Below are 55,734 nucleotides of genomic sequence, written 5' to 3' on the forward strand. Positions count from 1 at the left end.
CTGGTACGAGGAGGGCGCGTTGGTGGACCTCTACCTCGCCGAGCGGGGTTATTAGAACACCATGGCTTTCTACGATTCCTTCGTCGAGCGGCTGCAGTCCTTCAAGATGCTGACCCCCGCCGAGCTGAAGAAGCTGGCGGGCGCCAAGCTGTCCGACGTGGTGCTGCAGGAGATCGCCCGCTCGCGCACCCGGGTGGCGGACCTGGAGAAGCGCTTCCCCTCGGCCGGACCCAAGGAGCTGGCCCAGCACCTCATCGAGGGCAAGAAGGCCCTGGCCGGCATGGCCGGCGGGGTGAGCGGCGTGTTCGGCCTCATCTCCGTGCCCGCCGACATGGTCTTCATGTCGTGGCTGCAGATCATCCTCCTGGTGGACCTGGCCACGCTCTACAAGGTGAACCTCAAGAGCGAGCGCGCGCGGGGCGAGCTGCTGGACTTGTTCGGCTACGCCAATGGCCTGGGGCCACTGCAACGCTCCAGCCCGAAGGTGCTCGGCGGGCTGGCGGCGAGGCTGCTGGCCAAGGGCGGGCTGCCCACGCTGGGCCGGGCCATGCCGCTGGTGGCCGCGCCCATCACCGCCTACCTGAACAACCAGCACATCCAGTCGGTGGGCGATCAGGCCGTGCGCTTCTACGAGGGCTTCGACAAGGCCCACGCCAAGGCCCGCGGCTCGCGCGAGAAGAAGACGGGCTGAGCCTCCGCCCGGGCGCGCCACGTCGCTCTAGCCGTCGCGGGCCTCGCTCGCGGCCTCGACGCAGCCGCGGACGGCGGCGCGCTGCACCTCCCGGGGGAGCAGCACATGGAAGGTGCTGCCGTCGCCCTGGCGCCCCGTGGATTCGGCCCAGATGCGGCCGCCATGACGCTCGACGATGCCGCGGGCGATGGTCAGCCCCAGCCCCAGGCCTCCATACGAGACGCCGTGCGCCCGGCCGAACCGCTCGAAGATGAAGCGCAGCTTCTCGGGAGGGATGCCCAGGCCGTGATCCCGGACCGTGACGTGGACGAACTCCCCTTCCCGCCGCGCTCCCACGATGATGGTGCCACCGTCGGGCGAGTAGCGCATGGCGTTGGAGAGCAGGTTGGTGAACACCTGATCCAGCCGCTCGCGGTCCGCCGCCAGCACCAGCCCGTCCGGGACATGGAGGTGGATACGCCGCTCCTCCTGGAGCGGCTCGAGGTGCTCGGCCACCTCGGAGAGCAGCTCGCGCAGCTCCACCACGCCCGGCTCCAGGTGCAGCTCGCCCCGCTGGAGCTTGCTCACGTCCAGCAGGTTCTCCACCAGCCGGGCCATCCGGTCCACGCTGCGGGCCAGCCCCTGGAGGGCTCGCTCCACCCCGCCGTTCATCCCATCGCCTCCCTTGCGCCGGGCCAGGAAGACGAAGCTGCGCGCTGCCTGCAGGGGGGTGCGCAGCTCGTGCGCCGCCATGGTGAGGAAGACGTCCTTGGCCTCGCCCGCCGCCCGGAGCGCCTCGATGGCTCGCCGGCTGTCGTCGATGTCCGTGGCGGTGACGATCCATCCGGTGAGCACGCCGGGCTCCTCGAGCTCCGGGAGCATGCGGCCCTGGAACCAGCGGTAGGCCCCGTCCGAGCTCCGCCGCAGCCGGTACTCAACCTCCGTGGGCTGCCCGCTCCGATGTGAGCGGGACCAGGCGGCGCGAGCGCGCTCCAGGTCCTCGGGGTGGAAGATGCTGTCGATGGCCTCCCACTGCCGGCCCTGCTCGGGGCTGAGCCCCGCGTACTCCAGCCAGCAGCGGTTGGTATAGGTGATGGCTCCGTCCGGCAGCATGGCCCAGATGAACAGCGGCAGCGCGTCCACCAGCGTGCGGAAGCGCAGCTCGCTCTGCCGGGCCAGCATCCTGCGCTCCAGCTCCCAGAGCGCGGCCTCCTGGCGCTGCAGCCGCTGCTGCTGGAGGTACAGCGCCACGAAGACCTCCACCTTCCAGCGCAGCACGTCCGGGTTGAAGGGCTTCACCACGTAGTCCACCGCGCCGTGCTCGTAGCCGTGGACCAGGTCCGCCTCCTCGCGGCTGTGGGCGGTGAGGAAGATGATGGGGGTGTAGCGCGAGCGCTGCCGCTGGCGGATGAGCCGGGCCGTCTCGAAGCCGTCCAGGTCCGGCATCTGCACATCCAGCAGGATGACGGCGAAGTCCTCGCGCAGCAGATGACGCAGCGCTTCCTGACCCGAGGAGGCACGGACGAGCCGCTGGCCGAGCGGCTCCAGGATCGCCTCCAGGGCGAGCAGGTTGGACGGATGGTCGTCCACCATGAGGATGCAGGTCTTGAGCGGCTCGGCCTGGGGCGTGAACTGGGGCGTGCTGGTAATGCCTTCCACGACCATCCGCCTCCTTCGGGTCCGTTGTCCGGAGGTCTGTGCTGAACTCCAACTGGGTAACGCTGGGCACGGTAAGGATTTCCTCCGCTCCCCTGCCTGCCTCACAGGCGAGCATCGATGATGCCGCTCCGTTGGCAGTCGAGCATTGCCTCTCGCGACGACCAGGGGTTGGCGCCCTCTTGCGCCACCTCCACATGCAGCGAGGGGGCGTGGACCTGCCCCAGCCTCCAGCGCCCCTCCGCGTCGGTGTGCCCTCGCACCGGTGGCAGCGAGCCATGGACTCCCGCCGCCGTCACGAGCGCCCCGTACACGGGCTGTCCCGTCGCGGCGGAGCGCACGCGCACCTCGCAGGGGGTTCCCTCCTCCCGCACGAGCAGCGAGACGGAGCGCTCCGTGTCCCGCGCTCCCACTTCGACAGGCGCGCTCTCGTGGAGCGCGTAGGGGGAAGCGGCGGCCAGCACGCGGTACGTGCCCGGCTCGAGGAGGGACACCGCCACCTGGCCCTCTTCGCGGAGGAACTCCTCGGCGGGCTGGAGGCGCCACCCGCCTGAGGACTCGCGACGCTGGAGCAGGAACACCGGGTAGGGCCGGCGCGCCTTCTGCTCGAGCTGGCCGCGAGCGAATGCGTCCATGCGCAGCACGAGCCACCGGTAGGCCGGCATGCGCCACGTCACCTCGGCCTCCGGGGCCCGCGCATCGGGAGTGAACGCGAACTCCCAGCGCCGAGGCGCCACGGGGCGGCCCGAGACGGCGGGAGCCAGCACTGCCGCGAACCGCGAGGCCCTCCAGGCGGGGAGTCCGGGAACGCTGAAGCGCCCATCCGCTCCCAGCTCCACGGGCGGACCTGGTGGATCCACTCGCTCGAGGTGGGCTCCCGGAGGCGCTCGCTCGGAGCTCCCGAGCAGCAGCCGCCCGCGCAGCTCGATGGCTGTGCCCTCCCCCTCCGGGAAGAGGCGTGCGAGGTCCAGCACCACCGTCTCCACGCGCCCCTCGCGCAGTGGCACCTCCAGCGGCTCGCTCTCCCGGCCCGCGTCGGAGCGCACGCTCAGGCGCACCGCTCGGTCCGGTGGGAGCGGCTGCAACAGCGTCTCCTGCTCGAGGCTCAGGGGAATCGGCGTCTCATCCTCGAGGGCACTCGCCAGCACCGGGGAGACCGCCCTCACCACGGGCAGCAGATCGCTCGCGCGCTCGACCTCAACTGGATCCACGACTCGCGAGAGGCTCAAGAGGTAGCGCCCGGAGGCCTGGTCTGAACGCGCTCCCGTGAGTCGGATCCGCAGTCCGGTCGGGCGAGTGGCTCGCAGCGTCCCGGCGTCGAGCACGCCTGCCTGAAGCGTTCCCTCGGGCACCAGGTCTCCCCAATGGAAGGTGCCGTCCTGCTCCCACGCGAGCAGCCGGTAGCGGTGCGCCGCCGGCACCGGCACCGGTCCCAGGGTGCCTCCGCCGCGCGGCTCGGGCGTCACGGGAGCGGTGAGCCACTGCCTCACGTTGGCCAGCTCCTCCAGCCGAGCAGGGCCGGCGCCATACTCCCCCGCGCGGCGTGCCTCCTCCCACTCACCGCGGTCGGACTCCGAGATGAACGCCACCCCCACTCGCGCCTCTCCGGAGAAGGGCCGCTCGCCCAGGAGCGTCGCGCGCAGCAGCAGCGCTCCGGACTCCTGGGAGCGCGGCTCCGGACTCCCGGGCGGCACCTGCACCCTCGGCGCGGCCTCCGAGGAGCGCGCCCCGCCGACGGAGCGTCCTGACCCGGCCCCCGTCTCCGGAGCGCGCGGCCACAGCCACCACAGCCCGAGCCCGAGGAGCGCTCCCACGAGCACCTGGGCGCCTCTGCGACTCCGCGCGCTCAATCCGTGCTGCTGCTGGAGTACAGCTTCAGGTTCACCGGCGCGTGGTCGGACAGCCGGGTGACGAAGTCCGTGGTGCTCGCCACGTAGTCCCGGACGGCGCTGGAGAACTCCGTCACATACGTGGACTGCATCCAGAAGTGGTCGTACGCGTTGACGAAGCCTCCGCTCGTGTTGAGCGTGGTAGCCACATCCAGCTTGCAGGACACGGCGGGAGAGACGCTCGCCTTGAAGGTGTTCCACCACGCGGAGGTGCCCGGCGCGTTGTGGTCTCCCAGGAGGATGACGTCCTGGTCGCTGGTGCTGCCGGCCTGCACGCTGTTGAAGACCGTGTGGATGGCGGCCAGCTCCGCCGCGCGCTCGGCCTCGGTGCCGAACAGGGTGTGCCAGTTGATGAAGGTGAAGTCCTCGGCCGTCGCCACCTGCCGCACCTTGACGATCTGCGGCTCTCGCTCGAACACGTCCCCCGTGTCACTCCACACGCTGGAGGACAGCAGCGTCACCACATCCGTGCGGTACAGCACCGCGTAGGCTTCCTTGTATGAGGAGCGCCCCAGCAGCGGCGTCACCGCCACGCTCCACGTCTTGCCGGACAGCTGCGTGAGCGCCGAGGCGATGGACGCCGGCACGCTCGTGTCCATCACCTCCTGGAGGAACACGAGATCGCACCCGTTGGTCGACGCGCTGTTGGAGCCGTACTGGTTCCAGATCTGCTTCGCGTCATCCAGGTAGGTCTGCTCGCCGCTCCAGCCCTCGTGGCGGAGGTTCCAGCTCACCACCCGGAGGTAGGCGCCCGCCTGGGCGAGCGTGGGGACGACGAGTGCGCAGCACAGGACCGCGCGGAGGAGGAGCGCCTGCGGCTTCATTCGGTCACCTCGGGGGCTGTAGCGACCTGACAGGCCTGAAGTGTGACACAGGACGCAGCGCATCTCATGACGCACCCGCCCAGGAAGCACGCCCAGGCCTGCCGCATCGCGGCGACCGGGCTCAGCTCCCCCGAGGTATGAGCTGACCCACCAGCTCGCTCAGCCGCTCGATGCGCGCGTCTCCGTCCAGCCCCAGCCCCACGAAGCGCACGCCCGCCGCGCCGGCCGCGCCCCGGTCATAGCGCGAGTCGCCCACCATCAGCGCCTCCGCGGCCGTCACGCGCAGCCGCTCCAGCGCGTAGAGCACCAGGTCCGGCGCGGGCTTCGAGCGGGGCACCAGGTCCGCGCACGCCACGCACTCGAAGCAGTCCGACAGGCTCGCGGCCTCCAGCAGCGTGGCGGCCAGCGGCGACACCGTGTTCGTCACCACCGCCCGGCCCAGGCCCCGAGCGCCCAGCAGCTCCAACAGCGGGCGCGCCTCGGGGTTCACCCACACGTGCTCGGCGTAGCGCGGGAAGTGCTCGATGTAGAAGCGGTCCAGCTCGGCCGGCGTACACCGCAGGCCGAACACCCGCACATCCGCCTCCGTGCCCTGGCCGAAGGTGGGCTTGAACTCCGCGAGCGTCACGGGGCTGCCGCGGAAGTGCTCCCCCGCGGCCGCCACCACGTGCGCCCACGCCTCCTCGCTCTTGAGGAGGACGCCATCCATGTCGAAGAGGACCGCTCGCAGCACGCGCTCAGGCCTTGGGCGGCTCCTGTGCCGCGCGCTGGGCCTCCACCTGGCGGCGCACATCGTCCATGTCCAGCGCGCGCACCTTGGAGATCAGCTCCTCCAGCGCCGCGGCCGGCAGCGCGCCCGCCTGCTCGAACAGGAGGATGCCGTCCCGGAACACCATCAGCGTGGGGATGGAGCGGATCTCGAACGCCCCGGACAGCTCCGGCTGGGCGTCCGTGTCGATCTTCCCGAAGGTGATGTCCCCGTGCTTGTTGGACACCTGCTCGAAGATGGGAGCGAAGGCCCGGCACGGCCCGCACCACGCGGCCCACCAGTCCAGCAGGACGATGCCCTGCTTGCCCACCGTGTCCTTGAAGTTGTCCTTGCTGATTTCCATCGTCGCCATGTTGGCCTCGCTCTCGGAACGGCCCGGAGCCCGGGCCGTCACCGTTCCTACTTCACGTCCAGCAGCTCCACCTCGAAGATGAGCGTGGAGTTGGGAGGAATGACGGGCGGAAAGCCCCGCGAGCCGTACCCCATCTCCGGGGGGATGGTGAGCTTGCGCACCCCACCCACCTTCATTCCCGCCACGCCCTTGTCCCAGCCCTGGATGACCTGCCCCGCGCCGAGCCGGAAGGTGAAGCCCTCGTTGCGGTCCCGGCTGCTGTCGAACTTGGAGCCATTGGTGAGCGTGCCCACGTAGTGCACCGTCACCGTCTTGCCGGCCGTCGCCTCGGCGCCGGTGCCGACCTTCATGTCATCCAGCTTCAAGCTCATCCACGGGCCTCCTGGGAAAGAAAAAGGACTGAAAACCCACCTTAACGCGCCAGGGGGGCGCGCGCTGCCCTAGAAAAGCGGCGGCGCGGCACCCTGTTCACTCCCGGGGTGCCGCGCCGCGTGGTCATGTTCGGGGTCGCACTCGGCCTAGAACGTACCGCCGATGTTCAGGGTGCCGGAGTAGCGGCCGTTCTCGTTCAGGCCCTCGTCGATGCCGGCGGCGAACTCCTGGTCGAACAGGAAGTTGTAGTTCGCCCGGAGATCCGCGGTGAAGTCACCGATGTGCGTGCGCAGACCGGCGCCCACCGGGACGTTGCCCACCATGTCGTCATCGAAGCCCGCGGCAGCGCCACGGAAGTTGTAGTCGCTGAAGCCGATGCCACCCAGCACGTACGGCTGCACCGGAGCGGCGCCCAGGCCCAGCGTCACCGCCGCCTGGCCACCGTTACGCACCAGGTCCGGGCCGCTCTCCGCACCGCCGATGGCCGCGTCCAGGTTGTTCACGGCGCCGCTGTAGCCCAGCTCGAGGCCGAGCACCTTGGACGGCTTGATGGACGCGGTGACACCGTAGGCGGGACCCGGGTTGATCTCGGGAGCCAGGGCGCCGGTGTAACCCTCCACACCACCGCCCAGCATCAGGGTCAGGCCACGCATGTTGGCCGCGGACTCCTTGCGCTCGCCGTCATCCACGTCATCGGTGATCGGGGTGAAGGCGCCAGGGCTCGGCTCCACCGGCGTCACCGGAGCGGCCGGAGGAGTCACCTGCGGCTCACGCAGGGGCTCGCTCTGGTAGCCGCTGCCACCCGCTCCCAGGTCGGACGAGATGTCCTGATTGATGGCCCCACTGCCGCCCGTGCCGGCGCCGCTCTTCACCGGCTGGCAGCGCAGCAGGATGTCGCCGGACTGAGCGTTCACGCCCGCGCTCCCACTGCCACCGAGCCCCTGGTCCATGCTGGACTGGTCGCTGGTGCTGAGGTCCTGGTCCACGGCCTGCTCGTCCACGGTGAGGTCCTGGTCCATGCCGACCTGGCCGCTGCCACCAATGGCGTCATCCACGGGCTGAGTCTCGATGACGGTCTGGCTCTCATCGCCAGCCGTCTGCGGGCTCACGCTCGCCTGCGTGTCGTTCATCTTGTAGCCCGGTGGGCAGTCCTTGTTGTCTCCAGCAAGGGCCACGCCGCCGTACAGGAGCGCCGCGACAGCGCCCACCAGAATCTTCGTTTTCATCCAACCCTCCGTTGTCGGTTGACCGACATGAAGGTTGTTGCCGCCAGCACATCCGGCAAGGAGCGGATCAGGTCGCCAGGGTGCGCCAGAGCCCCCGCGTGGGGAGCAGCCAGCCGACCAGCTCAGGAGATTCGGTGCCTTGGCTACCCCTTCGTCCACTCGGAGCCGGTGACGACGGGCAATTGCAGGGCGCGCTCGCGGTCCAGGTCCAGGTTGCCGATGTGCAAGGACAGCGGCGACTGCACCCACTTGTAGATGGACTGGAGGAAGAGCCGGACGAACTTCTCCACGTAGCCCTGGAGCCGCGCCGGCTCCACCTCGGGGAACATGGCGGTGAGGGCCTGCACCAGCTCGGAGGGCACCAGCTTCTCTCCGGCGAAGAGGTAGAAGCACGCGTCCAGGATGGGGAAGGGCATCAGCTCCTCCTCGCCCACCTGGTTGTGCGCCAGCTCCGGGCCCGCGGGCTTGGCCAGCACCTTCTTGATGCCCTCGTAGCCCGTCTTCTCCCGCAGGTAGTCCAGCAGGTACATCACCACCGTCTTGGGCACGTTGGCGATGACGGCCAGCGCCCCCATCAAGTCTCCGCCGATGGTGGTGTAGCCCACCGCCTTCTCGCTCATGTTCCCCGTCTGGAGGAACAGGCCGCCGCACGAGTTGGACCAGTTCCACATGCGCTGGGCGCGCAGGCGGGCCTGGATGTTCTGCTCGGTGACGGGCGTGACGGCCTGGTCTCCCAGCATCTGCCTCACCACGCCGAGCTCGCGGTCGAAGGCCTCCTCGATGGGGACCACCTGGAAGGGGACGCCCAGCTCGCGGGCGATGGTCTCCGCGGCCTCGCGCGTGGCGTCGCTGGAGTAGCGGCTGGGCATGTAGAAGGCGCGCAGCAGCGAGCCCGGGTCCTCCGGGCGCACCCGCTTCGCGTACCGGTGCGCGATGAGCAGCGTCAGCAGCGAGTCCCGCCCGCCCGACAGCGCGATGCCAATCACCTTGAAGGCGCGCGTCTTCTCGAAGTAGTCCCCCACGCCCTGCGCGAGCGCGTCCAGCAGGTCCTCGCACAGCGCCTCGCGGGCGGGGCGGCGCTGATCCGGCCCCGGCAGGAAGAAGCTGCGGTGCGGCGGCACGGGGTAGGTGAGCTTCTCGCGCCGGCTCTTCACGGCGCCCGTGCAGTCCAGCGTGGGCACCAGCTTGCCGCCCCGGGCCATCCACTCCTCGCGATCATCGCGCCAGGTGGTGTTCTCCGAGCGCAGGCGCATGGTGCGGTCCAGGTCCACCACCGCCGTGGTGTGGCCCTCCTGGAAGCGAGGCGTCTCCTGGATGTGGCGGCCGTTCTGGTTCAGGAAGCCGCCGCCGTCGAAGATGATGCCGTCATTGCTGCCCAGCGCGTTCGCGTAGGCGATGGTGCACTGGTGGTCCGCGGCCCGCGTGGCGAGCAATTCGCGGCGCGTGTCCACGAAGCCCAGGCGGAAGGGCGAGGCCGACAGGTTCACCACCAGCTCGCCGCCCGAGTACGTGCGCCGGCGCTGCGGCCCGTCCGCGCTCCAGATGTCCTCGCACACCTCCGGGGCCAGGGTGCCGAAGTCGAAGCGGAACAGGTAGTCACCCAGCGGCACGCCGCGGTGCACCTCCGCCATGCCCGGGTAGCCGCGCGACCAGGTGCGGCCCTCGTAGAAGATGTTGTAGGTAGGCAGCTTCTCCTTGGGCACCAGCCCCAGCACCTTGCCGCTGGCGACGACGGCCGCGCAGTTGAGGCGCAGGCCCTGGTGGGCCACCGCCACGCCCAGGACGAAGACGGTGGAGAAGCCCGCCGTCTCCCGCGCGAAGCGCTCCAGCTCCGGCCACTGGTGCTCGATGAAGCCCTGCCACTGGATGAGGTCCTCGGCCGGGTAGCCACCGATGAGCTGCTCCTGGAAGAGCCCCACGGTGACGTCCTCCGCCGCCATCTTCCTCGCCAGCGCGAGCGCCCGATCCACGTTGCGCGAGAAGGCGCCCACGGTGGTGTTGATGCTGGCGATCCCAACCTTGACGAGCCGCATGGGTGCGAGTCCCCTTCGAGCCCGCGGCCTGCCCGTGCACCGTCGGGCCGGTGTCGTGTCCGCCCCCAGCAGACGCCTGGGAGGGGCACGGACGCAAGTTCTTCAGTACCGGGGAGCTCAGTTCATCAGGCCCGAAGGCCGCAGGGGCTGGAGCCGACCGATGAGCTCCCCCACCTCGTCAATCACCGACTGCAGGCGCCGGCGCACGTCCAGCTGGAGCAGCAGCTGCTGGCGCCGCTCGGGCTCGGGGATGATGGCCGAGGCCACCACGTCCGCCAGGGTGCCCCCGGTGGCCCGCGCCACCGCCGGCAGCAGCCCCTCCGAGAACGACGGAGGCACGCGCCCGGCCAGCTCGAGGACCGCCTGCCGCAGCTGCTCCTCCTCCGGCCCGTGGTAGGGCGGGTCGGGCAGCAGCTCGACGCGCGCCTCGCGGTACAGGTGCTCCGCGGGCAACTCGGAGAGCATGCGGGCGCGGCAGACTCCCTGGAGGAGGATGTTGTAGCGCCCGTCCTCGAGCTCCTCGTCCCAGGCGATGAGGCCCACGCACATCATCCGCGCCATCGTGGGCCGCCCCGCGTAGTGGGCCTCCCAGCCCGGCTCCAGCTGCGCGAGCGCCATGACGCGGTCCCCGTCCAGGGCGTCCCGCACGAGCTGACGGTAGCGCGGCTCGAAGATGTGCAGGGGCAGCACGGCGTGGGGGAGCAGGACGGCCGAAGGCAGTGGGAAGACCTTCAGCGCCTCTGCGGACTGCGTGATGCGTTCCTGGACCGTCATGGCTTCACCCTCACCGTTCTTTTTGTTCATAAGTATCGGTTGCACCGGTCGCATCCCAATCAAGCGGGCGCTCACCGGCTCGCAGGGCGGTGGAAACCTGCCACGGTTCCGCTAGGGTGCGCGACCACATGTCGGACATGTCCCCAGCTCCTGCCGCCACTCCCGCTCCGCCCCAGAAGCTCTCCTGGTACCGCAGGCTCTACATGCGGGTGGAGGCGCTGTCCTCGTCGAAGCATGCCCTGGCGGCCATGCTGCTCGTGTCCGTGGTGGACGGCTCCGTCTTCCCCATCCCGCCCTTCGCGCTGCTGGTCCCCATGGTGCTGGCCCAGCCGCGCAAGTGGGTGCGCTACGCGGTGCTGGGCACGGTGGCCAGCCTCTTCGGCGGGCTCATCGGCTACTGGCTGGGCACCCTCATCAACGCGGGGGCCGTCAGCTTCCTGGAGATCGACCTGAACGTGCGGGTGCAGCGCTTCGGCATCGACGCCACGGTGGGCGAGCTGCTGGGGCAGAACTTCTGGGTGCTGTCGCTGCTGTGCTCCATCCTGCCCACGCCGTTCAAGGTGGTGGCCATCGGCAGCGGCATGGTGTCCGTGCCGCTGGACCGCTTCCTGCTGGCGGCCATCATCGGGCGCACGGTGCGCTTCTTCGCCGTGGCCGGGGTGATGCGCTTCGTGGGCCCCACCGCGCGCAGGTGGCTGCGCGTCTGAGCCTGGCCGCACGCCGGGCTCTCAGGAGCCGGTCTGCCGCAGCTCGGGCGTGAGCGCCGCGTCGATGGTGGCCAGCAGCAGCTCCGGCGGCACCGGCTTCTCCAGCACCAGGTTGGGCACGGTGCGCACGAAGTCGATCGCCGCCTCCGTGTAGGCCCCGCCAGACATGAAGACCAGCCGCCGCGCCAGCTCCGGGGCCTGCTCGCTCAGTTTCTCGTAGAGGTCCATCCCCGTCGTCCCGGGCATCTGCAGATCGCACACGACGACGTCGAAGCGCTGCCCGGAGGACACCAGCGCCAGCGCGTCCTTGCCACACGTGGCGGTGACGACCTCGTGCACGGGCTCCAGCAGCAGCCGCATGGACTGGGCCAGCCTCGGCTCGTCATCGACGATGAGGACGCGCACCCGCCGTGCCAGGGCCCGGGAGCTCGGGGTCCGCGGCTCGGCGCGAGCCTCGGGCACCTCGCGCGTCACCGCCTCGGGCGCGGCCGGGAGCAGGACGGTGAAGACGGAGCCTTTGCCGGGTTCGCTGTGCACGTGAATCTCCCCCCCATGGGCGCGGACGATCTGCTGGCTGATGGAGAGCCCGAGCCCGGTGCCCTCCTCGAGAGACTTGGTGGTGAAGAACGGCTCGAAGATGTGCGGGAGCACCTCGGGGTGGATGCCGCGGCCCGTGTCCGACACCTCCACCTGGGCCCGACCGTCCGGCGCCGTGCGGGTGCGGACGCGCACCACGTGCTGCTCCGGCGCGCCCTCGGGGATGGCCTGCACCGCGTTGACCAGGAGGTTGAGGAGCACCTGGCCCAGCCGGCCCTCGCTCGCCAGCACGCGGGGCACCGACCCGTAGTCCTCCTCCAGCCGCGCCCTGTCACGGAGCACGTGCCGCACCATCCGGAGCGCGGGCGTGGTCACCTCGCGCAGGTCCACCGGCTTGCGCTCCTGCGCCCCCTCGCGGCTGAACATGCGCAGATCCTGGACGATGTGGCGGATGCGCTCGGCGCCCTCCTGCGCGTCGCGGAGCTGGACGAGCGCGTCCACCGCTCCGGCCCGGCCCTGGCCCAGGCTGCGCACCGCGCCCTCCAGGCTCAGCTCCAGGTAGGCCAGCGGGTTCTGGATCTCGTGGCCCACGCCGGCGGCGAGCGTGCCCACCGCGGCCACGCGCTCGGCGGCCATGAGGCGGGTGCGCAGCTCCTGGGTGGCCGTGACGTCCCGGTGGATGGAGACCAGGTGCGTCACCTTGCCGTCCGCGTCCCTCACCGGTGACAGCTGCAGCTCGCTGGGCACCCGCTTGCCATCCCGGTGCCGCAGCAGCACCTGGCAGCGGAAGAGCTCCCCCTGGCGCATGGCCGTCTCCAGCCGCTGGCGCGTCTCCGGATCCATCTCGCCCGCGAACTCGCGAGGCGAGCGCCCCATCAGCTCCACCATGCCCAGGCCCACCATCGCGCGGAAGGCCTCGTTGGCGAAGAGCACCTTGGGGCCCGAGGGAGTCACCGCGCAGATGACGACGCCCTCGCTCACGCTGCGCACGGCGGCCGCCAGCAGCTCCATGCGCTTCGTCGCGTCCCGCCGGCCAGCGCTGGCCGCCGCGAGCAGCAGGCACGTGGTGGCACCCACGCCGATGAAGAACTGCCACAGCACCAGCGTCTGGGCGCTGGCCTGCGACTGGAGCTCCGTCTGCGACGGCCCCAGCCGCACCATCACGCCCCAGAGGGAGAACACGGTGAGGAAGAGCGTCACCAGCGAGACGCCCCGCGGCCCGAAGCGCAGCGCGGCCCACACCGCCAGCGGGAAGAGGAAGAACGTCCCGATGTACCAGGAGGACGGCCCCACCAGCGCCGCCGTGAAGAGCGCCAGGCAGATCAGCAGCGTGCAGCTGGTGAGCGCCATCGCCTCCAGGCGCCGCTCCACGGGCTGTCTGGCCCACAGCAGCAGCAGCACGGGCGTCACCACGACGATGCCCATCGCGTCCCCGCCCCACCACACCCCGACCGCCTTCATGAAGTCGGCCCACGGGAGGATGCCCTCGGCCGCGAGGCTCAGGTTCCCGATGAGGGCGCTCACCAGCGAGCACCCGACGGCCGCTCCCAGGATGAGCGCGACGACGTCCTGGACCCGCTCCAGCGCCGCCGAGAAGTCCAGCCGCCGCAGCAGCCACACCCCCAGCACCGCCTCCAGGGTGGCGCCCGTGCTCGTCACCAGGCTGCCGATCAGCGGCGCCTGCCAGAACAGGGTCGACAGGAAGGAGCCCAGGAAGATGCCGGGCCAGCGAGACGCTCCGCACAGCAGCAGCCCACCCAGCGCTACCCCGGAAGCCGGCCACACGGGACTGACGCTCGAGTGGACGAGCGAGAAGGCCATCCCCGCCTTGGCGGCCACCAGATAGGCCGCCGCCAGCGCGAGCATCGCGAGGATGCTCCGCGGCTCATACGCCCAGGCGATGCGTTCACGCATCCAGATGATGACTGCCCCCCGTGTCCCCCCCGCCTCGGCGGGTGATGCATTGAGGCCCCATCGTACCGGTGTGGTGGGTCAAAGCAACCCCCTGATCCACGGAACATCACGCTTCCGGAAAGGGGGATGCAATGGCCGGGCGCCCCCTGCGTAGGAAAAGGCAAGGAGGAAGCGAAAACGATGTCGAGACCTGGTGCCGCCGCCCTGTTGTCGTTCTTCATCCCCGGTGTGGGTCAGATCTACAACGGGGACATCCTGCGCGGGGTCTTCTGGCTCATCATCACGCCGGGCTTCTGGCTGGGCACCGGCGGCCTGCTGGGCTGGGTGTGCCACATCATCGCCGCGGCCACCGCGTACAACCGCGCCGAGGTGAAGGAGCGGGCCCGACTGCCCGCCTCCGCCTGGTAGCTCACCCCTTCGCCGAGCGGAGCACCGCGAGCAGCTCGTCCGCCGTGGTGGCGAGCGCTCGCGCCCCCTCGGCGCGCAGCTCCTCGGCGCTCCGGAAGCCCCAGGTGACGCCGACGCCGTACATGCCCGCGTTGCGCGCGGTGTTCATGTCCACCGAGGTGTCGCCCACGAAGGCGCACTCCGCGGGCGCCGCGCCCAGCTCCGTGGCCACCGCCAGCGCGGCGGTGGGGTCCGGCTTGCGCGGCACTCCTGGCCGCTCGCCGTAGATGGCGGTGAAGGGAACCCCCGGCAGCAGCCCCTCCACCAGCCTCCGGGTGAAGGCATCCGCCTTGTTGCTCAGCACCGCCAGCCGCACGTCCTCGGCGGCCAGCTGCGAGAGCACGGCGGGGATGCCCGGAAACGGCCGGGTCCGGTCGAACAGGTGGTCCTCGTAGTACGCGCGGTAGGCCGCCAGGATGGAGTCATGCAGCGCCACCTGGTCCGGGGGCGTGGCCTTGCGCACGAGCACCCTCACGCCCTCGCCCACGTAGTGGCGGTAGTCGTCCACCGGGTGGGTGGGCAGGCCGTGCGAGGCGAGCGAGTGGTTCATCGCCGCGGCGATGTCCGCGAGCGAGTCCACCAGCGTCCCGTCGAGATCGAAGATGGCGGCGCGCAGGTGCATGCCCCTCCTCAAACACGAACGCCCCGGCCAGACAAGGCCGAGGCGTCCAGGGACTGCCAGAGTGTTCGCGCCGCCAGCTTTACGGGTGGGCCGCGGCCGTGGCGGGCGCGTCACCGGCCTTGGTGAGCACCGCGAAGTTGATGTTGCCGTAGCCCGCGGTGGCGCAGCTGAACATCACCCGCTTGATGATCTTGAACTCCACCTCCTTGTGGGCCTGGATGTTCACGTCGCCCTTGAAGGTGTTGCCCTCGCCGCCGCCCGCCATGGCGTGCAGGTCCTCGAACTGCTTCTTCATGTCCCGGAGCTTCTCCTCCAGGGCGGGGATGTTGAGATACTCGTCCTTCACGAGGTCCTCCACCCGGCCCACGATGGTGCCCGAGATGGACACCTGCTCGTTGGAGACCATCACCACCGGGTGCATCTCCACTTCCTTGACGTTGACGCCCTCGGGCAGCTGGATGTCCTTGGTCATCATCAGCACCTCGCCCGTCGCGGAGAAGTTCGCGATGAGGAAGAGCACGATGATGACGAACATGTCCACCAGCGGGGTGATGAGCAGGTCGGCGTAGGTACCCTTCTTGCCGTGGTGACCGTGCCCGAACACCTTCGAGTGCTCGAGCCGCTTGCCGTAGCGCTTACCGGGAGACTTGATGGCCATGACTTGTCCTGAACTCGAATCCTTGCGTGAGCGAGCCTGTCAGCCCGCGGCCATCACCGAAACCTGCGGGAGCTGACTGCCCATGCACTCGTCGATGATGCGCACCAGCACGTCGTACTGAACCCTGTCGTCGGTCTGCAGCGTGATGGCCGACTGGTCGGGGAACTGCTCCTTGATCTGCTTGAAGCGCTCGATGAGCTTGGTCATGTCCAGCTTGCCCTTCTCATTGCGCGTGATGGGGATGGGCTCGAAGGAGCTCTGATCCGCGGTGAGCACCATCTGCTCGGGCGTGATGGCCAGGGTGAGCTGCACCGTCTTGGTCTGCTCGGGCGGCGTCTCCTCCTGGGTGGAGGGACCTCCCGCCTGGGACACCTGGAGACGGCCGATCTGCGTCCACACGGCCGTCATGATCAGGAAGCTGATGGTCACCGCCATCAGGTCGATGAAGGGGACCAGGTTGATGGCGGTGTCGAGCGACTTCTTTCCGCCCTTGCCACCCTGCCCTATGTCCATTCCGCCGGCCATGACAACCTCCGCTCTGCGCTACGACATCGAAGAAGAAAGAAAGACGACGGGCGCGGCCGTCCGTCCCGAAGGACCAGACAACGGGCGCGCGCCCAGGTTCCGGACTACTCCTCGCCGTGACCAGCGGCCGCGGGGATGTTCAGGTTCTTGAACTTGTCGCGGTTGGTGACGATGAGGTTGAGCACCGAGACGCTCGTCTCGTTGATGTCGTTGATGATGCCCTGGGTGCGGCCCTGGAGCACCGAGAAGGCGATCAGCGCCGGGATGGCCGTCAGCAGCCCGAAGCCCGTGCAGTTCATGGCTTCCGAGATACCGTTGGCGAGAATCGTCGCCTTGTCGGCCGGGTTCACGTTGGCCACCGCCTCGAAGCAGGAGATGAGGCCGGACACCGTGCCGAGCAGACCGGCGAGCATCGCCGCGTTGCCGAGCATGGCGAGGTAGCCGGTGCGCGCCTCGATCTTCGGCGTCTCGCGCAGGCTGGCCTCGTCCAGGGCGGCCTGGACCTCCTCCTGGCCCTTGGGGACGTTCATCAGGCCCGCCTTGATGACGGCGGTCAGCGGGGTGGCCTTCTGGCCGGCCACGTAGTTGATGGCCTTGTCCAGGTCACCCGCGTAGATGTGCTTCTTCAGGCCGCGGAGGAAGCCCTCCTTGTTGATGGAGGACTTGACGAACAGGACGATCGTCCGCTCCACGATGATGGCCAGGGCGATGACGGCGCACACGGCGATGGGGTACATACCCCACTGGCCCGCCTCCCAGCGACGAGCGACCTCCTCGAAGAAGGTGCGGTTGGACCCTCCCTCCGAAGCCAGCACGGACAGATTCGCTACAAACCCCAGATTCATCGCTTGTTGCCTCCGGATAGGCGGCCCTGGTCTCTCGGGCCTTCCACGTCTGACACCCTCACCGAGTAGAGGTTCCCTCGGGGAAGAAAGTCAGTCTTGGATGTTGAAAACGTGGGGCCGACTTTAGGAACGCCCCCCTGGAGTGTCAAGGCGACCACCCTGCGTTAGCTATTGAAATCGCACGGGAAATTTGCGTCCAGTCCAGGGCTTGACGGATCGCAACATGGGTAACGGGGCACCAGATGTGGTGCCTGGTCGGGTGCTTGGGTCCCCCAAGGGCTCGTGGTAAGCGCGCCAGCATGGCGAGGAAGCGGATAGGCGAGATCCTCCTGGAGCGCGGCGCGATCACGCCGGCGCAGCTCGAGGCGGGGCTCAAGGCGCAGCGGCAGACCCAGCAGCGGTTGGGGACGACGCTGGTGAGCCAGGGCGCGATCACCGAGCCCATGCTGGTGCAGGCGCTGAGCGAGGCGCTGGAGATACCGGTGGTGAATCTGGCGGCCGTCACCCCGGACTGGGCGGCGGTGCACCTGATGCGCGCGCGCTTCTGCGAGCAGCACGAGATGTTCCCCTATGCGCTGGAGAACGTGGGCGGGAAGCGGCGGCTGGTGGTGGCCATGGCGGACCCGCTCAACCAGTCGGCCATCGAGGAGATCGAGTTCACCACCGGGCTGAAGGCGAGCCCCCGGGTGGCGGCGCTGTCCGCGGTGCGCGCGGCCATCCTGCGCTACTACCACAAGGTCGCCCCCACCCCGGCGGCGAGCCCCAGCCGCGCGGCGCCGGCCACGGCGCGTCCCTCGGCGACGCGGGCAGCCGCGCAGCGTCCGGCGGCGCCCGTGACGGCCTCGAAGGCCCAGCCTCCGGACGACGATGACGAGGAGGTCATCATCGGCGAGGAGGTGGGTCCGGGCGAGCACACGGCGCGCACCTCCCTGGCGGAGCTCATCCGCAAGCGCGAGGAGCAGCGGCGCCGCAAGCGGGGTCAGGGCGAGGCCAAGGGCCGCTCCGCGGGCGGCTCGGCGGTGCTCGATGACCTGGCGGACCTCTTCGGCGAGCTGCGCGAGGAGCCGGACCGGGTGGAGGAGCTGGAGCGCAAGTTCTGGGCGCTGATGCGCATCATGGCGCGCAAGGGGCTCCTCACGAAGGAGGAGTTCACCCGCGAGCTGGACGACACGGACGAGAAGAAGGGCTGAGGCGCCCCGCTCCGGTCGTCCTCACTGCGGGGGGATGGGCAGGCGCAGGGTGAAGGCCGTGCCCTCGCCCAGCGTGCTGTCCACGGTGATGCGGCCGCCGTGGCTCTCGACGATGCCCTGCACGATGGAGAGCCCCAGCCCCGTGCCCTTCCCCTCCTCCTTGGTGGTGAAGAAGGGATCGAAGATGCGGCTGAGGTGCTTCGGGTCGATGCCGGTGCCCGTGTCGCGCACCTCCGCCACCACCTCCTGGCCCTCGCGCCGCGTGCGGAGCGACACCTGGCCGCCCGGCTTCATCGCGTGGCAGGCGTTGGTGATGAGGTTGACGAACACCTGGGCCAGGTTGGCGCGCACCGCGGAGATGGGCGGCAGATCCGTGGCGTACTCGCGGCGCACGCTCACCTTGGCCTGCCCCACCACGTGCTCGCAGTAGCCGACCGCCTGGTCGAGGATGGCGTTGAGCTGGATCTTCTCCGGCTTGTCCTTCGCCGGCCGCGCGTAGGAGACCAGATCCTTGGTGAAGCGCAGGATGCGCTGGCTGCTCTCCTGGATCTTCCGCAGCTTCTCGATGTCCGCGGGAGGAGCGTCCGGGCGCATGCGCGCGTTCATCAGCAGCGACTCGCTGTAGGCGGCCACCGCCGTCATCGGGTTGTTGATCTCGTGCACCACGCTGGCGGCGAGCTGCCCGATGGAGGCCAGCTTCTCCGCGTGGACGATGCGCTTCTCCAGCTCCTTGAGGACGGTGATGTCCTGCCCGATGGCGATGACGCCCTCCACCTCTCCCTGGGGCGTGAGCACGGTGGAGGTGGCGAAGGCCACTCGCACCTCGCCGCCGCGAGCGCGCAGCCGTGTCTCGAAGGTGTTGGCCGACTCGCCCTGCATGGCCGCGGCGATGATGGAGCTGACGCGCAGCTGCTCGCTCTCGGGGATGAAGGAGAGCAGGTCCTTGCCCAGCACCTCCTCCTTGGTGAAGCCGGTGAGCGCGGACAGGGCCTGGTTGAAGACCACCACCTGCTTGTCCCGGTTGGCCACCAGGATGAGCGCGTTGGCCTTCTCCAGTAGATCCTCCAGGTACTTGCGCACGAACGTCAGCTCGTCGATGAGCTTGGCGTTTCGCACCGCCACGGCCACCTGGTTGGCCAGCTGCAGGAGCACCCGCTCGTCGTGGACGATGTCCGCCTCGAGCCCCTCCGGGTACTCCATGTTGACGGCGCCGAAGAGCTGGCCGCTGGCCACCAGCGGAGCGCTCACGCTCTGGGTGGTGCCGATGAAGAGCAGCGGCACCTCGCGCGCCACCACCACGCGCCCCTCGGGCAGCGAGGAGACCGCCAGGTGCGTCTTGGCCACCGCGCTCTGCTTGAGCACGAGCGGCTCGTGCGCGCCCTCCTTCAGCCGCCCCTCCGCGTAGAGCGAGGTGAGACCTCCGGTGCGCGCGTCCACGATGCGGATGCAGAAGGTGCGGCCGGGGAACAGCTCCTTCACCCCGAGTGCCACCGCCGCCACCAGCTCCTCCTCGCCGGTGGCCTCGGCCACGCTGCGGCTGAGGTCCAGCAGCACGCCCTCCGTGCGGGCCTGCTCCAGCAGCGCGCGCTCGGCCACCATCAGCCGGCCCGGCTCCAGCTGGCCGCGCACCGCCACCGTGTCGCCTCGCCGCGACACCGTCACCTTCACGCTGCGACGGCCCTGCAGCTCCACCTCCACGTCCGAGCTGGTGCCCTCCTCCAGCCCCTGGCTCGGCGTCTGGGCGAGGGCCTCGGCCACCGTGGCCATCATGGACTCGGCCGTGATGCCGTGGGCGCCACAGAAGCGCTCGAAGGCGGGGTTGGCCGCCTGCAGCCGCAGGGCGGCGTCACACAGGGCGAGCGGCTCCTCCAGCAGCTCGAAGAGGGTCTGGAATGCCTCCGGCGTCGGGCCGCCGGACATGCGCAGCACGCGAGAGTCACTCTTCATGGGAGGTCGCCTTGTCGAGGTCGAGGATGCGCTGCGTCCCCATGTAGGCCTTGGTCTCGTAGCGGGTGATCTTCCCGATCTTCCGGACGATCTCCGCCATGCGCTCGGCCTCGCGGTAGATGATGTCCACGGGCCGGTAGGCGAAGTCCTCGGGCTTGAGCTTGCGCTTGAGCAGCTCCGCGTAGCCCATCACCGAGGTGAGCGGCTGGTTGAGCTCGTGGGCGGCGGTGCCGGCCAGCGCGACGATGACGGCACTCTTCTCGCTCTCCTCCAGGCGCGTCTCCACGTCCGACAGCTTGCGCTCCAGCTGCATGCGGTCGCGCAGGTCCGTGAAGATGCCCACAGTGGCCACCTCGCGACCGCCCTCGTAGAGGATGGAGGCCGTCATGTTCACCGGGACGAGCTCGCCATTGCGGTGGATGAGGTCCTGGCGGCACATGGACAGCCGGCCGCGCCCTCCGAAGTCCGGGCTGCGCAGCTGGGCCATGATGCGCTCGGGCACGCCCTGCGGGTAGATCTGCCGGGTGGTCATCCCCGCCAGGGCCTCGTGGGCGGAGATGCCGATGATGGCCTCGGCGCCCTTGTTGAAGAGGATGATGCGGCCCTGCATGTCCGCGGCGATGATGGCGTCCACGGACGAGTCGATCAGCCGCTCCAGGAAGTCCTTGGTGTGGCGCAGCTCGTCGGCCAGCTTGCGCGGCAGCGTCACGTCCCGGAAGGAGAGGATGGTGGCGGCGCTGCCGTCCTTCAGCGGCGCGGCGGACAGCGAGAGCGTGAGGTGCCGGCTGCCCAGGGTCTGGATCTGCACGTCCACGTTGGAGCGGGCCTCGCCCCGACCGGCGGCGGCCACCATCTCCATGATGACGCCGTCATCCACCGTCTGGGCGAGCTGGAGCAGGTGGCGCCCGCGCGCCTGGTCGGCGGAGGTGTCCAGCAGCGTCTCGCCGGCGGGGTTGAGGCTGAGCACGCACGCCTTGTCGTCGAGGATGGCCACGCCCTCGCCCACGTTGGCGAAGAAGAGGCGGTAGGTGCGCAGCGCGGCGGCCTGCTCCTCGGCGGCGATGCGCGCGGACTTCTCGCGCTCCGTCTGCCCGCGCACCGTCTCCAGCACGGAGGCGTTGCGCAGCGCGATGGCGGTGGCGTGCGACACGGTGGTGAGGAAGTCGATCTCCCGCGCGGCGAACGTCTGCCGCCGGCCCGAGGCGCGCAGCAGCAGCACGCCGCGCACCTCTCCGCGGATGGGCAACGGGAGCGCGGCGATGGCGTGGATGCCCTGGGCGGCCACCGCGCTGTGCACTCCCTCCAGCAGCGGGTGGTTGGGGGCGTTCTCCACCACCACGGGGCGGGCCGTGCGGGCCACCTCGCGGATCTCCGGGTAGCGCGCCAGCTCGATGCGCCGGTCCTTGAGCGCCGGGTCATCGCTGGAGGCGACGATGACGCCCTCCTGCGTGTTCGTGTCCAGCATCACCAGCGAGGCGCGGGAGATGTCCAGCTGGAGCGCCAGGCGCCGCGTCACGTCGTGCAGCAGGGCCTCCACGTCCAGGCTCTCGGCGTAGTCGGCCGTCAGCTCCAGGAGCAGCGACAGGTCCTTCTGGAGCTGGGCCTGCTCGTCGCGCTCGCGGTAGCGCTCGGCAAGGCGCTGGAGGCGGTAGGCCAGCTCGTGGGGCACGGCGCTGGTGATGACATCGGCCGGCTTGAGCGGCTCGAGCGAGGCGAAGGCATCCTCGCCCGGATCCACCAGGGCCAGCAGCAGGGCGCGGGCGGACTCGCCGCTGTCGAGCAGCGCGGCGAGCGCCGGGCCGCTGCCAGCGGCGGTGAGGTCCACCAGGATGATGGCGGCCTCCCGCGGCTTCTCCACCACCCGCAGGCCCACTCGGTCCGCCGCGCGGATGAGCGGTTCACGAGCGGAGGAGTCCGCGGGCACCAGGGTCACAGCCAGAGCGAGATCAGAGGGGGGCACGAAGAGGCGGGCTCCAGACGGCGATCGCGGATCCGGAGTCTACACGTGCCCGGGTGTCAGGGGCAGCCCGACTCGCGAGCACCCAGATCCGGGGCCCCTCCACAGAAGGGAAACCCCAGTGCTACACCTCGATCCCGAGCCGGGGAGGCAGGCGTCAGGGTGAAGTCCTCGGCGTCCGCGTCGGTGAAGCCAGGCGAGCGTTCCAGCGAACGCCCATCCAGTCCCGTCTCCTCGCGCCACTGGCCGAGGCCGAGGTCCACACCCTCCAGGCGGAAGCGGGCCGCGCCGCCCTCGCGGAAATAGAGGTTGCTGTCCACCACGGCGCCCTCTCGCCCGGAGCCCGCGCGCAGCGCCTGGGCGCAGCTGGCCAGCACGTTGTTGCGCACCTCCAGCCCCTGCGAGGGCCCCGACTCCCCGCTGCCGAAGATGACGCAGCCGCCCGGCATGTTCCAGACGGTGTTGTGCTGCACCTTCACGTCCGAGGAGGTGTCCACCCGGATGCCACTGCCCTCATTGCCGTCGGCGCCGTCGCCATCCAGCACCAGGTTGCGGCGGATGATGATGTGGGTGGGCGGAGCGCCTACCCGGACGCCGCCGATGTTGATGCCGCGTCCGTTGCCATGGAAGGTGTTCTCCTCCAGCGTCACGTCGCGCGCGGACAGGTGGACGATGACGCCCTCACCGGCGGACTCAGAGGTGCGGCGGTGGCCCCAGATGGAGTTGCGGCGCACGGTGACGCGCGTGCACGTCTTGATGTCCACGCCGTTCTCCTGGTTCTCGTGCAGCTCGTTGTCCTCGATGAGGAGGTTGTCGAACGGCGTGCCGGAGATGGTGGCCCCGCCCTCGGGCCCGAGGCACTGCACCCCGTCTCCGGAGTTGTGGTGGATGTCGTTGCCGCGCACCACCGCGTTGCGCGCCGTCGTCTCCAGGGCGACGCCGTGGCTGTCACCGCCCCCCGCCTTCTGGAAGTGATGGATGTGGTTGTCCTCGACGAGGACGTCGCTGGCGGAGTTGGAGACGTCCACGGCAGCGCCCTCGGCGCCGTTCTTCAGGGTGCTGCCGCGGAGCACACCGTGATGCGCTCCCTTGCCGCGCCAGACCACCGCGAAGGCCCGGTCGCCCGCCAGATCCAAGGTGAGGCCTTCGATGCGCCAGTAAGCTCCGCGCACGTCGATCATCGGGGTGGAGCTGCCCGTGCCGCCCTTGAAGACGGGCGTGGCACCGGGGGCCGCCTTGAGCGTGAGCAGCGAGTCGGCGGCTCCGCCACGCTCCTCGAGCCGCAGCCGCTCCGAGTAGGTGCCGGACTGGAGGAAGACGGCCTCGCCCTGGCGCAGCTGGGAGAGCGCCTTGGCCACCGTGCGGAAGGGCCGCTCCTTGGAGCCCTCGGCGGCGTCACTGCCTCCGGGAGAGACCCAGAGGATGCGCGAGAACTCGGGAGGAGGAGGAGGGGCAGGAGGCACGGGAGCGGGCGGCGGCGCCGGAGGCTCGGCCTGAGGTGGGACTGGTGAGGCAGGGGGCTCCGTGGACGGAGGCGTGGATGGAACCGAGGGCGGAGCGGGTTGCGCAGGGGGCTGCTGCGCCACGGGAGTGGAGGCGGGAGGCGTGGGAGCCGGAGCCTTGGGGCGATTCGAGCGGGGACCTTGCTCCGTCTGCGTCATCTCGGCCTGCCCACAGCCGAGCAGGGAGAGAGCGAGGGCACAACCGAGAGCCCCGAGGGCCGTTCTGACGCGCATCCAGACTCCTAGTGTGGGTCGCGCCGACACCCGTCGTCGCGAAGTCGGCCGCCGGACAAGGCGCGCGCGTGATTCATTCCTCGAATCGAGCCCACACGCTGCCCGCCGGGCTGCTGGGGGAGGCGGCGGCTGACGCGATTCCGCGAGGTTGGGCGCGCGAGATAGAAGTCAGGCTCATGCGAGGCGCCGCGCCCATGCAGGAATTTGGATGCGCCTTGCGTGGGCATGTGTAAGAGCGAGAATCGGCGCACAGCGCGCTCGTTTCACCGGGAGTCGTCGTGGAGATCTTCAAGGAGTTCACCTTCGAGGCGGCCCACCGGCTGCCGAACGTCCCGGCCGGGCACAAGTGCAGCCGGCTGCACGGGCACAGCTACCGCGTGGAGCTCCACGTGCGAGGCCCGCTCGGAGCGCAGTCCGGCTGGGTCATGGACTTCGCGGACGTGAAGACGGCGTTCGCGCCGCTGCTGGCCCGGCTGGACCACTACTACCTCAATGAGGTGGAGGGGCTGGAGAACCCCACGAGCGAGAACCTGGCACGGTGGATCTGGCGGCGCCTGCGTCCCAGCCTTCCGCGGCTCAGCCGCGTGGTGGTTCGAGAGACGTGCACCAGCGGTTGCATCTATCAGGGCGAGGACGACTAGCCTCAGGAGCACACCATGCAACTCTTCACGGAAGTATCCTTCGAGGCGGCCCACCGGCTGCCGAATGTCCCGGAAGGCCACAAGTGCAGCCGGGTGCATGGGCACAGCTACAGGGTCCAGCTCCACATCCGGGGCCCCGTCAACCCGAAGACGGGCTGGGTGATCGACCTGGGAGACATCGACGCGGCGTTCGCGCCCCTGCGCGCGCAGCTCGACCACCACTATCTGAATGATGTGGAGGGGCTGGAGAACCCCACCTGCGAGAACCTGGCGAAGTGGATCTGGAAGCGGCTGCGCCCCTCGCTGCCGCTGCTCTTCCGCATCCAGGTGAGCGAGACGACGGCCTCCAGCTGCATCTACGAGGGCGAGGACGAGTAGGCGTCCCCGCCCCCTGCCTCAGGCGGAGTGGCCGAGCGGCTTGTCGGGCCCGTCGGGCATGGGCTTGCCGTCGTCGTTCAGCAGCACGGGCTTCATCCCGAGCAGGCGCTCCACCAGCGCGTGCCCCGCGTAGATGATGGGCGTGAGCCCCACGGCGACCAGCAGCTTCACCGCGTAGGAGGTGACGATGATGTTGAGCACCACGGCGGTGGGCAGCACCTTGGTCCAGGCGATGAGCTGGAACACGGCGGTGTCGACGAGCTGGGACACCACCGTGGAGCCCGTGGCGCGCAGCCACAGCAGCCGGTTGTGCGACAGCCGCTTGAGCCCGTGGAAGACGGTGATGTCGCAGAGCTGGCTGAGGACGTAGGCGACCATCGAAGCGATCAGGATGCGCTGCGAGGTGCCGAAGACGTTGTTGAACGAGGCCTCGACGGTGCCTCGGTAGTCCGGAGCACGGGTGACGGGGGCCCACTCGATCTCCATGGCGATGTGGATGGCGACGAAGGTGACCAGAGACATGCCCAGGCCCAGCCACGTGACGAAGCGGGCCGCCTTCTTCCCGTAGAACTCGTGGAGCAGATCGGTGAGCACGAAGGTCACCGGGAAGGCGATCATGCCCACGGGCATCACCGCCACGAGCGACCCCAGGTGGACCTCGAAGAGCTTCACGCCCACGAGGTCCGCCACGATGAGCGCGGTGCAGAACGCCGCCGCGAGCACCACGAAGAGCCGAATGCGCTTGTCCAGATTCATCGTTCCTCGAGCTCAGCCGTGGCCCTCGCCCCCGCCGTGGGGAGCGTGCTCTTCCTGGGGGTAATAGGAGATGCCCTGCCCGGGCACCTGGCTCGGGGCGGCGGGCTCCGCGCCGGCCTCCACCGTGGAGCCCAGGCGCGGCCGGGCCACGCACAGCAGGGTCTGCTCGGTGGCGGTGGGGTTCTCGTAGGTGCGCGGGAAGTCTTTCGGCCAGTGGAAGGCGGTCCCTCGCGCCACCGGGCGGCCCTGCAGCAGCAGCCCCGTGCCGAGCACCAGCTCGTCTCCCTCGCCCTGCCGCTCGAGCCGGGTCGGGCCAGCATCCTGTGGCTTCACCCGGAGCCGGTAGAGGCCATAGCCCGCTCCCTCGTGGAGGACGTCCACGCTCCCGAAGGCCGTCTCCTCCCGCCCGTACGCCATCTCCTCCGCCGTGCGGTGCACCTGGAGCGAGGGGGTGGCGCGGCCCCCGAGCGCCTCGGGCTTGGTGACGCGCACGGTGGCCGCTCGCACCTGGGCGCGCGGAGCGTCCACGGTGGGCGGCGCCAGCAGGTAGCGGCAGACCGCCTCCGTCGCGGACTCCAGCAGCTCGAAGCGGGAGGCCTCCAGCAGGAAGCGCAGCTCGCCCTCGAGCCGGCCGTAGTGGATGGTGCGCGCCAGCCGCCCGCCCACCGCCGCCTCGCGCGTGTCCAGGAAGAGGGCCACGTCCAGCCGCAGCGGCTGGGCCGCCACCCGCTCGCGGCGATAGACGCCCACGATGCAGTTCACCGTGAGGCCTCGCAGCTCGATGACATCCAACGGCCGGCCCTGGGCATCCGTCACGACGGGCAGGTGCAGGGGCTCACTCACAGCTGCGCGCTCCTTCCTCCGTCCACCGTCAGCACCTGGCCCGTGATGTACGGCGCCTCTCGCGCGAGGAACAGCACCACCCGGGCGACATCCTCCACGCTGCCCTCCCGGCCCATGGGGATGCGCTGGAGGATGGACGCGCGTGCCGCCGCATCGAAGGACTCGGGGAAGGCGACCACTCCGGGGGAGATGGCGTTGACGCGCACGTGGGGCGCCAGCTCCACCGCCAGCGCCCGGGTGAGCATGAGCAGCGCCGCCTTGCTCACCGAGTAGTGCGCGTAGTGGCTCTCCGCCCGCTCCCCGCCGATGTCGGTGAGGTGCACCACCAGCGGCTGCGCGGCGGCGCGCAGGCTCGGCAGCAGGGCCTGGGTGAGGAAGAAGGGCGCGTCCATGTTCACCGCGAGCATCGTCCGGTACTGCTCGCGGGTGATGGACTCGAAGGCCGCGCGCTCGTACAGGCCCGCGTTGTGGACGAGGACATCCAGCGTGGGGTGGTCGGCACGGACGCGGGCGCCCAGCTCATCCACCTGTCGGGGCTCCGAGAGGTCCGCCGCGTAGAGGGACACGTGGCGGCCCAGTCCTCGGAGCTCCTCCGCCACCGCCTCCAGCGACTTCACCGAGCGGTGGGCGTGGAGCGCCAGGTCATACCCGGCCCGGCCCAGGGCTCGCGCCACGGCGCTACCGATGCGGATGCCGGCCCCGGTGATGAATGCGATCGCCATGCTGCGGACTCCCTAGCAGGGCGGCGCGCAAAAGGCACTTGGGAGTGCCAGAACGACAAACGCCGGGAGCGAGGGGCTCCCGGCGTCGCGGTCTGCATGACTCTGTGTCAGCTACCGGTTCCAGTAGGAGGCCGGCGCGGCGTGGTGCCAGCGGCCGGGGACCCACACCCACTGCTCCACCGTCTCGTAGTGGCCGTCCACCCACTGCTGCTCGTAGTAGCCACCGGTGCACTGCACGCGGCCCCGGCGCCCGTAGTTGCGGCACTCCCTGGGCACCCACACCTGCTCATATCCACCGGAGACCCACTGCTGCACGAGCTTGAGCTCGTAGCGGCCCTGCTGGTGCCGGGGAGCCTGCGGCTGCGGGGTGCGGCGGTAGTAGCGGCCGCCGGGGGAGTAATCGCGGCTGGGAGCGCCGCGGTACTCGCGGTTGTCGCCGTTGCCCCAGGAGTACGTGTGCTCGGAACCGCCGTGGAAGCCCTTGGTCTGCATCTGCGCGTCGCTCTGCTGCGCCTGGGACTTCTGGGTGTCATCCGCCTGCGCCGTGGAGCCGAGGAGCAGCGCGCCGAGAGCCAGGGAGAAGAAGCCGGTCTTGAGAGCCATGTTCGAGTTCCTCCGTCGTATTGCCTTGTTGTCCCTTCTGACGGGGGTCCCCGCGGAACATTCAATCCCCAGCAATTCGGGGGGGTTTCACGTCAACGAGGTGCGACTTCGGCGCAGGTGAGCCCCGCGTCCGGGGCGCAGTTCCGGCCGATGAGACAGCCCCCCGCCCCGTTGAGCTCCACGCAGCGCACGGGCCGGCAGTCTCCGTCCGTCACGCAGGGCTTGCGGCTCAGGGTGCACGCGCCCTGGCTGCAGGTGCCCTGAGCACAGTCAGCGTCCTGCTGGCACGAGCAGTAGCCCAGCACCTCGCCCTCCGCCACGTCGCAGCGCGCGGCGCAGGCTCCGACTTCCTGGGGTGCGGCCTTCACGCATCGCCCGCCTCGTGAGCAGTCCACATCCTCGCGACAGGGGAGTGAGGGGTCCGCGGGGCAGTCGGCATCCACGCGGCAGCGGGACTGGCTGTAGGCCACCACCACGTCCGCGCACTGGTAGCCGTTGGGACAGCCCTGCCCCTCCGAGCAGTCCACTCCACAGAAGGAGCCACCGCCCGGTGCCGTCTCCACGAGGCAGTAGTTGGCACCCCGGCCGCACACCTGGATGCCGCCGCCGTAGTTGCAGCTCGCGCAGTAGGGACGGCGGAGCGGATCCGTGTCGCTGTAGCAGCGCGCCCGCGGCTCGTTGGCCGGAGTGCCACACCGCTCTCCAAAGGCGCAGTCGCCATCGCTCGCGCAGAAGTCCGCGTCACAGACACCCACGGCGCAGGCGGCGCGGCCCGCCTCATCCCTGGCCTCGCAGAGACATGGCACGTCTCCGCAGCGACAGGCCGTCCCGGGACAGTCTCCCGCGCTCTTGCAGCCCTCCACGCAGGTGGCTCGCGAGACGTCACACACCTCGCCCGTGGGGCAGTGCAGGTCCGTCGTGCAGCGACCTCGTGCCAGGCAGGTTCCCGTCGCGCTGTCGCAGAAGAGTGCCGGGTCCGCGCAGTCCGCGTTCTTCTCGCAGCCCGCTCGGGCCTGGCAGAAGCCGGCCGCGTTGCAGAGCTCGCCTGGAGCGCAGGCCGCGTCCGTGCGGCAGAGACACGCGCGTGAGTCCGGGTCGCAGCGGTAGGCCTCCGCGGGAGCGCCACAGTCCGAGGGCTCCCGGCAGTCCGTCCGCGTCTCGGAGCAGGCGGCGAGCAGCACCACGAGCAGGAAGGGGCAGAGGCGGTTCACGGGTCGATCCGCTCCGAGCGGCTCAGGGCATAGGCCGTCCACGCCACGGGCGACAGCGCGTCATACGTCCACTGGTCATACTGGAAGCGCGGCACCCGGCTGGTGGTCAGGTCGGCCCGGAGCACCGCACCGGCAGGGAGCGTGGCACGCAGCACGGCCAGGGCTGGAGCCGGCATCGACACCTGCGTTGGACCACCCGGCATGATGACGGTCCAGCGCGGTCCTCCCGTGGGGCTCAACTCCGAGAGGATGAGCTGCTGCACGTCGGGAGCAGCCCCTCCTTCCCTGCGCCACGCCACCGCGCCCGCGAAGCGGTTTCCCTGCGTGGGGGAGGTGAAGGTGCTGAGCGGCAGCATCGGGCCGAGCGTCACCCCCTGGGCCAGCGCCCCTGGCTGACGGTGGTAGAGCAGACTCTGGGGATACGCGACGGTGCCTTGGAGCAGATCCAGGAAGAGGAAGCTCGAGCCCTCGAGCCGAGGGAAGGACGGGAACGTGAGCCCAGGCCCCGGCCCGACGACGGAGGAGTAGAGCCGCGTCCCCGTGCCCCAGTTGGACGGATGCGGGATGAGCCCCTCCAGGCCCAGGTCCAGCCAGGCGTACACCTGGTGCAGCGGAGTGACGCCTTCCACACTCACAGGTCCCTGCACGGTGAGGGGCACGGTGACGTCCAGGTGCATGTCGAGCACCACGTCCTTCCCCTCGGCGACTCGGGAGTGGGAGGCGCTGATGCCTCGATGGATGCCGAGCAGGTACGGCTCGAACGCCGTGCCCTTCACCACCCCGAGCACCGCGTACACCGCGCGCAGGCCGGGGCGCGCGTGCACGAGGAAAGAGCCTCCCTCCTGGCGCAGCTTCCACGTGTCCGACGTCCGATTCCCCACGCCCGCGAAGGGAGGCCCACCCGCGGGGCTCGACTGGGCGACGAAGACGCGCGCCTCCAGTTCCTCGTCTGGCATCAGCGGCCGAGGCGGCTTGAACCCGAACACCCGCCCCGTGATGACCGCCGTGGGAGCCACCGGTGGGTCTCCGGGATTGGCCTGGCTGCCGATGCGACGGAGGAAGACCGTGAGGTTCTCCGCTCGGATGTGGGTCACGGTGACGGCGTCGTAGCCCTCCTTGAAGGCCGTCACCATCTGCGCGCCCGCGAGCCGCGGATCCGAGAACGTGAGCTGCCCCCGTGAGTCCGTCGTGCCCTGGAACGGTGTGGCCGGATCCGTGCCGAGCATGACGCGTGCTCCGAGCACCGGCGCTCCATAGGCTCCAAACGAGGAGTCCAGCACCGTGACGTTGAGCGTACCGGTGAAGGGAGCCCCCGACAGCCCTCCCGAGCCTCGCGGGTCGAAGTAGGTGAACCCTTCGGTCAGCTCGGCCTGGGCACTGCCTCTCGCCACGGCCACCCGCACTGCTCCCATGCTCGATGGAGGTGTGCGGACAGTAATCGTGTGAGCATCCACCACCTGCACGTCTCGCGCGGGCTGGCCGCCGAATGTGAGCGTGGTGCCCGATCCGAACCCCGCGCCCCGGACCGTGACGTGCGTTCCTCCCGCGATGGCGCCCTGAGCCGGCTCGAGCCAGGCGAGCATGAGCGGCGCTTCGTACTGGAAGACCTTGGGCAGCACGGCCTCGTTCTCCGGATCACTCGCGGCATGGACGCGGAGGGTACTCGCCGGGCCGCTCGCGCCCGGTGGAGTCGTGAAGCGGAGCCGTGTCTCGCCGGAGAGCGAGAGTTCCGAGGCATCGAGTCCACCCACCTGTACCACGGCGTCCGGTGGGAGGTTCGCTCCATCGAGCAGCACCTCCGTCCCGCCTTGCACCGGTCCGGTCGACGGTGCCGCGCCGGAGAGAGTGACTCGGAAGGTGTAGCCGTCCGGAAGGCTCGCGCTCGCTGTGCCTGCCGTGGCGGCCACGGTGACGACTCGGGGAAGCGCGCCTCTGGGAGGCACAGTGATGACCGCTGTCGTGGGCGTCACGGAGCCGAGGGCCACTGGCTGCCCTCCGAAGCTCACGGACAGTCCCGGCGCATCGAGCCCCTGCCCGGTCAGCGTCACGGTGCCGTCGGCACGCGCCCCGACATGAGGAAAGACGCCGTACAGCGTGAAGGCACCAGAGGCATCGACGTAGGTGAAGCCTCCACGCACCGTCCAGGCCTCTCGCGGCGTGACGATGCGGACCTCCACCGCTCCAGGCTTCAGGCTTGGAGGTGTGGTGGCGGTGATGCATGTGGAGCTCTCCACCGTGAAGGATGCGGCGGGGACATCTCCAAAGAGCACGGCGGTGGCACCCTCGAAGCCCTGGCCCGTGAGCACCACCGAGGTTCCTCCCACTAGAGGTCCCGTGAGTGGGGTGACTTCCGCGATGCGCAGCTCCTCGACGTAGCGGTACGCCCGGCGCAGCAGGCCCCCTCCCCCTTCAGCCTGGACTCTCACGTCCACACGGTCCGCCACGAGCCCACGAGGCACCAGGACTCGCAGCTCGGTGGAAGAGAGGCGCATCACCCTCGGACTCGCTGCTCCTCCCAGGAGCACCTGCGTCCTGTCCGTGAAGCCGGAGCCCACCAACGTCACCGTATTGCCGCCCGCCAGCGGTCCAACCTCGGGAGCGATGGTGCGCACGGTGAGGGGCTCGAACCAGGTGAAGCAGCCATCACAGGTCGCTGTGCCTCGAGGATTCCGCAGGGTGATGCTCGTGGTTCCCGCCGGACCTGGAGGCGTTCGCAGATCGATCAAGCCGTCGTCGATGATCTGGAAGTCCCTCACCCGGCTCCCGCCGACCTCGAGCACCGTGAGCTTCGCGGCCTCGGTGGTGCTGCTCGCCACGCCGCTCAGGAAGCCGCTGCCTCTCAAGGTGGTCCAGGTGCCCCCGCCGACCTCCCCACGCGCGGGCAGTGCTGCCTGGAGACGAGGCGGAGAAAGAACGCCTGCGTCCGCACCTCCATCGGTCGCGCCGGCATCCAGGCTTCCGGCATCCGCGGAGCCCTGCGTTCCCGCGTCCTCGCTCGTCCCCGCATCCGCTCCGGGACGGTGCTCTTCGCCACAGGCCACGAGCAGCACCAGCAGCAGGGCCCTGAGCCGCGCACCCGCGTTCATGGCTGCTCCACCTGGAAGGTGTAGCCGTTCGTCGTGCGTGCATCGTCTCCGGTGATGCGCACGGTCAGGGCCTTGCCTCCCACCACTGCCGCCGGCAGGGCGACGACAGCCCCTGTGGGCTCCTCCGAGCATCCCAGCTCCGTGGCACCTTCCAGAAGGCACAGGCGCAAGAGCCCGCTCGCGGCGGCGTAGTTCGTCAGCGAGGCCCTGACTCCTCGCCCCTCGGGGACTGCCAGCGTGAAGTGGTCCTGGTCCTGCGGGCAGATGACTCCTTCAATGGATGTCCCCGAGGCGTAGCTCGTCGCCGTGGCCGGAGTGTCATTGGGCTCCTGGCGGTCGTCATCACAGGGCGTGCCGCGCGAGAGGAAGAACCCGATGTCGTACCGTTGCGTTGGCGCCTGCGTGGCGACCCGCACGGTGTACGCCCCGGGAGTGGCCGCGACGAAGGATGCGAGCATCCACCCGGAGGCGCGCACCCTCCCACTCGCATCCAGGATGACCGTGGCGAAGGAGGACTCGGCGAAAGGATCTCCCTCGACGTTCACTCCCAGCCGGTCGCCTCGCTGCAAGCTGATCGCGAAGTGGTCCACGTCTCCCGCGCACAGGGTCAGGTCGAGGTAGCGGCTCGCACCGACGGAGAAGGCCGTCACGGGGGTGTCGTTGGGCTCGAGGGTGTCCGGCTGGCAGGTCCGAGGCACGCACTCCCCCGTTCCGATGTCACAGCGCTGATCGGAGCGACAGCCCTCATCCGAGGTACATGGCGGCAGGCGCTCCAGGCATGCTCCCGTCGGTACATGGCAGGACAGCGGCACGCGGCAGTCCCGGTCCGAGTAGCAGCGTGGCGACACGGCACAGCGGCCCGCGGCGTCGCACTGGAGGCCCGGGCCACACTCGTTGCTCTCGACACACTGGACGCAGCGGCTCCCGACGCAGCGCTCGCCTGGAGCACAGACCGTGGAGGCGGTCGCCTCCGTGCAGCGCGGGACGCACGCATGCAGCCCTGTGTTGCAGCTCTCGTCCACCCCGCAGTCCGTGTCCTCCAAGCACCCGAGATCCTCTTCACACACGAGGTTCCCGAGCTGACAGCGCTGCCCTACCGGGCACTCTTCCCGCGTCCCCGACGGACACAGCGTGACCGCCGTCCGTGGCTGGCAGCGGCCCTGGTGACACCAGGCTCCCAGCGAGCACTCCTCGTTGCGTGTGCACTCCGCGCCCCAGCCTGGTCGCACGGCACAGCCCCGGGTCTCGGCGTCACAGACTTCCTTCAGGCGGCACTGACCGTTCGATTCACACGGCGCGCAGAAACCCTCCTGCGCGCAGATCTGTCCGCCCGGACAGTCCTCGCGTCGCTCGCAGCGCGGTGTGGATGTTCCCGCGTCCGGCCTCGGCCCGGGCTTCGACTCCGAGCAGGCCCCCCACACGACGATGCCGAGCCCCAGCAGCCATGCCGCCCTGCCCATCATGGCACCTCCGTGATGGCACCCGCCGGCCACGTCACGTCCGCCACGCTCCACGCATCGCCCTGGTGCGAGAGCATCCGCCGGAACTCCCCCTTCACCACGCCCCGCTCGTACACCCGCACCGTCACCGTGCTCCGAGGGTCCGCCGCCCCGTTCTCTCGAGAGAACACCACCGCCACGCGATACGTCCCCGCCACGGGCTCTCCGTAGCCCATCACCTCTGGCCCGTATCCAGTGAGGGCGTCTCGCAGCAGCTCCGGGTCGTCTCCCGTCACCCCGATGTCACCCCAGTCCGGACGCGGGTTCGCGTAGTGGCAGTCGTCCGGACTGCTCCCGAGCACCGCGCCCGGAGCCCTCAGCACATGAAGGTCCATGTCCGTGGTCGCGTTGTCCCAGAACATCTCCACCAGGAGCTGCTGCGCGGGCGCGGCCACCACTCGTGCACGGGTCGGCGTCACGCTCCGTGCCCCCGCCGCATCCGTGACGGACAGCTCCACCTCGTACTCTCCCGGAACCGCCCCATCCAGCCGCAGCACCGTGCGAGCCGCCGCCGCATCCGCGATCGCCGCCTCTGCTCCCACGGGTCGCGAGCGAAGCCTCCACTGATACGTCAGCGGTGTATCCCCATCCGGATCCGCCGAGCCCGTTCCATCGAGCACCACCTCCCGGCCCGGAGCGCTCGTCCCCAGCGGCGCGATGACGGGCACGGGCGCCCGGTTCACCGTGCCCAGCAACCGCACCGTGGCCTCCCTTCGAGCGGGATCCGTGGTCCTCAAGAGCACGCCGCCGCTCATGGCCCCCACGGCTCCGGGCGGCACCGCGTACCGGACGGTGAGCTGCGCCTCGGTCCCCACGTCCACCACCGCTGGCGTGCGCACCGAGCCCAGGAGGCTGAACGCCGGGCTCGTGCCCGAAGCCAGGCGAAGTTCCTCGAGCACCAGTCCCGCTGTCCCACGTGCGCGGACAGAGAGCGAGCGGGCCACGGCCTGCCCCTCGGGTACCCGTCCGAAGTCGAGCACGGTCGGCTCCAGCTCCAGTGCCGACACCGTCCGGCCTTCGCCCGTGAGCGCCACCTCCACCACGCCGCGCTCCACCTCCTCTGTCTCGACAACCAGGGTGGCCCGGTACACCTCCTCCGCCGGTGGGACGAAGGCGACCTGGATCCGCTCCTGCCCACCCGCCGAGACAATCTCCGGCGCGGACAGCACCCGGAAGGGCGTGCCCTCCTCCTGGATCCTCGCACCCAACACGCGCAGCCCGGCACGGCCCACGTTGACGAGCGGAACCTCCCCTGTCGCCTCGCGCAGCACGGGCACGGTGCCCAGCTCGAGCGTCTCCGGCGGCGCCACCAGCCGAGGGCGCACCGGACTGGCCCCCTCGCCGCCACACGCGGCACACAGCAGCGCCAGCCCGAGCGCCAGCCCTCTCACCTCGAGCCCTCCTCGAAGTACCTCACCTCCACGCGGGCTCCCAATCCCGGGACGGAGCGGCCCGCGAAGAAGAGCGCCTTCCGCTCAGGCTCGTAGCGCCAGCCGTCCGGCCCCTGCTCCCGGGGCGTGCACACCGCGCCCAGTGTCTCGGCGGGCTGCCCCGCGCACGCCGTGCGATCCACCGACTCACACTGCGCCACCGCCTCCGCGGCCACGCCGCACGGGTGGTGCACACGCACCTCGAGCGTCGCCGGATCCGCCGCATGGGACAGCACGAAGGTCCGCCTGAGCCCCACCGCGCTGGTCGCCAGCGCTCGGAGCGTGTCGGCGAACTCCGCATCGCAGATGCTTCCCACCTCGCCGCCCGTCAGCCGCGCCAGCTCGGCGTAGCGCTGGCCCGGGGTCGCCCCACAGCCATTCGCGGGCACGTCCCCGATGATGGCGGAGGCCACCACGGTGCCATCGTTCCCAATCCCCTGCGCCTGCTCGAATGCCCGCCAGTACGCGCGCAGCTCATACGGCGAGCGGTCCTCCTCATCGGTGACGAAGACCAGGTACAGCAACGCTCCGGGGCGCAGGAACGGCACGGGGTGACGCTCGGCGCAGTCCTCGCGACAGGCCTCCGTGTCACAGCCCGCCTCACACGCGACGAGCGCCTCGCGCCACGGCGCCCCCTCCTCCGCCTGCCGCTCCAGCACGAGCCGCGCGGCCTCCAGGCCCGCCTCGTACGCACTGCCCAGCGTCCCCACTCGCACGTTCCGGGCGAAGGCCCCCTCCAGGTCCGGCGTGTCCGGCGCCAGCAACGCGGGCGTCCCCACCAGCTCACCGGGGCGCGCGAAGATGTCCGTGGTGGCGACGGCCAGGCGGAAGTCGGTACTCCCCTGCCGGAACAGCGCGATGAACGCCTGGAAGTTGCGCGCGAGGTTCTCCTGCCGTGGCGCCATGGAGCCCGAGTCGTCCACCACCCACAGCACGTCCACCTTCGAGGCGGAGCGCTGGGTATAGGTGTCCACTCGCAGCCCGGGAGGGAGCGCGGGCACGAGGCGCTCGTCCCGACAGGCCGTGACGAGGATCGCCAGCAAGGCAGCGGCAGCACAGCGCATGGACGCGCGGCAGGTTAGCCAATCCCCGCCATCACGTCCTGAAGGCAAGCCTGGCGCACGTCCCAGTGGTGCGCTTCGAACGAATCCACGCCACCAGCCGCTCGGGCTCGGGAAGGCCCTTCAGCCGCCGCCCCGGGCCGGCTCGAGGCACTACTTCTTCGGCGCGGGCGGCGTCGCCGGAGCCGCGGGCGCGGCGGGAGCCTTCGCCGTCACCGCCAGCCCCTTGTAGAGCATCTCCAGGTACACCGGCTCCTTGACGAAGGCGTTGCCCCACGTCTTGTACTTCTCCGGGAGCCCCTCGGCCTGCACCTGCTCCAGCGTCTTGCCCGCCTCTTTCTTGGAGCGCACCAGGGCCGTCGTCTCCTTCAGCATCGCCAGCGAGCGCTCCAGGTCCTCGCGCCCGGCCATCGGTCCATGGCCCGGGATGATCTTCACCCCCGCCGGCAGCGTCTGGAGGATCTTCTCCTGGTTGCGCATGTAGCCCTCCACCGTGCCGCCGTTCTCCATGTCGAAGAAGGGGAACGAGTCCACCACGAACTGATCGCCCGTGTGCAGCACGTTGGAGCTGGTGAAGTACACCGTCGTGTCCCCGTCCGTGTGCCCGGCCGGGTAGTGCGTCAGGCGGATCTCCTCGCCGTTGAAGAAGATGGACATGCTGGTGTCATAGGTGATGACGGGCAGGCCCTCCTTCGGCAGCGCCTTGATGTCCATGCCGAGGAGCTTCTGGTCCGACGCCAGGCGCGCGCGCACCGCGGCGTGCGACACGATGCGGCCCTCCTTGCCGAAGACGTTGTTGCCGCCCGTGTGGTCGAAGTGCCAGTGCGTGTTGAGCACGTACTGGATCTTCCCCTTGCTCAGCTTGTCGATGGCGGCGTTGATCTTCTGCGCCAGCGGAGCGAACTGGTCGTCGACGATGAGCACGCCGTCCGGCCCCACCGACACGGCGATGTTGCCGCCCTCTCCCATGAGCATGTGGACGTTGCCCGCGGCGGGCGACGCCTTGATCTGGGTCTTCGAGAAGTCCGGCTGCTGGGCCAGCGCGAGGGTCGGGGCCAGGGCCAGAGCGGCGACGAGAGCTTTCATGAGGGTAGAACTCCAGGAGGTGGAACGCTGCGGGAGCGGCACCTTAGCCGCTCCGTTCCGGCGGGGAAGCCGTTTCGCGCGCGCCGACCTCTCCAGGAGCTACCGGTTCCAGGGGCAGTCGACGACTTCCACGGTCCGCGTCACCGCGGGCGCCTCGTGGCCCGAGCCATCGCTCACGTCATACTGCAGCGTGTACGTGCCCTCGACCCAGCCGTTCACGTAGCCCGTCACCATCACCGACCCCGCCAGGTCGCCGTAGCACGTGTCCGTCGCCGTGACGCCCGGATCCACGAAGTTGCTGCCGCAAGGATAGATGATGGTCTCCTCGCCGTTGAGCGTCAGCGTGGGCGTGAGGGTGTCCAGGACGTTCACCGTGCGGACGGCGTCCGCCAGGTTCCAGTTGGCGTCCGTGGCGGCGTACTGGACGTAGTAGATGCCCACGGCGTTCGCCTGCGGGCCAGGGCCATACTCATCACTCCCCGAGTTGTACGTCACCACCGGGAGCGGGTTGCCCTCGCCGTCCGTGGCCGTGGCGCCCGGGTCGGCCCAGGCATCCACGCCGCACTCCAGCGTCATCTCCGCCTCCCCGTTGAGCGTCAGCGTCACCGCGCCGTCGAGGCTCTGCGCCTGCCGCGCCAGCGAGCCCTCCTGCTCCAGCGCCGCGCCTCCGCAGCCCATCAGGGACAGTCCCAGCGTACCGATCAGCACCTTCCAGCCTTCGTTGATGCGCAGAGCCATGGGTCTTCTCCTGGTCGTCGAATGTCTGAGGTGGGGGACCACGGGGGGCGGGCTTCGCTCGAACACCGCGTGAAGGTTCCCTCGGTGGCAGAAGGCATTTAACGACTTCCGAGACGAAACTTGGAGGTCCTAACGGGTCACAAAAACCGAGTATTCTCCAATGGTTGGACCCGCACACCCGGGATGGAAAACGAGGTAGTGACCCACCCCCCGTGGGTGCGAACCGACACCGCCAGCGTGGGTCCGTGGCGCGGCCTAAAGTCCCGCAAAGAGGGACAGGCGTACCTCCCAGGTTCCGGCCGGGCGGCCTCCTTCCAAGGCCGTGCGGGACAGGGGCCTCGATGCGGGAATGCGCGACTCCGCGCGTGCCCACGGCGGACGCGTTGCGACTTCGTGACGAGGGGTCCTGATCCGCCAGGGCGTGTCAGTACCGCCCCATCGTGCTTTTCCCGAGAAATCATTACGCTTCGGCCCCTCCCGCTTCGCCTCCCCTGCAGCCCTCGGAGCTCCGTATGCGCCGCACTGCTCTCGCCGTCGCCGCAGCCTTCGTGCTGGGCGCTCTCAGCCATGCCGCCTATGCGGCGAACCCGCCCAGGCTGGATGACGCGCTCGTCCACCTGCGCTACGCGCTCAATGCCTTGAAGCGCGCCGAGGTCGCCGGCAAGGCCAGCGCCCACCGCGACCAGGCCGTGCAGCTCACCGAGAAGGCCCTGGAAGAGGTGAATCAGGGCATCAAGGCCAGCGCCGCGAAGTGATCCACGGCGGGTGCCACTGGACCCCTTCCGCGGGGGGTCCAGAGAGGCCTCCGCTCTCGTCTTGTAGGAAAAACCTATTCGAGCAACTGGAACTTTCTGGGGGCGATAACCCCAGCATGGGGGAGGCCTTCCCGCCTCCCGCCCCGGTTCAGCCGGGTGCTCCAGTCCGCATGAGGTAACGCCCATGTCCGTCAACAGCGTCGGTGGTGGTGGTAGCGGCTCTTCCAACAACCGGGTCGACCGGGAGCGGGATGAGCCCAAGGCCCAGCCCAAGCCGAGGGATCCTCCCAAGACCCGCAAGAAGGAGGAGGCGACCCAGGCCCAGCAGTCGCAGGGCCGGACGCGGAACAGGGCGGCGTCCAACCAGGTGAAGCAGGAGGCGGACGGGTTCGAGACGAAGAAGGACAGCTCCTCCCGGCGCAACCAGCAGCAGGCGATGCTGGGCTCCACCACGGCGCCGGAGAAGACCGAGGCTCCCGCGGCTGCGCAGGCCGGCGCGCTGGAGAAGATCGGCCTGACCGCCGAGGACGTGGTGAAGGCCGGCACCAACGCCGCGCCGCACCTGGAGAAGGCCGCGCAGGCGGTGGTCCAGGGCCGGTACGAGGAGGCGCTCGGGCACCTGAAGGACGCGGCCACCTCCTCGCCGGAGATCGCCGAGAAGGCCGTCGTCGGGCTGGCGAAGAACCTGCCCGAGGGCGTGGCGAAGACGCTGCTCACGGACAAGGCGGTCGCCCACGAGCTGGTGAGCAACGGCGCGCTGCATGCTTCCGTCGGCAAGCTCCTCAAGAACCCCGGGGACCTGGGCGCCGTGCGCGAGCTGCTCGGCAATGCCGCGGCCCGGGATGCCACGCTCACCGCGCTGGGCAAGGACAAGGGTGTCCAGGCGCAGCTGCAGAAGATTGGCCTGACGCCGCAGGACCTGGTGCAGGCGGGCCAGGCCGCTCCGAGCCTCATCGACGCGTTCCAGAAGCTGCAGTCCGGTGACGTCAAGGGCGCGCTCACCGACTTCCAGAAGGCCGTGCAGTCCGCGCCGGACCTGGCCTCCAAGCTGGGCCAGAGGCTGCTGGACAAGGTCCCGGCGCAGATCAAGGACCAGTTCGCCAAGCTCGGCATCACGGCCGAGGCGCTGCAGAAGTCGGGCGCCGCCCTGCCCCACCTCTATGACGCGGCCGACGCGGCGGTGAAGGGGGACTGGCAGAAGGCGCTCGACAGCCTCAAGCAGGCCGGCGGAGCCGCGCCCGAGGTCGTCCAGCAGGCCATCAAGGGCCTCGCCGGTCAGCTCCCGGAGAAGCTCGGCGCCGTCAAGTCGCTGCTGACCAACGACGCCTTCGTGAAGGAGCTCGTCACCAACAAGGACCTGCACGCGCAGGTCGGCAAGCTCTTCGATGACTCCACTCGCCTGGAGGGCCTGCGCGGACTGCTGGGCAATGACACGGCTCGCAACGCCGCGCTCACCGCGCTGGGGAGCGATCCGGGCGTCAAGGCGCAGCTCGAGAAGATCGGCCTGACGCCGCAGGATCTCGTCCAGGCCGGCAAGGCGGCCCCGAAGCTGTGGGACGCGTTCGACAAGCTGCAGGCCGGAGATGTGAAGGGCGCGCTCACCGACTTCCAGAAGGCGGTGGAGACTTCGCCCGAGCTGGCCACCAAGCTGGGCCAGAAGCTGCTGGACAAGGTGCCCCAGCAGATCAAGGACCAGTTCGCCAAGCTGGGCATCACTCCCGAGGCGCTCCAGAAGGCCGGCCCGGCCCTGCCCAAGCTCTACGAGGCCGCTGACGCCGCCGTGAAGGGCGACTGGAAGGCCGCCTACTCCGCCATCAAGGACGCCGCGGCCGCCGCTCCGGAGCTCGCGACGCAGGCTCTCAAGGGCCTGGCCAACCAGCTGCCCGATTCGCTGGGCGCCGCCAAGTCGCTGCTCACCAACGACGCGTTCCTCAAGGAGCTCGTCACCAACAAGGGACTCCAGGGCTCGCTGGAGAAGCTCATCGGTGGTGACACCAGCGGCCTCAAGGAGCTGCTCACCAACGACAAGGCCCGCGACGCCGCTCTCACCGCCATCAGCAACGACCCGGGCGTCAAGGCCCAGCTCGAGAAGATCGGCCTGACGCCGCAGGATCTCGTCTCCGCTGGCAAGGCCGCTCCGAAGATCCTGGAGGCCTTCGAGAAGCTGCAGGCCGGAGACGTGAAGGGCGCGCTCACCGACTTCCAGAAGGCGGTGGAGACCTCGCCCGAGCTGGCCACCAAGCTGGGCCAGAAGCTGCTGGACAAGGTGCCCCAGCAGATCAAGGACCAGTTCGCCAAGCTGGGCATCACCCCCGAGGCGCTCCAGAAGGCCGGCCCGGCCCTGCCCAAGCTCTACGAGGCCGCTGACGCCATCGTGAAGGGCGACTGGAAGGCTGCCTACTCCGCCATCAAGGACGCCGCGGCCGCCGCTCCGGATCTCGCGACGCAGGCGCTCAAGGGTCTGGCCAACCAGCTCCCGGACAACCTCGGCGTCGTCAAGTCGCTGCTCACCAACGACGCGTTCCTCAAGGAGCTCGTCACCAACAAGGGGCTCCAGGGCTCCATCGAGAAGCTCGTCGGCGGCGACGCCAGCGGCATCCGCGAGCTGCTCAACAACGACAAGGCCCGCGACGCCGCCCTCACCGCCATCGGCCAGGACAAGGGCATCCAGGAGAAGCTGGCCAAGATCGGCCTCACCCCGGAGGACCTCGTCGAGGCCGGCAAGGCCGCACCGAAGCTCCTCGAGGCCTTCGAGCAGCTCGCCGCTGGCAACATCAAGGAGGGCCTGCTCAAGGCGCAGGAGGCCGTCGAGGCCGCCCCGGAGCTGGCCGCCAAGCTCGGCCAGAAGCTGGTGGACGTCCTGCCCGCCGAGGTGAAGCAGCAGTTCGCCAGGCTCGGCATCACCGAGGACGCCCTGCGCACCGCCGGCCCGGCGCTGCCCCACCTCTATGACGCCGCGCAGGCCGTCTCCACCGGCAACTGGAAGGGCGCGCTCGACGCCGTGCGCGAGGCCGCCATCGCCGCGCCGGACCTGGCGACCCAGGCGCTCAAGGGTCTGGCCAGCCAGCTCCCGGAGAACCTCGGCGCCGCCAAGACGCTGCTCACCAACGACGCGTTCCTCAAGGAGCTCGTCTCCAACAGGGACCTCCACACCCAGGTCGGCAAGCTCTTCAACGAGTCAACCCGCATGGAGGGCCTCCGCGGGCTGCTCGGCAATGACAAGGCCCGCGACGCCGCCCTCACCGCCATCAGCGGCGATCCGGGCGTCACGGCGGCGCTCGAGAAGATCGGCCTGGCCCCCGCCGACCTCGTCGAGGCCGGCAAGGCCGCCCCGCACCTGTTCGACGCGATGAAGGCCTTCGGCGACGGCAACATCGAGGCTGGCGTCACCGCCCTGGGCAAGGCCGCCGAGGCTGCCCCCAGCCTCCTGGACAAGCTCGGCCAGAAGATCATCTCCAAGCTGCCCGAGGGCGTGCGCAACGCCATCAACAGCCTGGGCCTGACGCCGTCCGAGCTCACCCAGGCCGCCAAGGCCCTGCCGGACCTCATCCGCGCCGGTCAGGCCATCGCCGCCAATGATCCGCAGGCGGCGCTGCTCAGCCTCAAGAACGCGGCCGGGAAGATCCCCTCCGCCATCGTCGAGAAGACCATCACCGGCATGGCGTCGAAGCTGCCGGATACGGGCTTCTCCGGCATGGCCCGGTCGCTGCTCACCGACCCCGCCTTCGTCAAGGAGCTGGTCAACAACAAGGACCTGCACGCCTCCTTCGACAAGATGATGAAGGGCGACTTCATCACCGGCCTCAAGGAGATGCTCGGCAACTCCGCCGTCAACACCGCCGCCGCCAATGCCCTGGCCTCCAACAAGGAGATCATGGCCAAGCTCGAGCCGTTCGGCATCAAGAGCGGTGCCGACATCGTGGCGCTGGGCGGCGCGGTGTTCGACGTGATGGATGCCGCCAAGAGCCTGGCGAGCAATCCTCCCAACGTGCAGGCCGCGCTGCAGTCCCTGGCCAAGGCGGCCGGTGGCCTGTCTCCGGACCTCCGGGCCCGCATGGTGGGCGCGTTCGCCGACAAGGTGGGCCTGCCCTCCTGGGCCAAGGACACCCTGGTCGCCGCGGCCGGCCTCATCGGCAACGAGGCCGTGGGCAAGTCCCTGGGCGAGGCCTTCGACGCCCTCAAGCGCGGAGACGTGGCGGGCTTCGCCGCCGGCATCGCGCGCACGGGCACCACCATTGCCCAGACGGCCCCCGAGGTGGCCAAGGCGTTCCTCAACAGCCTGTCGAAGATCCCCGGCAGCATCGGCAAGCTGTTCGCGGATCCGCAGCTCAACGCGGCCATGGTGGACACGGGCGCGGCGGCCAACATGTTCAGCGCGTTCGAGAAGGTCGCGCGCGGAGACATCGGCGGGGCGCTCAACGAGATCGCCTCGGCGGCCGGCAGCCTGCTCGGTCAGGCCCCCCACTTCGAGGTGGCGGGCGTGGAGCTGCCCTTCGGCCAGGCGGGCATCGAGAACTTCACCCGGCTGTTCGGCCGCTTCGTCGACGCGCTCCCGGACAAGGTCAAGGCGCGCATCACCCAGAAGGCCGCGGAGTTCGCCGCCAAGGCGGGCTTCCAGTCGGTGCCCATCATCGGCAACGTCATCAGCGGCATCAGCGCCATCGGCAGCGTGAAGGATCTGGTGGACGCCCTGGGCGAGAACCCGAAGGATCCCGTCAAGGTCGCCCTGGCCGCCGGTCAGGTCGGGCTGGACGTGGCGGGCATGGTGCCGGGCCTCAACTCCATCACCGGCCCGCTCAAGATTGTCCTGGGCACCGCCACCGTCATCAAGGGAGCGTCGGACCTCATCGGCGACCTGCAGGAGTTCCAGCAGGGCCTGCTGGGAAGCTAGTCCTCGCTCGGAGCCGTCCGGGTGGCCTCGCACGGGGCCACCCGGCTCGCGGGGGCTCACATCACGTGGGAATCCTCTCTCATCCCGGAGAGGGACAGCGCCTTCTGGCGCAGCTCGCGGCCGTCGAAGGGCTTCCGCAGCTCCGACAGCAGCGGCGACTCGCCGAACTCCTGGAGGATCTCTCCCCACGAGTAGTCCGAGTACGCCGAGCACAGCACCACCGGCAGCGAAGGGTCCACTTCGCGCAGGTGCCGGAGCGTCTCGACGCCGTTCCAGCCCGGCGGCATCCGGTAGTCGAGGATGACGAGCGAGTAGGGGCGGCCCTGCTCGAGGGCTCGTTCCACCTTGGCCACCCCTTCCTTGCCCTGGAAGGCCGAGTCCACCTCGAACCCCTGCTCGGCGGCGCTCTCCTTCACGGGAGCCGTCCCCAGGAGTTCTTCCTCCATGAGGGCGAGCCGATCCCAGTTCGCGCTCCGCGGCGGGCAGAGCACCCGGCGGAAGTCCCGATGGATGGCCTCGGAGTCATCGATGATGAGGATGCGCTTCGTGTTTTCACTCGTCATGTAGAGAGAACCTGAGTGCCCAGCCCCGAAACACGTTTTATCGCTGTAACGCGTATTGTAGCTCTTTTTCGCCGCGCATTCCTGGAACAAGCCCGCCGGTACGCGAGCATTTCCTGCTCTGCGAAACAGGCTTCGTCCCTGCATACATTTTCTTGTTTCTCGTAACAGGCGTTGCCGCAGCAGGTCAGGCCCCCTTCCTGGCAGGCCCATCCTGGCGGTGCGCTGGGCTTCCCTCGCGTAGCGCCGGGGCTCAGCCCAGCTTGCGGATGAAGGCCGCGGCCAGCTCGGCCTTCCTCGCGTCGGACTCGGCCGTGGGCAGCACGAGGATGCGCTCGGGCGGCAGGTACTTGCGCGCCCGCTCCTGCATCTGCTGGCTGTACTTCGCCACGTAGTCGTCCACGTCCTTCTGCTTCATGCCCGCGGCCAGGCCCTGCTTCTTCTGGGCCTCCAGGCCGGAGAAGTCCAGCACGCAGCCATCCGCCTGGCCCAGGTAGAGCAGCCAGCTGTTGCTGAACAGGCCGAGGCGAGGCGCGCTGCCCGCCAGCTTCTCCAGCGCCGCCTTGTAGAAGGGCGCCAGGCTCGCGTTCTCTCCCAGGGGGATGTTGGAGAGCAGCAGCTTCTGCGCCTCCGGGTTCTTGGAGAGCTCGGTGGCGATGGGGCCGTTGTCCACGAACGTCAGCTTCGCGGACGCACAGGCCTGGGCCACCCAGGGCGCGGGCTCTCCGGGCTCGTTGGAGAACACAATGACGAAGCGCTTCATCTCGGAACTCCCAGCGAAGGACCGCGCGCCATCATAGCCCTCCTCCGGCTCCTCCGGGGCACCGCGAGCAGCATGAAGGCTCAGTGCGTCGGGGGGGCGTAGGAGACCTGAGTCACCGTGTACTCCATGGCGCCACGTGGGCGCTCGACCTGCACGGACTCGCCCACCTCCTTGCCGAGCAGTGCCCTGGCCAGGGGAGACTCCACGCTCAGCCGGCCCGCCTTCACGTCCGCCTCGTCCGGGCCGACGATGCGGTACGTCACCTCCGCGCCCTCCTCGTCCTCCAGGGTGACCCAGGCGCCGAAGAAGACGCGCCCCTCTTGGGAGGCCTCGGGCTCCACCACGCGCACCTGCTCCAGCGTCGCCGCGACTTGCTGGGCCCGCCGCTCCCGCTCGCGCCTGCGCACGCCCGCCTCCAGCCCCGTCTGCCCCTCGGACACAGGCTCCGGGCCGAGCAGCGAGGCCAGCTCCTCCTGGAGTGTCCGATAGCCCTCGGGAGTGATGTAGCGCTTCTCTGCCTGGCTGCTGCGCGGCCGTACGGGCACCAGCCCCTCGTCGCCTGCGCTGTCCTCCTTGGTGAACGCCTTGGACATGCCAGCCTCCCGGGACCTCAGGACTCGCACGGTCGGGCCCCACCTGGAATCTGGAGCACTTGCACCCTGTCCGCCAGCGCCGACGGGAAACTTGCCGCCCGGGAGGGGGGTGGCAGGCTGACGGGCATGCACCTCCCGCGCGCCCTCCCACGGCATGCCCACCGCCTCACCGTGCGCCTGCGTGGAATGCTCCCCGTGTACACCCGAGACGTGTCGGCCCAGGGCTTCCAGGCCGAGATGCTCCAGCCGATGAAGCCGGGCACCCCGGTGCGCGGCACCCTCTCGCTGGAGGAGACGGAGTTCCCCTTCGAGGGCGAGGTGGTGTGGATGCGGCAGCACGCCGGGGAGCGGGTGCGCGGGCGCTACGGCGTGCGCTTCACCTCGCTGCCGGAGGCCTTCGCGCGGCGTCTGGCGGAGTACAGGAGACGACAGGGCCGGCGCATCGTGCGCTGGTACCGCTGAGGTTCCCGCCCCCGTCCACTGGCGCCAGGGCTAAGGTGCGCTCCTCCTGCCACTCACGAGGGGTATGCACATGACAGAGTCCACGAAGCTGACGGGAACCGATGGCAAGGAAGTGCCGGGCTACCTGAGCGAGCCGCCCGGCGGCGCGAAGGGCGCGGTGATGCTCATCCACGAGTGGTGGGGCCTCAACGCGCACATCCGCGGCGTGGCGGATCGGCTGGCGCGCGAGGGCTTCACCGTCTTCGCGGCGGACCTCTACGGGGGCAAGGTGGCCACGGACGAGGCCACCGCCGAGAAGTACATGAACACAATGGACTGGAAGCACGCCGGGGACGTGCTGAAGCGCGGGACCGAGGCGCTGCTCCAGCGCAAGTCGGGCACCCGGGTGGCGGTGATGGGCTTCTGCATGGGCGGCGCGGTGTCGCTCGCGACGGCGGCGAATGAGCCGCGGATCACCGCCTGCGTGCCCTTCTACGGCATCCCCGGCGAGGACAAGGCGGACCTCACGAAGCTGCGCGCGTCGGTGCTGGGCCACTTCGCCAGGCAGGACAACTGGTGCTCGCCGGACAGGGTGGACGCGCTGGAGAAGAAGCTGAAGGGCGCCAACGTCCCTACCGAGCTCCACCGCTACGAGGCGCAGCACGCCTTCTTCAACGACACGCGCCCCGCCGTGTACTCGAAGCCTGACGCCGAGCTGGCGTGGAAGCGCACGGTGGACTTCCTCCACGCGAAGCTGGGCTGACGGTGGACGGGCCGCGGAGGCCCGCGGCTCACTGGGGCTTCGGGCTCGGCGGAGCCACGGGCGGCGTCTCGGGGGCCGTCATGCTGCCGGGCGCCACCGAGCCCGTGGAGTTCGTCTCCTCGGGCGCCCCGGAGTCCTCGGCGGCGGGAGCCTGGGGCGCGGGAGCCTCCGTCGGACGGCGGACCTGGAACTGGTAGGCCTTCACGCCCTTGGGCAGCACCACCTCCACCAGCGGGTTCTCCTCGAGCAGCGCCTGGGAGACGGCCACGGAGATGCCGCCCGCCTCATCGCTGGTGGTCGCCAGGCGCACGCGGCCCGTGCCCGCGAACACCTTGGCGCCCTTGATGGGCTGCCCCGTCGTGGGGTCCACCATGCGCATCATCAGCGTCTGCCCGTCGGTGGCCTGCTGCGAGGAACCCTCCGGCTGCACCATGTCCTTGTAGTGCGGACGAAGCGCGCAGGCGGACAGCAGACCGAGGGCGAGAAGGGCAACGCTCAACGAGGCACGGCGAAGGCTCATGGGGTTTCCATCCAGAAGGTGAAGTATCGGTATGGCAGGGCGAGGCAGCATAGTCAGCTCTCCTCGTCACGTCCCTCCCCGTCGTGCACTCCGGGAAGAGCGGGGCTCGGACTCACCGTGCCACCCAGCCCCCTTCGCGGCCATTCCCGGCGGTCCGCAACCCGCATGCCCCCCGAGCCGCCGCCCCCTCCTGCCGCACGCGGGATGACGTCACATCTTCAACGACACGCACGAACCCCGGAGGCCTGCATGTCTGACACTCCTGTCATCCCTCCTGAAAAGGACAAGACTCCCGGCACCTACGTCACCGAACCTCCACTCCACGTGGAGTACGCCACGCTGCCCCCGGACGTCACCCTCAAGCCAGCGGAGATCGCGCTCAAGCACCACATCTTCGTGGTGAGCGTGGCGGTGATGGTCCTCACCAGCCTCATCACCTTCTTCCTCCCGTTCTTCAACGGGCTGCTCGGAGGCGCGCTCGGTGGCTATCACGCGGGGCGGATGAAGCGCGCGCTCGCGGCGGGCGTGGTCAGCTCGGTGGCCGTGCCGGCCGTGATCGCCTTCCTCTCCGTCATGAGCGAGCAGCCGGGGCTGCACTTCCTGATGGGGCTGACCTTCCAGGAGTGGCTCATCGCGCACGTCGCCGGCACGCTCATCGGCGCCGCGGGCGGAGCCTTCTCCCGGCCGCGCATCACCGACCGTGAGCTGTATGGCCGGCGCTTCGCCTGACGTCAGCTCGGCTCGCCCCCAAGGGAGAGGCGGCACGCCTGGGGGCTCTCGATGAGGGCTCCCTCCACTCAGCGGCTTTCCTGATGGCTCTCATCGGTCGAGCTTCCACTGCTGGAAAAGCGACACGTTGAGCCAAGGATTCGGCGGATAAGCCGCCGGCGCACGGCGCCGTGCGCCAGATGCAGTGGCATCTCCAGAGCCTGTTCGCTACGAAGGGTACGCTCGTCTCCTCACCGACACATCTCGATGCTCTCCAGGGTTCACGCTCTCCAGGAAGACCACTCCCGGTTGCGGGCGCTGCTTCGCAACTGCGAGGGTGCCAGCCCACGCGATTTCGAGAACACCCTCCGCCGCCTGGAGGAGATCCTCGTCCCGCACCACAAGGCCAAGCTGGCGCTCTACGAGGACTCCGTCCGTGCCTACCAGCAGGCGGGCGACAAGATGAACGTCTCGGTCCTCAGCATCTTCCGGACCAACATGAACGTGACGGCCATGGCCATCCTGGGCTTCCTGCGCGCGCCGGACCCGGAGCCCGAGCGGGCCCGGCAGCGCTTCCAGACGGTGGCCTCGACGCTGCGCTCCATGCTCGACACCGAGGAGAGGGTCGTCTTCCCGCTGTGCTCACGCTGCACCCAGCCCGCGGGAGCGCTGCGATGAGCGATAAGCTCCCCACGGACCTGTCCTCGCTGGATGACCGCTCGCGGCTGAACACCTTCGAGGGAGCGCTGCTCGACCGGGCGCCGGACCCGGAGCTGGAGCGGCTGGTGACCCGAGCGGTGGAGCTGAGCGGCTTCCCCATCGCGCTGGTGAGCCTGGTGGTGGATCAGATCCAGTTCTTCCGAGCCCACGTAGGGCTGCCGCCGGACCTCACGGCCTCGCTCGCCACCGATCGCTGCACCTCGTTCTGCCAGTTCGTGGTGGCGGGGGACTCGCCGCTGCGCGTCGAGGACGCCACGCGGGAACCGGCGCTGCCGACGGATCTGGTGGAGCGCTACGGCATCCGCGCGTACGTGGGCTTTCCGCTGCGCGTGAAGGGCAAGACGGTGGGCTCGTTCTGCGTCATCGACGTGAAGCCCGGACGGCTGGGGCCGGAGCAGCTCGAGGAGCTCTCCGAGCTGGCCCAGGCCGCGAGCGCCCGGCTGGAGTCGCTCGCCGGCAGGTGGGCGCCGCCCAGGGACGCGCGCGAGGAGCAGTCCCACAAGGCCTGGATGGCGGTGGCGGAGTCCCAGTCCCTCGTGAGCCTGAGCGAGCAGTTCGCCTCGGGCCGGCTCAGCTTCGAGGAGTTCCAGCGAGGGCTCGGCGCGCTGGCCACGCTCGCCGGAGCGCTGGAGCCCAAGCGCTGAGCGCCCGCCGTCAGTCGAAGTGGAAGTAGGCGGCGAAGTCCGGAGTGCCCTTGCGGCGCTTGCCGCCAAGCTCCACCTGCGGCGGGTAGTTGGCCAGGATGCTCGCGGTGTCCGGCTCGTCCCGGAAGCCGAGCGGCACGGGCAGGTGCTCGCGGATGCCGGGCAGCCCGGCGACCTCTCCCAGGAAGCGCGGCAGGGTGCGCGGGTCCACCAGCTGGCCCGCGATGAGGTCCAGCTTCGGCGCCTCGGCGATGGCGTCGATCAGCGCGTCCCGCTCCGCGCCCTCCAGCCGGTAGGCCTTGAAGACGCGCTGCAGCGACAGGCCCACGGCGAACGCGGTGAGCGTCAGGTGCACGGGGTTGGTGCCCAGATGATCGTCCCCGTAGGCGCGCCACACGAAGCCGCTGGCGCTCTGCACCCACAGGCCGTGGACGTTCTCCTCGTCATGCATCTTCCGGGTGGGCAGCGCGCCGGACAGGCCCACCAGCCCGTCTCTCGGCACGCGCAGGTGACCGGAGGCGAAGGCGTCGGTGAGGAAGTGGTCGGCGAAGGCGTTGCGCACCAGCGCGGCGTCCAGGTCCCTGTCGAGCGCCAGCATCAGCGCCTCCGCGTGGTGGCGGGCGTAGCGGGCCCAGTTCCTCGGCGAGAAGTGGTCCTGGTTCTCGTTGGCGAGCATCGCGTAGTCGAACCAGCCGCGGTGCGTATTGAGGAGGAAGGTGCCCTCGTCCTGGGGCGTGACGCCGCGGATGGCGTCGGCCACGGCGGGGGTCAGCTCCGCGGTCAGCTCCTCCGGCGTGGAGTAGTAGTCGCCCGCGAGCGCCACCACCTCGCCATAGGTGAGGGTGAGCCCGGAGCGGATCTCCAGCTCCGTGAAGGGGCGGTAGCGGGCCAGCAGCCCCTCGAGCTGATCCTGGAAGGGCTGGCGCCAGGCGGGGTCCGCGCTGGCCACGGAGAGGGCGGAGCGCTCCAGCACGGCGTCTGGCACGGGGTTCGGGTTCGCCACGCGCAGCAGGACGTGCGTCTGCGCGGCGGTGTTCCGGGTGAAGACATTCTCGCCGGCCAGCATGCGCACGAGCTGCTCCGCGCTGGCGCGGTGCTCGGCGGTGCCGAAGTAGTCCGGCCGCACGGTGGCCACGGGCCGCTTCGCCGTCTCCTTGCGCAGGGCGGCCAGCCGCTGGCGCTCCCTGTCCGCGAGGTTCGGCCCCGGCCCATCTCCCCTCCCTATCTTGTCCTCCCTGGGAGGCGCGGGCTCCAGGGACATGACGGCCCGGTAGCCCTCGCGCGCGATCATCCCTTTGAGCGCGGAGGCCTCCGCCGAGCGCGCCTGGGCGGCCGGGGACAGCTTGGACTCACGGCTCCCGAAGGACAGCGGGGTGCCCGTGGGCGAGGCCACCGCGGGAGGGAGGATGGGCTCTTGGGCGGGCGGGGCTGGAGCCTTGGGAGCCCTCGACGAAGCCTTGGGCGTCTTCTGCTTGGGCCGAGCCGTCCTGGTCGTCCCGGACCTGGCCTGCTTCGTCGCCTTCGCCTTCGCCTTCGCCTTCGTCTTCGCGGTGCCACCGCCCGTGCCTCGTCGAGGCTTGCGTGCACTCATGGGAGTCCTCCGTCGATGCCTTGCAGGCGCACGCCGAGCCGGATGCCGGCCAGCAGGTGCGCGGGGCGCCCTGGAACGAGGTACGCCACCTGAAGCGTGCTGCCCACGCGGGGAGCGCCCCGGCGCGTCGGAGAGAGGTTCTCCCGCGCATAGGCGCACTGGGCCAGGAACACGCAGTAGTCCACCGCCGCCTGCAGGGAGAAGTGCTCCGAGAGGGGCTCCTGCGCCGACGAGAAGAACGCCGAGCGCAGCACGCGACGGGCATAGCGCCGGGCCAGCTGGCGCGCGTCCTCGTTGGAGAGGGACTCGGCGCGCGTCCCCGTGCGCCGCGCCTCCTGGGCGAGCTGCTCCAGCAGCCCGGGTGGCCCCTCCGGCTCGTCCGTGCCGGCCAGCAGCACCGCCAGCCGCTCGGGCAGCGCCGGATCGAACCCCTCCACGAAGCGCGCCACGGCCTCGGTGACGCCCGCGTAGTGGACACCGAAGGCGTGCCGCACCGGGCCTCCCTCCTCCTCGGTGTGGAGCACGGGCGTGGGCGTGGTGGGGATGTTCGGATCCACGCTCCACTGGATGGACCAGAGCGTGGGAGGGTCCACGCCCTCCTTCGGCGGAGGCGCGAAGCCTCCGAGGATGAGGTGGAAGGGCCGAGGCAGCGCGCCCAGCCGGCGCAGCGCCTGCTCCTCCATGGCCGCGTGCAGCCGCCGCGCGTAGTCGCCCACGGACTCGCCCGGACGCAGGGGCGAGTGATCATCGAAGGCGCGCAACGAGGTGGCCACCGTGCCGCCACCAATGGAGCCCACGCCGTTGAACATGGCCAGCAGCTGGCCTCCGGAGAGCGGCACCAGCTTCTCCACGTTGGCCATGTTGGAGAGGAAGCGCTCCTGGCCGCGCGCATCCACCTCCATCACCGTCGCCAGGCCGTCCGTGGCGAACACGAGCGCGTCCGGCGTCTTGAAGGCGATGTCGATCGTCATGGCGCGCACCCAGCATACAAGGAGGGCGGCACCGCACCCGGCCGCGGAAAAGACAACGCGCGCCAGGCACCGTGAGTACCTGGCACGCGTTTGGGACAACAGACCTCTGGTGGCCCTCCCCCCCTACGGGCCGGGCAGAAGTTTCTCGCTAGAGACCAATTAGTTTCCATGCGGGAAACCCCGTAGGTCAGATGGCAGGGGTATTTTGTGCTCCGACATCCGGATGTCACCGACCCACGCTATACTGGGAAATCGTGATTCCACTTGATTCCATGGACAAGGCCTTCCTGGCGGACCTCCAGGTGCGGCTGGACACCGTCGAGCCGGGAGCGGACGTACTGCACCCGCTGATGGACACCCTCCGGGACGGGCTGCGCGCGGAGCGGGCGGTGGCCTACGGCGTGGAGCTGGCTCCGGACCACTACGCGGCCAGCTTCTGTCACGGCTCGGGCTTCTCCCAGAGCGCCGGAGAGCTGCTGACCACGCTGAACGCCTTCCTGTACCAGCAACCCAACCCATGGGGTTATTTTGACCCGGCGCGGCCGGCTCCGGCGCAGCGGAACCGGGCGTTGCACTTCCGCCCACACGCCGAGACGGAGGCGCCGACGCCGCTGCACGACACCGGGACGGGGGCCTGGCGGAGGCTGGGGATAAGCCCGACGGAGCAGGCGCAGGTGCGAGAACGTGTGCACGAGGGCGCGATGACGCTCTACCGCCAGCTTCGGATGGAGCACATGTTCCAGCTCCGGGCGCTGGTGTGCGAGGGGCCCGCCCTGCTGGCGTGGGTGGGCGTGCTGCGCTCCGAGCCGTTCACGCCCCGGGAGCAGCGGCTGCTGCAGGAGCTGGTGCCGCCCCTGCAGCGGCGGCTGGAGCTGGAGACGCGGCTGCGAGAGGCGGGGCTGCTGGGCTCGGCGCTGGAGGCGGCGCTGGAGGCGCTCGGGCAGCCGGCCTATGTGGTGTCCACCACGGGGCGGGTGGCGTACGCCAACAGCGCGGGCCGGGCGCGGATGGAGCGTGTTGCCCAGGCGCTGGTGGACACGGTGCGGAGGCATGCGCAGGGCGAGCCGCCGCCGCCGGGGACGACCATCACCTCGCTGCAGGTCCGAGGGGTGTGCCCGCACTACCTGGTGGTGGACCGGAGCGTGGAGGCGCAGGCCAGCGCCCGGGTCCACATGCAGGCCACGCGCTGGGGGCTCACCGGGCGCGAGTCCGAGGTGCTCGAGCACATCATCCAGGGCACGAGCAACAAGGTCATCGCGGCGAGGCTGGGCTGCGCGGAGCGCACGGTGGAGGTGCACGTCACGCACGTGTTGAGCAAGGCCGAGGTGGAGAGCCGCTCGGCGCTGATCGCCAAGTTCTTCCAGGCCTCCTGAGCGCCGCCCGGGCGCCCGGAACATGCCGGGGGAAGGGCTCATGTTTAGGATGTGGGTGTGACTTCTCCCCGCATCCAGGCTGCCCTGGACAATGCCGCCTCCTGCGCGGCGCGTGCCCCCCACTCCGCGGCTCCCGAGGCCTCTCCACCCGAGCGGCGCATCCGGGTCGCCATCGGCGATCCCCAGGCGGACATCACCCGCTTCCTGGCCCTCCTGGACCGACATGGCCTGCTGACGGAGAGCGGGTGGCTGGCGCCCGACGCGCAGCTCGTCTCGGTGGGGGACCACTTCGACTGGGGCAAGGCGCACGAGCGGGAGGCCGTGGCCCGGAGCGCGCTGCGGCTCGTGGCGTGGCTGGCGGCGCACCCGGCCGACCAGGTCGTCATCCTGGCGGGGAACCATGATCTCGGGCGCGTGGGAGAGCTGGCGGACTTCACGGACGCCACCTTCGCCGGCGCCCAGGCGGAGGCGGACGGCATCTACGCCGGAGACGACACCGATGAGGCGCGGGAGCGAGCCTTCCTCGAGCGCTTCCCGCAGACGCCCACGGTGGAGCTGATCGCCCGGGACTTCAGCGCGTTCCGCGAGGAGCAGCGCACGTGGGTGACCCACCTGCTCCGGGAGCGCCGCCTGCGCGCGGCGTACGCGGCGGGGCCGGACCTGCTCGTCCTGCACGGGGGAGTGACGCGAGAGGACCTGGGAGTTGCCGGCGTGCCCGAGGCGCAACACGCGGATGCCCGGGTGGTGGCGGACGCGCTCAACCGGGCGCTGGATGCGGCGGTGGACGCGTGGAAGGGAGGCCGGTTCATCGTGCCGGGGCTGCACCAGTCGGGCAGCGCGGACTACGGCGAGGGCCGAGGCATCTTCTATCACCGCCCGAGCCTCCGCCCGGACGAAGCCGAGCGCACGCGCGTCACGCCGCGTCGCCGCTTTGATCCCCGACGCCTGCCAGCCGGGCTGACGCAGGTGGTGGGACACACGCGGGACAAGCGCAGCCGGGAGCTGCTGTGCCTGCCTGGAGAGGTGCGGGATGGAGTGCTGCGCCACCTCGCGACGGACGGCGAGCGCGTGGACTACGCGCACGGCACTCCCAAGGGGACGCGCCCTGGAGAGGCCGTGCTCATCTTCACCGATGGCGGGATGCGCGAGTCGCCGCTCGACGCCTACGAGCTGTTCGACCTCGACACGCGCACCGCCGCCCGGCCGCGCTAACCCGTTTCAGGGAAGTCCGGCTTGTGTCGACGCACCACCCACTTCGCCGACAGCTGCCGGCGCCCGTGTCGGTCGAGAGCGCCAGCAACTGGTATGCTTGTCATACCAGTTCGCAGCAACTCGGGCCGACAGGGCTGGACCCGGTCCCTGCGGAGGGGGGGCGCCAACATGCGTCCCACTTCGAGCCGGCACCTCCGGGCTACTTCGCCTTCAGCTCCGCGAGCTTCTTCTCGAGGGACTCGAGCTGGCGCCTGGACACCTGCGCCTCGGAGAGGGACTTCGCGTGGGCGATGGCCTCCTCCAGCGTCTTCACGGCGGCATCCTTCTCACCTCGGGCGACCTGGATGGCCGACCGGTCGGAGAGGACCCGCAGCCGTCGAGCTCCCTGCACCTTCGCCAGGGCCCGCCCGTTCGCGGCGAGCGCGTCATCCAGCCGCCCCAGCATCCGGTAGAGGTTGGCGAGCCGAGCCGGCGGGTTGTAGTCACCGGGCAGGTCCTTCTCGCTCTGCTCGATGGCCGGGACGACGCGCATGGGGTCGTTCAGGATCATCGCCGCGGACATGCGGTGCGAGTCGAACACGGTGCGCGCCTCGGGGTTGGGGGCCTTGGCGGCCTCGCCCTCGAGGAACGTGAGCCACTCGGTGGCCAGTGCCTTGCTGCCCGCCTCGTCCCCCAGCTCCGAGCGGCCTTCCACCATGGCCTCATAGAGGCCAGAGCGGTCATCCGCGGGCATCTCGATGGGAGGAGGCGCCAGCACCTCGCGTCCCCTGGCATCGAGCGCGCTCAGCAGCTCCTTGCGCTGGGGATGGTCCGCGGGAACCGAGGCCGCGCAGCCGATGGCCATGGTCACGGCGTTCGCCATCGAAGGGGAGCGGGGCACGCGAGGCAGCTCCTCGAGGGCCTTGCGAGCACACGTCTCGTACTGCTTCGCTCCCCAGAGGGCGACGAGCAGCGACTCGAGCGTGCGGCCTCGGCGGGACCAGTCGGCGGGAGCCTCGGCGAGCGCCTGGGCAAAAGCCTGGGCGGCCTCGGCGGGCTTATTGGCACCGTAGAGGGCATCGCCGCGCGCCAGGGCCCCTTCCGCGCCCTGAGCCTCACCGCGATAGGCAAGCTCTCCATCCTCGAAGAGCTTCTCGAGCTGCACCACGGTGGCGCTGCCGGCGAAGCGCACGAGGGCCTTCTCCTCCCTCGGATCGATGACGAAGAGGGTGGGCCAGTTCTCGACGGGGTACTTCTCCTGGAAGACAGCGTTCTGGGGCAGGTCGGTGTTGATCTCGAGCCAGACGAACCGTCCGGCGTGCCGCGCGAGCGCCTTGTCAGTGAAGACGTAGGCTCGCATCGAGCGGCAGGTGTGTCACCACGGGGCCCAGGTATCGACGAAGAGGGGTACCCCCTTCGACTTCGCCTCCGCGAGTGCGCGGGAGTAGTCGTCCTCGATGAACGGCAGGGGGGCTCCCTGATGGACGGCGGCCGGCGACTCGGGCGCGCTGGTGCGCGACGCGGTGCAGGCCAGGAGCCCCACGAC

Annotated in this window: 53 protein-coding genes (2 of these 53 only partly in view); 16 read left to right on the forward strand and 37 right to left on the reverse strand. The window is 70.0% G+C overall.

What is annotated here, in order from left to right:
• Together KY572_RS21300 and KY572_RS21305 are read left to right on the forward strand one after the other, a co-directional pair.
• Positions 1–55: the final stretch of a hypothetical protein gene (locus KY572_RS21300; RefSeq protein WP_224244750.1), read on the forward strand. The gene continues 386 nt to the left of window position 1, outside the view; only the last 55 of its 441 coding nucleotides appear in the window; its start codon lies beyond the left edge, outside the window; the stop codon is at positions 53–55.
• Positions 56–61: 6 nt separating this feature from the next.
• Complete coding sequence (locus tag KY572_RS21305; protein WP_224244751.1) at positions 62–691, forward strand: EcsC family protein; 630 nt, start codon at positions 62–64, stop codon at positions 689–691.
• Positions 692–718: 27 nt separating this feature from the next.
• Here KY572_RS21305 and epsF read toward each other — a convergent pair whose 3' ends face one another.
• From epsF to KY572_RS47295, 10 genes are all read right to left on the reverse strand, one after another.
• Positions 719–2,335, reverse strand: a complete 1,617-nt coding sequence (epsF, locus tag KY572_RS21310; protein WP_407659982.1) for a response regulator EpsF — start codon at positions 2,333–2,335, stop codon at positions 719–721.
• Positions 2,336–2,430: 95 nt separating this feature from the next.
• On the reverse strand, positions 2,431–4,176 hold the full coding sequence (locus tag KY572_RS21315) for a carboxypeptidase-like regulatory domain-containing protein (protein WP_224244752.1): 1,746 nt from the start codon (positions 4,174–4,176) through the stop codon (positions 2,431–2,433).
• Positions 4,173–5,039, reverse strand: coding sequence for an endonuclease/exonuclease/phosphatase family protein (locus tag KY572_RS21320; protein WP_224244753.1), 867 nt, complete (start codon positions 5,037–5,039; stop codon positions 4,173–4,175). Before KY572_RS21320 ends, KY572_RS21315 begins: the two co-directional genes overlap by 4 nt.
• A 121-nt stretch (positions 5,040–5,160) precedes the next feature.
• Positions 5,161–5,772 (reverse strand): HAD family hydrolase, encoded by a 612-nt coding sequence (locus KY572_RS21325; RefSeq protein ID WP_224244754.1) that lies wholly within the window; start codon positions 5,770–5,772, stop codon positions 5,161–5,163.
• A 4-nt stretch (positions 5,773–5,776) separates the two neighbouring features.
• Positions 5,777–6,160: a thioredoxin gene (gene trxA / locus KY572_RS21330; RefSeq protein WP_224244755.1), complete on the reverse strand. Its 384-nt coding sequence runs from the start codon at positions 6,158–6,160 to the stop codon at positions 5,777–5,779.
• Between the two features lie 47 nt (positions 6,161–6,207).
• The gene (locus tag KY572_RS21335) at positions 6,208–6,531 is read right to left on the reverse strand and encodes an FKBP-type peptidyl-prolyl cis-trans isomerase (protein ID WP_224244756.1); all 324 of its coding nucleotides are present in this window, start codon (positions 6,529–6,531) and stop codon (positions 6,208–6,210) included.
• Positions 6,532–6,678: 147 nt separating this feature from the next.
• Entirely contained in the window at positions 6,679–7,758 is a 1,080-nt protein-coding gene (locus tag KY572_RS21340) for a porin family protein (RefSeq protein WP_224244757.1), read from the reverse strand.
• Between the two features lie 143 nt (positions 7,759–7,901).
• A complete protein-coding gene (nadE, locus tag KY572_RS21345) occupies positions 7,902–9,791 on the reverse strand; it encodes an NAD(+) synthase (RefSeq protein WP_224244758.1) in 1,890 nt (629 codons plus the stop codon).
• Positions 9,792–9,908: 117 nt separating this feature from the next.
• A complete protein-coding gene (locus KY572_RS21350; RefSeq protein WP_224244759.1) occupies positions 9,909–10,565 on the reverse strand; it encodes an LON peptidase substrate-binding domain-containing protein in 657 nt (218 codons plus the stop codon).
• Between the two features lie 10 nt (positions 10,566–10,575).
• Complete coding sequence (locus KY572_RS47295; protein ID WP_263451875.1) at positions 10,576–10,704, reverse strand: hypothetical protein; 129 nt, start codon at positions 10,702–10,704, stop codon at positions 10,576–10,578.
• Between KY572_RS47295 and KY572_RS21355 the strand changes: the two genes are divergently transcribed.
• Positions 10,703–11,272: a YqaA family protein gene (locus KY572_RS21355; protein ID WP_224244760.1), complete on the forward strand. Its 570-nt coding sequence runs from the start codon at positions 10,703–10,705 to the stop codon at positions 11,270–11,272. The genes KY572_RS47295 and KY572_RS21355 overlap by 2 nt on opposite strands.
• A gap of 21 nt (positions 11,273–11,293) precedes the next feature.
• On the opposite strand, the gene KY572_RS21360 is transcribed toward KY572_RS21355, so the two are convergent.
• Positions 11,294–13,723 (reverse strand): MASE1 domain-containing protein, encoded by a 2,430-nt coding sequence (locus tag KY572_RS21360; RefSeq protein ID WP_224244761.1) that lies wholly within the window; start codon positions 13,721–13,723, stop codon positions 11,294–11,296.
• A gap of 180 nt (positions 13,724–13,903) precedes the next feature.
• Between KY572_RS21360 and KY572_RS21365 the strand changes: the two genes are divergently transcribed.
• Positions 13,904–14,131, forward strand: coding sequence for a hypothetical protein (locus KY572_RS21365; protein ID WP_224244762.1), 228 nt, complete (start codon positions 13,904–13,906; stop codon positions 14,129–14,131).
• Between the two features lies 1 nt (position 14,132).
• On the opposite strand, the gene KY572_RS21370 is transcribed toward KY572_RS21365, so the two are convergent.
• The 4 genes from KY572_RS21370 to KY572_RS21385 all read right to left on the reverse strand — a co-directional run bounded on the left by KY572_RS21370 (position 14,133) and on the right by KY572_RS21385 (position 16,820).
• Positions 14,133–14,792, reverse strand: coding sequence for an HAD family hydrolase (locus KY572_RS21370; protein ID WP_224244763.1), 660 nt, complete (start codon positions 14,790–14,792; stop codon positions 14,133–14,135).
• 79 nt (positions 14,793–14,871) lie between these two features.
• Complete coding sequence (locus tag KY572_RS21375; protein ID WP_224244764.1) at positions 14,872–15,450, reverse strand: ExbD/TolR family protein; 579 nt, start codon at positions 15,448–15,450, stop codon at positions 14,872–14,874.
• Positions 15,451–15,489: 39 nt separating this feature from the next.
• On the reverse strand, positions 15,490–15,975 hold the full coding sequence (locus tag KY572_RS21380; protein WP_224244765.1) for an ExbD/TolR family protein: 486 nt from the start codon (positions 15,973–15,975) through the stop codon (positions 15,490–15,492).
• Between the two features lie 104 nt (positions 15,976–16,079).
• Positions 16,080–16,820, reverse strand: coding sequence for a MotA/TolQ/ExbB proton channel family protein (locus KY572_RS21385; protein WP_224244766.1), 741 nt, complete (start codon positions 16,818–16,820; stop codon positions 16,080–16,082).
• A 299-nt stretch (positions 16,821–17,119) separates the two neighbouring features.
• Between KY572_RS21385 and KY572_RS21390 the strand changes: the two genes are divergently transcribed.
• Positions 17,120–18,010: a GspE/PulE/PilB domain-containing protein gene (locus KY572_RS21390; protein ID WP_224244767.1), complete on the forward strand. Its 891-nt coding sequence runs from the start codon at positions 17,120–17,122 to the stop codon at positions 18,008–18,010.
• Positions 18,011–18,031: 21 nt separating this feature from the next.
• Here the strand turns inward: KY572_RS21390 and KY572_RS21395 are convergent, their stop codons facing one another.
• The 3 genes from KY572_RS21395 to KY572_RS21405 form a co-directional block, all read right to left on the reverse strand.
• A complete protein-coding gene (locus KY572_RS21395; RefSeq protein ID WP_224244768.1) occupies positions 18,032–19,957 on the reverse strand; it encodes an ATP-binding protein in 1,926 nt (641 codons plus the stop codon).
• The gene (locus KY572_RS21400) at positions 19,947–21,881 is read right to left on the reverse strand and encodes a PAS domain S-box protein (RefSeq protein WP_407659987.1); all 1,935 of its coding nucleotides are present in this window, start codon (positions 21,879–21,881) and stop codon (positions 19,947–19,949) included. Before KY572_RS21400 ends, KY572_RS21395 begins: the two co-directional genes overlap by 11 nt.
• A gap of 92 nt (positions 21,882–21,973) precedes the next feature.
• Positions 21,974–23,650 (reverse strand): right-handed parallel beta-helix repeat-containing protein, encoded by a 1,677-nt coding sequence (locus tag KY572_RS21405; RefSeq protein WP_224244769.1) that lies wholly within the window; start codon positions 23,648–23,650, stop codon positions 21,974–21,976.
• A gap of 278 nt (positions 23,651–23,928) precedes the next feature.
• Here KY572_RS21405 and queD (KY572_RS21410) point away from each other — a divergent pair, with 278 nt between their 5' ends.
• Together queD (KY572_RS21410) and queD (KY572_RS21415) are read left to right on the forward strand one after the other, a co-directional pair.
• Positions 23,929–24,291, forward strand: coding sequence for a 6-carboxytetrahydropterin synthase QueD (gene queD / locus KY572_RS21410; protein ID WP_224244770.1), 363 nt, complete (start codon positions 23,929–23,931; stop codon positions 24,289–24,291).
• Between the two features lie 15 nt (positions 24,292–24,306).
• Positions 24,307–24,669, forward strand: coding sequence for a 6-carboxytetrahydropterin synthase QueD (gene queD, locus KY572_RS21415; RefSeq protein ID WP_224244771.1), 363 nt, complete (start codon positions 24,307–24,309; stop codon positions 24,667–24,669).
• A gap of 18 nt (positions 24,670–24,687) precedes the next feature.
• Here queD (KY572_RS21415) and KY572_RS21420 read toward each other — a convergent pair whose 3' ends face one another.
• From KY572_RS21420 to KY572_RS21470, 11 genes are all read right to left on the reverse strand, one after another.
• Positions 24,688–25,425 (reverse strand): queuosine precursor transporter, encoded by a 738-nt coding sequence (locus tag KY572_RS21420; protein WP_224244772.1) that lies wholly within the window; start codon positions 25,423–25,425, stop codon positions 24,688–24,690.
• 12 nt (positions 25,426–25,437) lie between these two features.
• Complete coding sequence (locus KY572_RS21425) at positions 25,438–26,268, reverse strand: dihydroneopterin aldolase (RefSeq protein ID WP_224244773.1); 831 nt, start codon at positions 26,266–26,268, stop codon at positions 25,438–25,440.
• Positions 26,265–26,990, reverse strand: a complete 726-nt coding sequence (locus tag KY572_RS21430) for an SDR family NAD(P)-dependent oxidoreductase (protein ID WP_224244774.1) — start codon at positions 26,988–26,990, stop codon at positions 26,265–26,267. The genes KY572_RS21425 and KY572_RS21430 overlap by 4 nt, the downstream gene beginning before the upstream one ends.
• Positions 26,991–27,101: 111 nt before the next feature.
• Positions 27,102–27,593: a hypothetical protein gene (locus KY572_RS21435; RefSeq protein WP_224244775.1), complete on the reverse strand. Its 492-nt coding sequence runs from the start codon at positions 27,591–27,593 to the stop codon at positions 27,102–27,104.
• Positions 27,594–27,685: 92 nt separating this feature from the next.
• The gene (locus KY572_RS21440; protein ID WP_224244776.1) at positions 27,686–28,804 is read right to left on the reverse strand and encodes a hypothetical protein; all 1,119 of its coding nucleotides are present in this window, start codon (positions 28,802–28,804) and stop codon (positions 27,686–27,688) included.
• On the reverse strand, positions 28,801–31,890 hold the full coding sequence (locus KY572_RS21445) for an IPT/TIG domain-containing protein (protein ID WP_224244777.1): 3,090 nt from the start codon (positions 31,888–31,890) through the stop codon (positions 28,801–28,803). The genes KY572_RS21440 and KY572_RS21445 overlap by 4 nt, the downstream gene beginning before the upstream one ends.
• Entirely contained in the window at positions 31,887–32,933 is a 1,047-nt protein-coding gene (locus KY572_RS21450) for a hypothetical protein (RefSeq protein WP_224244778.1), read from the reverse strand. Before KY572_RS21450 ends, KY572_RS21445 begins: the two co-directional genes overlap by 4 nt.
• A 416-nt stretch (positions 32,934–33,349) precedes the next feature.
• Positions 33,350–34,780 (reverse strand): choice-of-anchor D domain-containing protein, encoded by a 1,431-nt coding sequence (locus KY572_RS21455; RefSeq protein WP_224244779.1) that lies wholly within the window; start codon positions 34,778–34,780, stop codon positions 33,350–33,352.
• Positions 34,777–35,820 (reverse strand): vWA domain-containing protein, encoded by a 1,044-nt coding sequence (locus KY572_RS21460; protein ID WP_224244780.1) that lies wholly within the window; start codon positions 35,818–35,820, stop codon positions 34,777–34,779. Before KY572_RS21460 ends, KY572_RS21455 begins: the two co-directional genes overlap by 4 nt.
• Positions 35,821–36,033: 213 nt before the next feature.
• Positions 36,034–36,966: an MBL fold metallo-hydrolase gene (locus tag KY572_RS21465; RefSeq protein ID WP_224244781.1), complete on the reverse strand. Its 933-nt coding sequence runs from the start codon at positions 36,964–36,966 to the stop codon at positions 36,034–36,036.
• A 99-nt stretch (positions 36,967–37,065) separates the two neighbouring features.
• Entirely contained in the window at positions 37,066–37,704 is a 639-nt protein-coding gene (locus KY572_RS21470) for a DUF5011 domain-containing protein (RefSeq protein WP_224244782.1), read from the reverse strand.
• Between the two features lie 512 nt (positions 37,705–38,216).
• On the opposite strand from KY572_RS21470, the gene KY572_RS21475 reads away from it, so the two are divergent.
• Together KY572_RS21475 and KY572_RS21480 are read left to right on the forward strand one after the other, a co-directional pair.
• Positions 38,217–38,459, forward strand: a complete 243-nt coding sequence (locus tag KY572_RS21475) for a hypothetical protein (protein ID WP_224244783.1) — start codon at positions 38,217–38,219, stop codon at positions 38,457–38,459.
• A gap of 184 nt (positions 38,460–38,643) precedes the next feature.
• Positions 38,644–43,350 (forward strand): tetratricopeptide repeat protein, encoded by a 4,707-nt coding sequence (locus KY572_RS21480; protein WP_224244784.1) that lies wholly within the window; start codon positions 38,644–38,646, stop codon positions 43,348–43,350.
• A gap of 56 nt (positions 43,351–43,406) precedes the next feature.
• On the opposite strand, the gene KY572_RS21485 is transcribed toward KY572_RS21480, so the two are convergent.
• The 3 genes from KY572_RS21485 to KY572_RS21495 all read right to left on the reverse strand — a co-directional run bounded on the left by KY572_RS21485 (position 43,407) and on the right by KY572_RS21495 (position 45,266).
• Positions 43,407–43,913: a response regulator gene (locus tag KY572_RS21485; protein ID WP_224244785.1), complete on the reverse strand. Its 507-nt coding sequence runs from the start codon at positions 43,911–43,913 to the stop codon at positions 43,407–43,409.
• A gap of 250 nt (positions 43,914–44,163) precedes the next feature.
• The gene (locus tag KY572_RS21490; RefSeq protein WP_224244786.1) at positions 44,164–44,673 is read right to left on the reverse strand and encodes a hypothetical protein; all 510 of its coding nucleotides are present in this window, start codon (positions 44,671–44,673) and stop codon (positions 44,164–44,166) included.
• Positions 44,674–44,753: 80 nt separating this feature from the next.
• Positions 44,754–45,266, reverse strand: coding sequence for a GreA/GreB family elongation factor (locus tag KY572_RS21495; RefSeq protein WP_224244787.1), 513 nt, complete (start codon positions 45,264–45,266; stop codon positions 44,754–44,756).
• A 195-nt stretch (positions 45,267–45,461) separates the two neighbouring features.
• Here KY572_RS21495 and KY572_RS21500 point away from each other — a divergent pair, with 195 nt between their 5' ends.
• Positions 45,462–45,728, forward strand: coding sequence for a PilZ domain-containing protein (locus tag KY572_RS21500; protein ID WP_317987880.1), 267 nt, complete (start codon positions 45,462–45,464; stop codon positions 45,726–45,728).
• Between the two features lie 70 nt (positions 45,729–45,798).
• Positions 45,799–46,470 carry a dienelactone hydrolase family protein gene (locus KY572_RS21505; RefSeq protein ID WP_224244788.1) on the forward strand — a complete coding sequence of 224 codons (672 nt, stop codon included), beginning with the start codon at positions 45,799–45,801 and terminating at the stop codon, positions 46,468–46,470.
• A 28-nt stretch (positions 46,471–46,498) separates the two neighbouring features.
• Here the strand turns inward: KY572_RS21505 and KY572_RS21510 are convergent, their stop codons facing one another.
• A complete protein-coding gene (locus tag KY572_RS21510) occupies positions 46,499–46,990 on the reverse strand; it encodes a hypothetical protein (RefSeq protein ID WP_224244789.1) in 492 nt (163 codons plus the stop codon).
• A gap of 249 nt (positions 46,991–47,239) precedes the next feature.
• On the opposite strand from KY572_RS21510, the gene KY572_RS21515 reads away from it, so the two are divergent.
• From KY572_RS21515 to KY572_RS21525, 3 genes are all read left to right on the forward strand, one after another.
• On the forward strand, positions 47,240–47,719 hold the full coding sequence (locus tag KY572_RS21515) for a hypothetical protein (protein WP_224244790.1): 480 nt from the start codon (positions 47,240–47,242) through the stop codon (positions 47,717–47,719).
• Between the two features lie 246 nt (positions 47,720–47,965).
• Complete coding sequence (locus KY572_RS21520) at positions 47,966–48,376, forward strand: hemerythrin domain-containing protein (RefSeq protein ID WP_224244791.1); 411 nt, start codon at positions 47,966–47,968, stop codon at positions 48,374–48,376.
• Positions 48,373–49,062 carry a GAF domain-containing protein gene (locus KY572_RS21525; RefSeq protein ID WP_224244792.1) on the forward strand — a complete coding sequence of 230 codons (690 nt, stop codon included), beginning with the start codon at positions 48,373–48,375 and terminating at the stop codon, positions 49,060–49,062. Before KY572_RS21520 ends, KY572_RS21525 begins: the two co-directional genes overlap by 4 nt.
• 10 nt (positions 49,063–49,072) lie before the next feature.
• Here the strand turns inward: KY572_RS21525 and KY572_RS21530 are convergent, their stop codons facing one another.
• Positions 49,073–50,653: a hypothetical protein gene (locus KY572_RS21530; protein WP_224244793.1), complete on the reverse strand. Its 1,581-nt coding sequence runs from the start codon at positions 50,651–50,653 to the stop codon at positions 49,073–49,075.
• On the reverse strand, positions 50,650–51,624 hold the full coding sequence (locus KY572_RS21535; protein WP_224244794.1) for a hypothetical protein: 975 nt from the start codon (positions 51,622–51,624) through the stop codon (positions 50,650–50,652). Before KY572_RS21535 ends, KY572_RS21530 begins: the two co-directional genes overlap by 4 nt.
• A 254-nt stretch (positions 51,625–51,878) precedes the next feature.
• Between KY572_RS21535 and KY572_RS21540 the strand changes: the two genes are divergently transcribed.
• Positions 51,879–52,997, forward strand: a complete 1,119-nt coding sequence (locus KY572_RS21540) for a helix-turn-helix transcriptional regulator (RefSeq protein ID WP_224244795.1) — start codon at positions 51,879–51,881, stop codon at positions 52,995–52,997.
• A gap of 57 nt (positions 52,998–53,054) precedes the next feature.
• The gene (locus KY572_RS21545; RefSeq protein ID WP_407659983.1) at positions 53,055–54,209 is read left to right on the forward strand and encodes a metallophosphoesterase; all 1,155 of its coding nucleotides are present in this window, start codon (positions 53,055–53,057) and stop codon (positions 54,207–54,209) included.
• Between the two features lie 199 nt (positions 54,210–54,408).
• On the opposite strand, the gene KY572_RS21550 is transcribed toward KY572_RS21545, so the two are convergent.
• Together KY572_RS21550 and KY572_RS47300 are read right to left on the reverse strand one after the other, a co-directional pair.
• Positions 54,409–55,548: a thioredoxin domain-containing protein gene (locus tag KY572_RS21550; RefSeq protein WP_263451876.1), complete on the reverse strand. Its 1,140-nt coding sequence runs from the start codon at positions 55,546–55,548 to the stop codon at positions 54,409–54,411.
• Between the two features lie 15 nt (positions 55,549–55,563).
• On the reverse strand, positions 55,564–55,734 hold the 3' portion of the coding sequence (locus KY572_RS47300; protein ID WP_263451877.1) for a thioredoxin family protein. Its footprint extends 27 nt past the window's final position; 171 of the gene's 198 nt are visible here — the last part of the coding sequence; its start codon lies beyond the right edge, outside the window; its stop codon occupies positions 55,564–55,566.

The organism is Hyalangium gracile (assembly GCF_020103725.1).
Taxonomy (GTDB): domain Bacteria; phylum Myxococcota; class Myxococcia; order Myxococcales; family Myxococcaceae; genus Hyalangium; species Hyalangium gracile.

Coding starts and splice junctions, on each gene's coding strand:
- KY572_RS21490 (WP_224244786.1), bottom strand. CDS start 44,673: ATGAAGCGCTTCGTCATTGTGTTCTCCAACGAGCCCGGAGAGCCCGCG.
- KY572_RS21505 (WP_224244788.1), top strand. CDS start 45,799: ATGACAGAGTCCACGAAGCTGACGGGAACCGATGGCAAGGAAGTGCCG.
- KY572_RS21340 (WP_224244757.1), bottom strand. CDS start 7,758: ATGAAAACGAAGATTCTGGTGGGCGCTGTCGCGGCGCTCCTGTACGGC.
- KY572_RS21420 (WP_224244772.1), bottom strand. CDS start 25,425: ATGAATCTGGACAAGCGCATTCGGCTCTTCGTGGTGCTCGCGGCGGCG.
- trxA (WP_224244755.1), bottom strand. CDS start 6,160: ATGGCGACGATGGAAATCAGCAAGGACAACTTCAAGGACACGGTGGGC.
- KY572_RS21525 (WP_224244792.1), top strand. CDS start 48,373: ATGAGCGATAAGCTCCCCACGGACCTGTCCTCGCTGGATGACCGCTCG.
- KY572_RS21320 (WP_224244753.1), bottom strand. CDS start 5,039: ATGAAGCCGCAGGCGCTCCTCCTCCGCGCGGTCCTGTGCTGCGCACTC.
- KY572_RS21305 (WP_224244751.1), top strand. CDS start 62: ATGGCTTTCTACGATTCCTTCGTCGAGCGGCTGCAGTCCTTCAAGATG.
- KY572_RS21535 (WP_224244794.1), bottom strand. CDS start 51,624: ATGACGATCGACATCGCCTTCAAGACGCCGGACGCGCTCGTGTTCGCC.
- queD (WP_224244771.1), top strand. CDS start 24,307: ATGCAACTCTTCACGGAAGTATCCTTCGAGGCGGCCCACCGGCTGCCG.
- KY572_RS21550 (WP_263451876.1), bottom strand. CDS start 55,548: ATGCGAGCCTACGTCTTCACTGACAAGGCGCTCGCGCGGCACGCCGGA.
- KY572_RS21475 (WP_224244783.1), top strand. CDS start 38,217: ATGCGCCGCACTGCTCTCGCCGTCGCCGCAGCCTTCGTGCTGGGCGCT.
- epsF (WP_407659982.1), bottom strand. CDS start 2,335: ATGGTCGTGGAAGGCATTACCAGCACGCCCCAGTTCACGCCCCAGGCC.
- KY572_RS21430 (WP_224244774.1), bottom strand. CDS start 26,990: ATGGCGATCGCATTCATCACCGGGGCCGGCATCCGCATCGGTAGCGCC.
- KY572_RS21380 (WP_224244765.1), bottom strand. CDS start 15,975: ATGGCCGGCGGAATGGACATAGGGCAGGGTGGCAAGGGCGGAAAGAAG.
- KY572_RS21530 (WP_224244793.1), bottom strand. CDS start 50,653: ATGAGTGCACGCAAGCCTCGACGAGGCACGGGCGGTGGCACCGCGAAG.
- KY572_RS21365 (WP_224244762.1), top strand. CDS start 13,904: ATGTCGAGACCTGGTGCCGCCGCCCTGTTGTCGTTCTTCATCCCCGGT.
- KY572_RS21495 (WP_224244787.1), bottom strand. CDS start 45,266: ATGTCCAAGGCGTTCACCAAGGAGGACAGCGCAGGCGACGAGGGGCTG.
- KY572_RS21355 (WP_224244760.1), top strand. CDS start 10,703: ATGTCCCCAGCTCCTGCCGCCACTCCCGCTCCGCCCCAGAAGCTCTCC.
- KY572_RS21445 (WP_224244777.1), bottom strand. CDS start 31,890: ATGAACGCGGGTGCGCGGCTCAGGGCCCTGCTGCTGGTGCTGCTCGTG.
- KY572_RS47295 (WP_263451875.1), bottom strand. CDS start 10,704: ATGTCCGACATGTGGTCGCGCACCCTAGCGGAACCGTGGCAGGTTTCC.
- KY572_RS21480 (WP_224244784.1), top strand. CDS start 38,644: ATGTCCGTCAACAGCGTCGGTGGTGGTGGTAGCGGCTCTTCCAACAAC.
- KY572_RS21470 (WP_224244782.1), bottom strand. CDS start 37,704: ATGGCTCTGCGCATCAACGAAGGCTGGAAGGTGCTGATCGGTACGCTG.
- KY572_RS21335 (WP_224244756.1), bottom strand. CDS start 6,531: ATGAGCTTGAAGCTGGATGACATGAAGGTCGGCACCGGCGCCGAGGCG.
- KY572_RS21350 (WP_224244759.1), bottom strand. CDS start 10,565: ATGACGGTCCAGGAACGCATCACGCAGTCCGCAGAGGCGCTGAAGGTC.
- KY572_RS21405 (WP_224244769.1), bottom strand. CDS start 23,650: ATGCGCGTCAGAACGGCCCTCGGGGCTCTCGGTTGTGCCCTCGCTCTC.
- KY572_RS21510 (WP_224244789.1), bottom strand. CDS start 46,990: ATGAGCCTTCGCCGTGCCTCGTTGAGCGTTGCCCTTCTCGCCCTCGGT.
- KY572_RS21465 (WP_224244781.1), bottom strand. CDS start 36,966: ATGAAAGCTCTCGTCGCCGCTCTGGCCCTGGCCCCGACCCTCGCGCTG.
- KY572_RS21385 (WP_224244766.1), bottom strand. CDS start 16,820: ATGAATCTGGGGTTTGTAGCGAATCTGTCCGTGCTGGCTTCGGAGGGA.
- KY572_RS21520 (WP_224244791.1), top strand. CDS start 47,966: ATGCTCTCCAGGGTTCACGCTCTCCAGGAAGACCACTCCCGGTTGCGG.
- KY572_RS21395 (WP_224244768.1), bottom strand. CDS start 19,957: ATGAAGAGTGACTCTCGCGTGCTGCGCATGTCCGGCGGCCCGACGCCG.
- KY572_RS21435 (WP_224244775.1), bottom strand. CDS start 27,593: ATGGCTCTCAAGACCGGCTTCTTCTCCCTGGCTCTCGGCGCGCTGCTC.
- KY572_RS21375 (WP_224244764.1), bottom strand. CDS start 15,450: ATGGCCATCAAGTCTCCCGGTAAGCGCTACGGCAAGCGGCTCGAGCAC.
- KY572_RS21390 (WP_224244767.1), top strand. CDS start 17,120: ATGGCGAGGAAGCGGATAGGCGAGATCCTCCTGGAGCGCGGCGCGATC.
- KY572_RS21360 (WP_224244761.1), bottom strand. CDS start 13,723: ATGCGTGAACGCATCGCCTGGGCGTATGAGCCGCGGAGCATCCTCGCG.
- KY572_RS21485 (WP_224244785.1), bottom strand. CDS start 43,913: ATGACGAGTGAAAACACGAAGCGCATCCTCATCATCGATGACTCCGAG.
- KY572_RS21515 (WP_224244790.1), top strand. CDS start 47,240: ATGTCTGACACTCCTGTCATCCCTCCTGAAAAGGACAAGACTCCCGGC.
- KY572_RS21370 (WP_224244763.1), bottom strand. CDS start 14,792: ATGCACCTGCGCGCCGCCATCTTCGATCTCGACGGGACGCTGGTGGAC.
- nadE (WP_224244758.1), bottom strand. CDS start 9,791: ATGCGGCTCGTCAAGGTTGGGATCGCCAGCATCAACACCACCGTGGGC.